We start from the raw sequence: 57,671 nt of genomic DNA, 5'->3' as shown, positions 1-57,671 counted from the left end.
TCCCCTTAACCCTGCCGCATAAGCGGTTGACATTTCTCCTGTTAAAAAAGGGTCTTCAGAATAGCCTTCTTCATTTCTGCCCCATCTTGGATCGCGGAGCAAATCGACGACGGGAGCCCAGACATTGACGCCGTTTGCCGCCGGATCAAGATGATGAAAACCGCGGACCTCGTCACCGACCGCTGAGCCGACCTCCTTGATCAAGGCGCGGTCCCAAGTGTGGGCGAGCCCGACGGCTTGGGGAAAAACGGTCGCTTCCCCGAGCCAGGCAACACCGTGAAGCGCTTCGGTACCCGTCTTGAAAGCAGGAATGCCGAGGCGGGGAATGGCCGGCTGATACTGATGCATCAGCGACACTTTTTCAGCGAGCGTCAGATGGGAGATCAAGTCACTGACTCTTTTCTTAACGGGAAGCTTGGGATTTTGAAACGGGAAATCGTATCTCGGGGCCTTGCCTGCCGCCGGCTGCGGCAGACTGAAACCGGCGGCAAGGAAGGCGCACAACAAAGACAAGAGGAGGATCCGGGTGATCTTCAGCATGTCTTTCACTCCTTTTAGAAAAAAATCACAACATCGCGATCCGCTTCTTTCGGCCGAATCGCACTTCCTTCCTGAAGGGCCTCCAATGATCCGTTTATCACTGTGCTGACGGGGGAATGACCGCGGATCAAAAGCCTCCATTTCTTTTGGGTGCCTTGAGCTTGAACCGTAATGGTGTTTTGCTTTCGAAAAGCCTTGATCGTCATCACTTCGCATCTTTCGTTATATATCGTCCGTTCAGCTGTGCATCCGTCTTTCAAATGGTAGAGGCAAAACGAAACATCATCGAGGTAGTCGTAATCAGGACGGTCTGCTTCACAGCCGAGCGGCAGCAGCGTGTTTTCCCTGACGAAGAGGGGAAGCCCCATATAGCCGTATTGCTCTTCCTTCCACTCTCCGCCTTCGGTGTCTTCTCCTGTTAAAAGGTGTGTCCACGTTCCTTTCGGCAGATAGTAGCTGACAGCGCCGTCTTCCCGAAAAATCGGCGCGACAAGCAAAGCATCCCCCAGCATATATTGTCTGTCAAGAAAGTCGCAAGTTCTGTCTAGAGGGAATTCGAGCAGCATCGCCCGCATCAGCGGGACGCCTTCTGTGTGCGCTTCATATGCGGCGGCATACAGATAAGGCATCAGTCTGTGCTTCAATTTGACAAAATACCGCATCACATCTGACGCTTCTTCGTCAAACAGCCACGGCACCCTGTACGATTCGCTGCCATGGAGGCGGCTGTGCGTCGATAAAAGTCCAAATGCCGTCCAGCGTTTATACAAGTCGGCAGTCGCCGTGCTTTCAAAGCCGCCGATGTCATGGCTCCAAAACCCAAAGCCGGAAAGGGAGAGGGACAGGCCGCCGCGCAGGCTTTCCGCCATTGAATCATAGCTGGCAAAACAATCTCCGCCCCAGTGAACGGGAAACTGCTGACAGCCGGCAGTCGCCGAACGGGCGAAGACGACGGCTTCCTGTTCACCGCGTTTTTCCTTCAGCAGGTCAAACACGGTTTTGTTATATAAAAATGAATAATAATTATGCATTTTCTCAGGGTCTGACCCGTCAAAATAGACCGCATCCGCTGGAATTCTTTCGCCGAAATCCGTCTTAAAGCAGTCGACTCCCATATCCAGCAGTCTTTCAAGCTTTGAACAGTACCAATCGCGCGCTTTCGGGTTGGTAAAGTCGACGATCGCCATTCCCGCCTGCCAGCGATCCCACTGCCAGACATCGCCCCGGGCGTTCATTAGAAAATAACCGTTTTCTTTGCCTTCTTCAAAAAGCTTTGATTTTTGAGCGATGTAAGGGTTGATCCAGACGCAGATTTTAAGCCCTTTGTCTTTCAAGCGGCCGAGCATTTCCTGCGGATTTTGAAAAAAGCGCTCATCCCATTCAAAATTGCACCATTCGAATTCTTTCATCCAAAAACAGTCAAAGTGGAAGACGCTGAGCGGAATATCCCGCTCCTTCATGCCGTCGATAAAGCGGTTGACCGTCTCTTCCGAATAATCGGTTGTAAAAGATGTCGACAGCCACAGTCCAAACGACCATGGCGGCGGAAGAGCCGGTTTTCCTGTCAGACGGGTGTAATTCTTAAGCACTTCTTTTGGTTCTGATCCGCTGATAATGAAATAATCAAGCGATTCGCCTTCAACCGAAAATTGCGCTTTTGAAACGACTTCAGAACCGATTTCATAAGAGACGAGTTCAGGATGATTGACAAAGACGCCGTACCCTTTGTTCGACAAGTAAAACGGGACATTTTTATAGGCCTGTTCAGTGCTTGTGCCCCCGTCCTTGTTCCAGATATCAACGCTCTGGCCGTTTTTCACAAATGCCGTAAAGCGCTCCCCGAGGCCGTAGATCATTTCACCGACGCCGATATCGAGCTGTTCCCTGATAAAGGTGCGTCCGTCATCGCCCGCGATGTAGGCGAGGCTGTTCGGCTCGCTGCCTGTGAGCTTCTGTCCGTCCCGCGAAAATTGATAGCGCCAATCTTGTTGATTTACGGTGACGCTTAAGCGGCCGCTTTTCAGCGTCAATTCATTGTCCGTATTTGAAACGAGAGGCTTCGTGTCTGTCATTTGCAGCTTAAATTCCGGTTGTTTTGGCGACCTTCCTTTATAATGAAAAACCTGCACGCGGATCACATCCCTAAACGGGCTTGAAAACCTGACGGTGAGCATGCGGGTATCCAGCGTGTCTCCTCTTTTTTGAATCGCTTTGACGGGTCCGTAAACCGTTAATGAATGTTCATCAATCCGGTGGTCGTAAGCTTCTTTTGGCGTGCTGATCTCATACCCGTCACGGGTCAGCCAGTAGCCGTCGGAAAATTTCATGGTAAAGCACCCTTTCTTTTTACTTGATTGAACCGCTGACAAGCCCTTTGACAAGATGTTTTTGCAGCATGACAAACATGATGATGACCGGAACAACCGAAATGACGGCAAATGCCATCAGATGATTCCACTGAATGCCGTATTGGCTGATCACATTGTAGATGCCCGCCGTAAGCGGCCACAATTCCTGGTTTCTGTTGAATGTCATGCTGTAAATTAAATCGCCCCATGCGAAAAAGAAGGAAATCGCTCCGCTGACGGCAATTCCCGGCATGGCAACAGGCAAAATGATGCGGACAAACGCTGTAAAACGGCTGCACCCGTCAATTTTGGCGGCATCTTCAAGCTCCTTCGGTATCCCGAGAAAAAAGGTTCTGAGCATCAAAACCGAGAAAGGGATGCCAAGTGTTGCGGCGGCCAAAATCGGTCCGATGTACGTGTTGAGGATGTGCAGCTTGTTAAACGCGATAAACAGCGGCGTCAAAATAACGGTCGCCGGCAGCATCTGCGTCACCAGAAACAACAGGATGAACCATTTCCTGCCGCGGATTGGAAAGCGGGCCAAACCGTAGGCGGAAGGGACGGCCAAAAGCAGAACAATCGCGGCCGCAACTCCCGAAATCAGCACGCTGTTCATGAAATGTCCGGTGACACCCTCTTTAAAAACAGCTTGAAAATTGGAAAGCTGGAATGTCTCAGGCCACAAGGAAGGCGGCATCTTAAACAATTCGGCTTCGCTTTTCAAGGCCGTGACGATCATCCAGTAAACGGGAAAGAGAAACACAGCCGTGATGAAAATCCCGATGATGTTGAGGAGCCATTCTTTTCGTCGCGGCATGACTACATCACCTCATCTTTTTTAATCAGCCGCAGATAGACGAGACTGACCAAAAGGAGAATCAAAAACAAGACATTGGCGCTGGCAGCTCCCATACTGAACTGAAACTCGTTAAAAGAATAGCGGTAGCTCACGGTTGAAAGGACTTCGGTCGACTGTACCGGACCGCCGCCCGTCATCACAAAGACAAGGTCGAACACTTTGAAGGTGTAAATAAAGCCGAGCATCATGACGACGGTAATCACCGGGCGCAATAAGGGCAGGGTGATATGGATGAATTTCTGGAAACGGCCTGCGCCGTCAAGGCTGGCGCTTTCATAGACATCTTCCGGAAGCGAACCGAGGCCGGCGGATATGAGCAGCATATTGAAAGGGATGCCGACCCAGATGTTGGCGATGATGACAGACCAAATCGCAACATTCGGGTTTGACAGCCATGGGACGGGGTGGTCAATGATGCCCCATGAAAGCAGGAGCTGGTTGAAAACCCCTTCACCCGAAGCCATCATAAATTTAAATAAAAGCGCCGTAACCGTCAGCGGAATCAGCCAGCTTACCATCATCAGCCCGCGGAGAAACGGGGCGAGGCGGAACTTCATGCTGAAAAACAAGGCCAGCAAAAAACCGGCCGCAAATTGAAAAACAACGCTTCCGACGGTGTAAAGCAGCGTGTTTTTCAAAGAAACCCAGAATACGTTTTCTTGAGCGAGCCGCTTGTAATTTTCAAACCCGACAAAGCCGGCGTCCTGGGAGGCGAAGTTGGCAAGCGACAGGTTCTGAAAACCGAGCAGAATATTGTAGATCAAGGGATAGCCGATCAGGGCCAACATAAACAGGACAGCCGGAAAAATAAAGAAATACCCTTCCCATTTTCGGACGAACGCTTTGATCATGATCAAACTCCTTATTTTAGTGTTTCGACCTTCCGTGCGGCCTCATCCAGCGCTTCCTTCGGTGTTTTGCTTTCACTCAGAGCCTGCTGAAGAGCCATTTGCAGCGATTCGGAAATGTGCGGCCAGTCTTTGGAAGGCCCCCGCGCCGATGCGATATCCATGATCGGGATAAACGACTTTAGATTCTGATCCGTTTTCCAATGATCCGACGATTCGAGCAGATCTTTCCGCGGCGGAAAAACGCCGGTTTCCGCCGTCAGCGTTTCAAGCCGGCCGGGATCGAGGAGCCAGGTGATAAAATCCCATGCACCTTCGGTATTTTTCCCTTTGACAACGGCGAGATTTTCTCCGCCGAGAGCAGATGCATATCTTTGATCTTTCGGGATAAAAGTGATGCCGTAATCCAGTTGTTCGGCTCCTTTTAACCGTTCAATATTCCAGGAGCCGTTGATCATCATGGCGAGCTGTCCCGCCGCAAACTGTCTGGCCAGATCATCCTGTGTGGCGTTTAACACTTCTTTGCTCATCGCGCCTTCCTTAACTAAATCGGTTAAAAATTGCAGGGAATGTTCGGCTTCCTTTGATTGGAGGCTGTCAAAATCTGCACCCGCAGACAGGAGGAACGGGTAAAATTGAAAAGCGCCTTCCTCCGATTTGACCGCCGACATCGCAAAGCCCTTCGTCTGGCCTTTGCTCGCTTTTTTGGCCGCTTCCTTCAATTCGTCCCACGTTTTCGGCGGCCCCGTCACTCCGGCCTCCTGGAGCAGATCGTTGTTGTAAAACAACGCCAGTGCGTTGCTTGCAAACGGAATGCCGTAATACTTTTCTTGATAACGGGCCGATGATAAAGGTCCTTCATAAAACTGATCGATCTGCCCCCATTTTTCAATTCTGTCCGTCAAATCCTCAAGAACACCCATTGCGGCAAATGAAGCATTGTCGACATTGTCGAGAAACACCGCATCAGGCAGCGCATTTCCGGCTGTCCCCACGGAAAGCTGCTTTTTAACTTCGTTAAAAGGGATGTATTCTGTGACCACTTGAAACCGGTCCTGTGATTGGTTGTACTGATCGACCAGTTCATGGTAAAGCTCCTGCTGTTTGCCTGTGAAATAATCCCATACTTTGACTTCTTTTGCATTCTGCCCATCTGTACCGTCACCGCTGCATCCGGAGGCAAACACGAACAAAAAGGCGAGGCAGATCATCATCAGACATCGTTTTTTCAAAGACGCTCACTCCTTGTGAATGAAAGCTTGTTAGTTTAATAGCTAAACTAAGTATATTGAGACAGCGTTTCCAATATGCCCATTTGCGTTTTACCGGCAAGAAAAGGGACCGATTCATACAAAAGAGCGATTGACACATTTTCCGGATCGAGCATATAATAAGGTTACATAATATATGCATATATGCTCATATATAAAATGAACCGTCACGGCGCTTAAAAGAAAGGTGAGAGAGATGGACAAAGTGAAGCAAGAATACATGCTAAACGGCCTTGACTGCGGGAACTGCGCGCAGAAAATTGAAAATGAAATCGCCGGCATGGAAGGAATTGATGCGTGCTCGGTCAATTTTGCCACAACCACTCTGACCGTCAGGGTCAACAAAGACACAAGCCAAAACATATCCTCGGAAATCGAGAAAAAAGTGACGGCCATTGAACCGCACGTACATGTGGCACTGAAGGAAGGCGCCTCTTCTTCAACGCATACCGCAGGAAAGCGCATGAAAAAAACGATCGCAAGACTGATCGCGGGAACCGTTCTCGGAGCGGCAGGCTTTCTTTTTTCTGCCGGCGGTGCACCTGAATTTCTCTTCTTTATCCTTGCTTATCTTCTCATCGGCGGTGACGTCGTGTTAAGAGCGGTTAAAAATATGTTTCGCGGCCGGGTTTTTGATGAGCATTTCTTAATGACGATCGCGACGATCGGCGCATTCATCATCAAGCAGTACCCGGAAGGTGTCGCCGTTATGCTGTTTTACCAAATCGGCGAGCTGTTTCAGGGAGCCGCTGTCAACCGCTCGCGAAAATCGATCAGTGATTTGATGGACATCCGCCCCGACTACGCCAATCTGCAAACAGAGGACGGGACGGCCAAGGTATCCCCGGACATTGTCAAAGCAGGCGATGTGATCATCATTAAACCGGGGGAAAAAATCCCTCTTGACGGCAAGGTTTTAGAAGGAAAGTCGATGGTTGATACTTCTGCGCTAACCGGGGAATCCGTGCCGCGCGAAGCGGCGCCCGGGGAAGAGGTGCTCAGCGGCTTTGTCAATAAAAACGGCGTGCTCAAAGTCGAAGTCGTCAAGGAATACAGCGAATCGACCGTATCTAAAATTCTTGATTTGGTTCAAAATGCGAGCGCAAGAAAAGCGAAAACCGAGAACTTTATCAGCAAGTTTGCCAAGTATTATACGCCGTTCGTCGTCATTGTCGCCCTTCTTCTCGCATTTGTGCCGCCTTTGATCGTTCCGGGAGCTCTATTATCGGATTGGGTTTACAGAGCGCTTGTCTTTTTGGTCATTTCTTGTCCATGCGCGCTTGTTGTCTCTATTCCGTTAGGCTTTTTCGGAGGCATCGGTGCGGCATCAAAAGCCGGCATTCTGGTCAAAGGAAGCAATTATTTAGAAGCGCTCAATGATGTCAAATATGCTGTATTTGATAAAACGGGCACATTGACAAAAGGTGAATTTGCCGTCGTCAAACTGACACCGGCCCATCAGGACATAACGGAGGAAAAGCTCCTTGAATACGCGGCGTTCGCCGAATATCACTCCGCACATCCGATCGCCGAATCGATCCGCGACACATACGGGAAATCCGTATCAGCCGAAGCCATTCAAGATTACAATGAAATATCCGGCTACGGGGTGAAGGCGGAAGTGAACGGAACGGTCATTTTGGCCGGAAACGCCAAACTGATGGAGAAAGAAAATGTTCGCTATCAGGAGAAAAACGGCATCGGAACGGTGATATATGTGGCGGCCGACGGAGAGTTTATCGGTTCGATTTTGATTGCCGACGATATAAAAGAAGATGCCCGGCAGGCGATTTCATCCTTGAAAAAAGCGGGTGTTAAGAAAACGGTGATGCTGACGGGAGATGCAAAAGAGGTCGGCGAAGCCGTTGGGAAGGTGCTTGCCATTGATGAAGTGCATGCGGAGCTGCTTCCGCAGCATAAGGTTGACCGGATTGAAGAACTTGAAGGGCGGAAGCTCCGGAAAGAAAAGCTGCTTTTCGCCGGAGACGGAATCAATGATACACCGGTCTTGGCGAGGGCGGATATCGGAATTGCGATGGGCGGCCTTGGTTCTGATGCGGCTGTTGAAGCCGCCGATATCGTCATCATGACGGATCAGCCGTCAAAAATCGCTGAAGCGATCGGCATTGCCAAACGGACGAGAAGGATCGTCTGGCAGAATATCATGTTCGCGCTCGGCATTAAAGGCGTTTTTCTTCTCTTGGGCGCGTTCGGCATCGCGACGATGTGGGAAGCCGTATTTTCAGATGTCGGTGTCACGCTTCTCGCTGTTTTAAATGCGATGCGCGTATTAAAAGTCAAGGAAATGTAACTTTTTTTCCGTCCAAAGAACTGGAAAATCATTTTTTGGCATCTTCACGAACACGGCTTGTCTTGTTAAAATGAAGAAGATATAAAACTGATGGTACAAAAATAAGAAATAATGAGGTGTCTAAGTGAAAAAGAAACAGCAGTCACCGATGAAATTTGCAGTGATCATGACAGTCGTGGTCGTTTTTCTGATCGGAGCGCTCGTCGTTTTGAACAATCAAACAAAAAACGCTTCACAAAACTACGATGAAAAGCCGTCAACAGAAGGACAGCCGATTCTAGGGGACAAAAACGCGGCCGTGACGGTGACCGAATTCGGAGATTACAAGTGTCCGAGCTGCAAACAATGGACGGAATCGGTATTTCCTGATTTGAAAAAAGATTACATCGACAAAGGAAAAATCAATTTTTCATATATTAATTTCGTCAATGAGCAGCACGGCAGAGGATCAGAGCTGAGCGCCCTCGCTTCTGAACAGGTATGGAAGGAAGACCCTGATTCATTCTGGGCGTTCCATGAAGCTTTATTCAAAGCGCAGCCGGACAACGATACGATGGAAAATGAGTGGGCGACACCGGCCAAATTGGCGGACATTGCCGAAGCCCATACAAAGGTGAAGGGTGACAAGCTTGTCAAAAGCTTGAATGATAAGACGTTCTCTGAACAGCTGGGAACGGACGAGTCGCTCATCAGCCAATACAATGTGGACTCGACGCCGACCATCTTTGTCAACGGTGTAAAGATCGATAAACCATTTGATTATGACAAGATCAAAGAAGCGATCGAAAAAGAGCTGAAAGGCAACTCGGATGAGAAATAAAGCAGTCTTTCTGTACGGCGCCTGGATCGTTGCTTTGACCGCGACCCTCGGCAGCCTGTACTTTAGCGAAATCCGTCAATTCATTCCTTGTGAACTGTGCTGGTATCAGCGGATCATGATGTATCCGCTGGTGCTGATTCTCGGGATCGCCACGTTTCAAGGTGATGTCAAGGTTAAAAAATATGTGCTGCCGATGGCGATCATCGGCGGGTGCATTTCCCTGATGCACTATTTGGAGCAGAAGATACCCGGCTTTAACGGCATTAAGCCGTGTGTGACCGGTGTGCCTTGTTCAGGGGAGTACATCAATTGGTTCGGCTTCATCACGATTCCGTTTCTCGCCCTTACCGCATTTATTTTGATCATTATTTTGATGTGTTTTTTGAAGGGGAAAGAGGAGTAAAAGAGCATTGTCAAGCAATGCTCTTTTTTTCATGCCATCTACCTCTTTACAGTTATCAATGTTATAATATTTGAAATTATTGAATGATTTGGAAGGGTGATGGAGTTGGAGTTTGACATACGCAAAATGGAGATGGAAGACATTGCTTCCGTTCAGCAGGTTGCAAAAACGAGCTGGAATGATACGTATGATGGCATTATTCCCCGCAGTGTTCAAGAGGAATTTCTGCAGTCCGCATACAGCGATGAGAGAATGCTTGAGCGTATGGAGCGCTCTTTGATTCTCGTGGCAGAAGCGGGCGGGGAAATCGTCGGTTTCGTCAACTGCTCCTTTGTCAAAGAAGGAGGGGAGGCGTATCTCGCGGCCATTTATTTATATCCGGAATACCAAGGAAACGGCATTGGGTCCGCACTGCTTAAAGAGGGGATCAAGCGCTTGGAGGGTGTGAACAAAATCTTTGTAGAAGTGGAGAAAGATAACCGCACCGGAAAACATTTTTATAAAGCGAAAGGTTTTGAGGAGATTTCCGAATATGAAGAAGACTTTGCAGGACACAGCCTCAAAACAGTCAAAATGGTTTTAGACGTATAAGACCGGTTTTTGCGGTCTTATTTACTTTGTCATTTGCACATAATAATACAATAAGACAGCCATGATGAACGCAATCGCAATCGTGATCAATTTTTGTTTTGTCTTTTTAAACATGCAACATGCTCCTTTCGTTTATTCCTGATGTTTTGCTTTTGCAATGACCGCTCTAATGAACGGTTCTTTCCCCTTTGTGTAAGAGGTATATGGAAAGCGGCGGGCCAAGTCTTTTTTCAATGATTCATAGGCTCGCCTCGTCCTTGGGTCCTTTCTTCATTCATTTCGGAATTTCAGCTGATTTTTCCACTCTTCGCTCTGAAAAACATAAATATCCAGATGGTGTGTGCCGGCCCGCCATTTTCCTTTTCGAAAAAAGCGCATTGCCGGAAATGCTTCGTGTATGACATTTCATAGCCCAGCTTTTGCAGCGGTTCAATCAAGCGTTCAGCATCATCAAGGCGCTTGACGCCGGCCATGATATCGAGGGACCGGCTTTGCGGCAAGGCCGGGAACAGCGGTGCTGCCGATGTGTTCGATTGCGAGAAACAATGTTCCGCAGACATGGCTGAGCTTCTCTTTTTCCGCTGCAAAATCCTTCGCCTTAGGAGACTTTTGCTTTTTCGATGATGATTCCCTGTTCCATGTTTTTTGCTCTCCAAAAATAGGTCGTTTTTTTATTATAAGACATTTTGTTTCACAGGGTTGATTTAAATGATTGAGAAGTTATAAAATCAAAAAGATTGAAGATGAGTATGGAGGACACCTTAGATGGCTTGGGAAGCGTTGAGCATCATCGGAACGATCGCTTTTGCGATCAGCGGAGCGATCGTCGCAATGGAAGAAGAGTATGATATTTTAGGAGTTTATATTTTGGGAATTGTCACCGCCTTCGGAGGCGGCGCGATCAGAAATCTGCTGATCGGAGTCCCCGTGTCCGCTCTCTGGGAGCAGGGAGCCCTGTTTCAAATCGCTCTTATTTCGATTACGTTTGTCTTTTTGTTTCCGAAGCTGTTGTTGAAGCACTGGAAGATATGGGGAAGCTTTTCAGATGCGATCGGATTATCCGCGTTTGCGATCCAAGGGGCGTTATATGCCGTACACATGAACCATCCGGTCAGTGCGGTGATCGTTGCTGCGGTTCTCACGGGAAGCGGCGGCGGAATGATCAGGGATCTATTGGCCGGGCGCAAGCCGCTTGTTCTGAAAACGGAAATTTACGCCGTGTGGGCCGCTTTAGGCGGATTGGTGATCGGAATGGGCTGGGCGGAGAAGCCTCTCACATTGTATATGCTGTTTGCCGTGCTTGTGGCCTGCAGAGTATGCTCCTATATGTTTAACTGGAAGCTGCCGAACCGATCGCTCAGGTCGAACGGCTGAACAAATACCATCCGTGATCACGGATGGTATTTTATGATTAATTTATTCCGAGCGAAAGTGAATGATTGAAGCTGTCTACATCAAAGTGAACGCTTAAGTTCTATTCCTGTTTTGAGGTGATTTTATTTCTTTATATATATTTATTCCAATAAAAATCAATATACCAAGTATACTGTAAATAAAAGAAATAACTAAAGCTCTATGATATGACGTGGGGATTGAAAATAATAATATCAAAGGTAAGTAGACAGAAAAAAGCAAGATGAAAACCGATTTTCTATTCACTAAAACCCGTCTTTTTTCGAGAATATCATCAAAACATGCAATGAGTAATAATACAAGAATGATTGCAGCTACCAGTTTTGTTTCGCCCCAAAAATCACCTGATAACACAGTTGCTAAAGTTAAATACAAAACTGCAATAACAGAAATAATCGGAGGTATAAATGAATCTTTTAAGATCGAAAACATTCGAGTGAAGGTTTCTAAAATACTCTCACTGTAAAGTGTATTTTCATGAATTTTTATCAGTTTAGTAGCCTTAACAATCTCCTTTTTTATTCTTTTTGGTTTGCAATTTTCCTCATCATCCAAAATATTTCTGATATTTATATACGATTTGAAATCGAGTAAAGGCAATTTTGTTTCTATAAATGCCAAAAAAGCCTTTTCTTTTTCGATGGTATCTCCTGATTCAATAAGATGGTACTGCTCTATGATTTCAGAAAAAATATGTAAGCTTTGTTCTCTTTGAGTTTTCCTAAGTTCTTTCTCATTCTCGTAAATAGTCTTGGTTTGTCGACTTAACCATATCGTAAATATAAAAAAACATGTTATGGTTATCCCTAATAAAGTGTCATTCCCGGTTAAAGTATTGACCGCATCATAAATCATTTTATCCAATTTATTCTCTCCTAAGCCAAGATTAAACATTGATCATTATAACATTCTTTAACAATGTCGAATATTCCCGTGAATAGGTGTTAGTAACCTTGAAAAGAAATTGGAAAATTATACAGGTAATTGTGTTTAAAGAGGAAACATGCTGGTATTAAGATGGTCTTATGTCTTCTGATAACCATAACAGAAAAACCGATTTTTCAAATCAATGAAAAATCGGTTTTTCTGTTGCTTTCATTCACGCTGATATGATAAGATGAAGTGTGTTTTAACACAAAATATCATTTTTTATATTTTTATCCATATTTATTTTATCACGGATATTTTTCAATGTCAAATCTTTTTAGGGAGTGATTTTGATGCAGGAGGCCAATCAAGAATGGCTTGAAGAAGAAAAACGAATTGGACTCGTTTTAAAAGAATTGGAGCAAAAGCTTCATTCTCTAAAGGAGAAGACCGGCGGCTTAAAGGAGGATATCATCGGTTTAAGAAAAAACTTTTGGGATGATGTCTCCTTGAACCTGGCTGATGACATTGAAACGGCCGAAACATTCTCAAGCATTCAACAGCAGGCGGGGATTTTGTCAGAAAGGGAAAGAAGCCATAAGCAGTTTTACAGCCAATTGAAAAAACTCTTAAAAGTGAAGGAATCGCCGTATTTTGGCCGCGTCGATTTTTTAGAGGATGGGGAGGAACAGGTTGAATCTGTTTATATCGGGCTCAGTTCACTGATGGATGAGAAGGAAGAGCAATTTTTGATATACGACTGGCGGGCACCGATTTCCAGCTTGTTTTACAACTATCCGCCCGGACCCGCCCAATATGAGGTTCCGGAAGAGACGATAAGCGGGACGGTCGAGCTGAAAAGGCAGTTTCTCATCAAAAACGGGCGGCTGAAAGCGATGTTTAATACAGATATGGCGATTGGTGATGAAATGCTGCAGGAGGTGCTGGGGAACCAGGCCAATACCCGGATGAAAAGCATTGTCGCCACGATTCAGAAAGAGCAAAACCAGATCATCCGCAATGAAAAAAGCCGTTATTTAATTGTTCAGGGAGCGGCGGGAAGCGGTAAAACGTCGGCGGCGCTGCAGCGGGCGGCCTATTTGCTGTACCGCGGACGCGGACGGATCGAATCCAATCAAATGCTTCTTTTTTCGCCGAACCTTCTTTTTAACAGCTATGTTGCCAATGTCCTGCCTGAGCTCGGGGAAGAAAACATTCAGCAGACGACATTCCAGGAGTATGTAACACGCCAGCTCGGAAAGCAGATATCTTGTGAAACGTCGTTCGATCAATTGGAGTTTTGTCTGACGGCTGCAGAACGCGAGGACGGCCGGATTCGGCAGAGAGCGATTGAGTATAAATCAAGCCTTGCCTTCAAAACCTTGATTGATGATTATGCGCGATTTTTGGCAAAAGGAAATATATTGTTTAAACATATCGTGTTCCGCGGCAGCAAAATGGTGTCCGCTGAGCAAATTCACGATTATTTTCAAACGTTCGACGCCTCAACCCCGCTTCCGCAGCGAATTGAAATGACAGCGAAATGGCTCTTGTCGGTGTTGAAAAAAGAAGAACAGCAAGAAAGAAAAAAAGACTGGCCTCTTGAAAAAAGCGAGCTGCTGGATAAAGAGGAATATTTGCAAGTCTATCAGCAGCTGCAAAAAGAGCGGAAATTTGCCGGAGACACCTTTGATGATTATGAAAGAGAGCAGAAGCTGCTTGCAAAAATCATTGTCGAAAGGGAATTCAAACCGCTGAAGCAAGCGGTAAAGGCTTTGGGCTTCATTGATTTCAAGAGAACATACTTGCAGCTTTTTTCAGACTGGCACGGTGGAGCCTGCCGTCCGGAAGGCTGGAGAAGCATTTGCGAATATACGGCGGAAACCTTTCGCTTCAGCCGGCTTCCGTATGAAGATGCCGTTCCTTTTTTATACTTGAAAAACAAAATGAAGGAAAGGGAGAAAAATACCGCGATCCGCCATGTGTTTATCGATGAAGCGCAGGATTACTCGCCGTTTCAGCTGGCTTTTTTAAAGGAGATGTTCTCTGCAAGCAAAATGACGATTCTAGGCGACTTTCATCAGGCGATTTTTGCCCATACCCCCGATCAAAAAGAGCTCCTTTCAGAAGGCGTGTTTGAGGGGGAGAAAATGGAGATGGTCAGGCTGATGCGAAGCTACAGATCGACTAAGGAGATCGTCGAGTTTACAAAGCGGCTGCTCAAGGGCGCCGGAGAGATCGAGGCGTTCAACCGCAGCGGTGTAAAACCGGTGCTGACGGTTTCGGATGATGCCTCTCTGCATCATGAAAGGATCGCGTCCTGCATTGCGTCCCTTCAAAATGAAGGACGGGAGACGATCGCGGTCATCTGTAAAACGGTTCAGGAATGCAGAGAAGCGGCAAAGCATCTGCAAAAGCAGACAGAGCTGAAGCTGATTGATAAAGAAACACGCACATTCCAAAAAGGCGTGATTGTCATCCCCGTCTACTTGGCAAAAGGGATTGAGTTTGACGCCGTCATCCTTTATGACAGCTCGGAAAAACGATATTGGCGGGAAAGCGAGCGGACGCTGTTTTATACCGCCTGTACAAGAGCGATGCATGAGCTCCGGCTTTTTTCGCTTGGAGAGGAAAGTCCGTTTTTAAAAGATGTTCCAGACCGGTTGTACACGCTGAAGAGAGTGACATGATCACTCTCTTCGCCAATCATATGTATCTGTACGGACGTCGAGCACCTTGTTATTAATCGACACATGGCGGCGGTCTTTCCATTTGACATTCGCCTCGTATTCTTGCTTCCCCCAGTACAAATTTCTCCGTTTGCCGGTCGAGACTGTTGTCACTTCGGCTCTGATTGAATACCCGTTGGCTGCCCCGATTTTTTTTACTCTGTAGATATCCAATTTGTATTTTTGATTTGGAGATGTGGAGGATTCAATCCATTCACCCTTCGGCAAGTGGTTCATCGAGTAAAAATGGGTGTATACGATATAGCTGATGGGAATGCCTGCTGCAAGGATAACGGCCAACAGTGTAAATAAAACTTTGCGGCGGTGTGTCTTTTTCATCTCTTCTAAGTCCTCGTTGACATAACGCTTCAATATATCTCATTCCTTGATGAAATGTTTGCTAATAGTTTAAGTAAAAAATCCTAATCTGTCTATTTTAAAGTACGACGATGAATCAATGCGGCCAGCTCATCGACTGCGTGCGCGATGTCCTCTTTCGTATTATAAAAATGGGGGGCGATTCGAACCGCTCCATTTCTTGCTGATGTGATGATATTTTTTTCTCTGAGCAGCGCTTCGATCTGCGTCGCATCTTTGACGCGGAATGAGGCCAGGCTCGATCTGTTATGAAGGTTTTGAGGCCCGATGATCTGCAAGCCTTTATCAGCGCCGTACTGCAAAGAAAATCGGGCAAGCTTTTGCAAATAAGCTTCGATCTCTTCCGGCCCGGCCTCAAGCAAGAGCTTTAGCGCCGCATCAGCCGCATAAAGGCCGATGAATGATGGTGTTCCGGTCTCAAAACGTTTAGCCCCCTCTGCAAAGCCTGAATGGAGCAAATCAAAGGAAGACGGCCGGCTCTTTCCAAACCACCCGGTTAATTTTGGCCTCAACTGTTCGCAAAGTTCGCGTCTGACATACAAGAACGCCGTTCCCGGGATGCCGAGCATATATTTTCGGGTACCAGCGGCAAGCATATCGATTTTCATGTCTTTGACATGTATCGGAATATGTCCTGCCGATTGATAGGCATCAACAAACAAAAGCGAGCCTTTGTGATGAACGATTTCCGCTATCTCTGTCAAGCTTTGTTTTACGCCATTGCAATAAGAGACATGCGGGACACAAGTCAAAAGCGTCTGATCGTTGATTTCTTTTTCGTATTGCTCTGTGCGAATCATCCCGTCTTGACTGTGTATCACAGTCAGATGATGGTTAAAGCGGTCTTGAGCGAGCCAAATCTGGCCGATGGCAGGGAAGTCAAGGTCAGTGAAAGCAATCTGGCGCCTTTTGGGATGTTCGGGCAGGGAAACGGCAATAGCGGAAACCGCGTCGGAAACAGATGGCACAACGGCGATCTCGTCTATTTCCGCCCCGATCAGCCGGGCGAACTTCTCTTTCGCTTCCTCCATCTTTGCAAGGTGCGCCTGCCAATTCGCACCTGTTTCAAGCAGTGTGCTGTGATATTTCTCGATTGCCCTTGCTACAGGCAGCGCCAAAGCGCCTCCCGAGCAGGCGGCAAGGTGGACGTATTTTGTTAATACAGGAAACAAAGCGCGATAGATATGGTAAGGATGCTCCATCATTTTCCCTCCTCGGGTAACACTTCGTTTTCACCTGCGACAACACCTCTTTTCCGATCGCATGTATATGTTCCTTGATTTCATCAATACTGAACAAAGAAGAACACATAAGAGATATGTTCAGGAGCAGCCAGGAGGTGCACCAGTGGCCATTTTCCTCGCCGTTTTGGTTTTGTTGTCCATCATTGCGATTTCAAATATCATTCACCGGTTTCTTCCATTTATCCCGATTCCCCTGATTCAGGTAGGATTGGGGATGATCGCAGCTGTGTTTCCGGGCGGGCTGCAGATGACACTCAGTCCTGAGCTGTTTTTCGTTTTATTTATCGCTCCGCTTTTGTTTAATGACGGAAGAAGGATTCCGAGAAATGAATTGTGGAACTTGCGGATTCCCATTCTGCTGCTTGCGTTTGGCCTTGTTTTTGTCACCGTGCTTTTGGGGGGATATGCCATCCATTGGCTGATTCCGAACATTTCATTGCCGGCGGCGTTTTCGCTGGCCGCGATCCTGTCGCCGACAGACGTTGTGGCCGTCAGCGCGCTTTCGAAACGAATCAATCTGCCCAAGGATGTCATCCGTCTCCTTGAGGGAGAGGGCTTAATGAACGATGCCTCAGGGCTTGTCGCTTTTAAATTTGCGATCGCCGCCGCCGTGACAGGAGCTTTTTCCTTATCTCAGGCGGTCGTCAGCTTTTTCATCATTGCGATCGGCGGCCTTTTGACCGGGGCCGTTCTTTCCTTTTTCATTTTGCGGTTCCGCTATTTGCTCCGCCGATTCGGGATGGAAGATGTCACAATGCATATGCTGATTCAAATATTGACGCCTTTCGCGGTTTATTTGGCGGCCGAAGAGCTCGGCGTATCAGGTATTCTTGCCGTTGTGGCGGGCGGAATCGTTCATGCGGCGGAACATGACAGAGCCGAATCGGCGATGGTCAAGCTTCAGATCGTTTCGTCCAGCACATGGAGCATCATCCTGTTTGTCTTGAACGGTCTCGTCTTCGTCCTGCTCGGCTTGCAGATGCCGCAAGCGCTGTCTGTCATTTTTGGTGATGAAGCGTTTAATAATCTGAAAGTGATCAGCGACATTTTGCTGATTACACTTCTTTTGACGGTTCTCCGCTTTGTCTGGCTATTGTTGTTTTGGCAGGGGAATTGGGGGCTCAAAACACAAGAAACTTCAAAAAGGGAAAAGCTGCGCTCCCTGGTGCAAATCTCGATTGCCGGAGTCCGCGGCGCTGTCACGCTGGCCGGTGCATTTTCGATTCCTTTCGTATTGGGGAACGGCCGCCCTTTTCCGGAACGCGATTTCATCATTTTTTTAGCCGCAGGCGTGATTTTAAGTACCTTATTGATCGCAAGTGTCTTTTTGCCGCTTCTGTCAGAAAGAAAACCGCAGCCGGCGTCCGGCAGCCAGCTGCAAAGTATCAGAAGAAAATTGATGAAAACGACGATCAAGGCCTTAAAGGAGGAGATGAATGAAAAAAACCGGGCCGCTGCTTTGGCCGTCATATCCGAATACAATGACAAAATAAAGAGCCTCAGGTTTGAACAATATTCGCTAAAGCAGCTTTTGCGCCTCAGAAGGATGGAAAATAAAATCCGCGTATACGCTTTAAAAGCGGAGCAGGCGGAGCTGGAACAGATGCGGAAAAACAAACAGCTGACAGAGCAAATGGCGCATCAGCTGCAGGAAAGGCTGCAGGAAAAAGAACTGCTCTTTTCCAATCCATTCAAAGCGGGTGTATCACTCACAAAATGTCGGCATCTCATGACTAGATTTTTCGCAGACAACAAAAAACAAGACATCAGCCGGTCCCCTCATCAATACAGCGGATTGCTCAGGAAAGCAAGGATGCAAACGGCAAAAGCGGCCATTGAAGCGGTCAAAAGGCAGATGAATGATGATAATAAAGAAGTGTCCAAGTCGGTCATCGCATTTTATCGGCATTTCATATTGAAGCTTCAGCACTGGGATGCTGATCATAAGGAAAACAAGCGCTATGAAAGGCAGAAAAAAGAGATTCGGCTGAAATCTGTGCAAATCATCCGCAATGAGATTCAGAACCTGTTTGAAAACCGGCAAATTTCCCGGGAAACCGCCTATCGGCTGCGCCAGTACATGAATGATCTGGAAGCTGCGATGCTGGATGAATAGGCTCCCCGTGATTGCTTTCCTGAATGGTCTGATTTATCATTCAATTAAAGAAGTGAAAAAATACAGACCAAAAAGGAGCCGAGAGGATGAAACATTACGGTGCAATAGAAGCAGGAGGCACAAAGTTTGTTTGTGCAGTTGGAACAGAAAACGGAGAAATCATAGACAGGCTGACGATTCCGACGGAAACGCCTGAAGAAACGATTGGAGAGCTGACGGCTTTTTTCAGCAAGTATCAGCTCACATCCATGGGAGTAGGGTCTTTTGGACCTATATGTGTTGCAAAAGAAAAAGAGGAATACGGATACATCACCAATACGCCGAAGTTAGCCTGGAAGGCATATCCGTTTATTCCCGAACTGGAAAAAAGGCTGGGTGTACCCGTTTCCTTTACGACTGATGTAAACGCTGCCGCGCTTGGGGAAATAACCAAAGGAGCGGCACAAGGTCTGAACAGCTGTTTATATATTACAGTCGGTACAGGTATCGGCGCCGGAGCGATTATCGGGGGCGAACTGGTTCAAAGCGCTACACATCCTGAAATGGGGCATATTCTTATCAGGCGCAGTCCGGAGGATTCCTTTGCAGGAAACTGTCCTTATCACAGCGATTGCCTTGAGGGGATGGCGTCAGGCCCCGCTCTTGAAAAACGCTGGGGCAAAAAAGGGAAGGATCTTGCCGGGGAAACAAAAGTATGGGAGCTTGAAGCCGATTATTTAGCACAGGCGCTTATGCAATACATCCTGATTTTATGTCCTGATAAAATCATTATGGGCGGCGGGGTCATGAAACAGCAGCAATTGTTTCCGCTCATTCGGAAAAAGCTGTCCGAATATCTCAACGGCTATGTTGATCTTCCGGATCTTGAAGATTTTATTGTGCCGCCGGGACTTGGAGATGATGCCGGGATCACAGGTGCGCTCGTTTTAGCCCTATCCGCCGAATGAGCAATTTATTATGTCAATTCCCACCATTATGAGATAATGGAAATGATGCGGTTCACGCACCTAAAATCAATGAAAGGTGGTCATTCATATGGTAAGCAGTTTGAAGGACACTGTGACGTTACATAACGGGGTCAAAATGCCATGGTTTGGTCTCGGAGTTTTTAAAGTGGAAGAAGGCAGCCAGGTTGTTGAATCTGTAAAAGCAGCCATTAAAAACGGATACCGGAGCATCGATACCGCTGCTATTTATCAAAATGAAGAAGGCGTCGGCAAGGGAATTAAAGAGTCAGGCGTCGCCCGAGAAGAATTGTTTGTCACTTCAAAAGTGTGGAACAGTGACCAAGGCTATGAAAAAGCATTGGCGGCTTTTGATGAAAGCCTTAGAAAACTCGGCCTTGACTACCTTGATTTATATTTGATCCACTGGCCGGGAAAAGATCAAAATAAATTTAAAGAGACATGGCGCGCCTTAGAGAAGTTGTACAAAGACGGCAAAGTCAGAGCCATCGGCGTCAGCAACTTCAATGTGCACCATTTGGAAAGCCTGCTGGAGGACGCGGAAATCAAACCGATGGTCAATCAGGTTGAATTCCATCCGCGGTTGACGCAGCTTGAATTAAGGGACTACTGCAAAAAGCAGGGAATCCAGCTGGAAGCATGGTCTCCGCTCATGCAGGGGAAACTCCTTGATCATGAAGGGCTAAAAGGGATCGCAACAAAATACAACAAATCCGTGGCACAAGTGATTCTGCGCTGGGATCTGCAAAACGAAGTCGTGACTATCCCGAAATCGGTCAAAGAACACCGCATTATCGAAAATGCCGATATTTTCGACTTTGAATTAGCGAAGGAAGATGTCGAAAAAATCAATGCGCTTAATCAAGATGAACGCGTAGGTCCAGATCCTGATACAATGGACAGAGGATTTGAATGATCATTAAAAAAACCGGACTCTTTTACAGAGTCCGGGTTTTTTTATTCTTCGTGAAGAACCAAACGGCTTTTCGTCTGTTTTTTTCTGCGGTCGCCGAGGCTGCCGCGGTGGTTTTGCTTGATAAAGAAAGAAAGGACCAATCCGATTCCGGCCAACACGGCCGCTGCCATAAAGGCGACGTTTACTCCGTGAATCATCGCCGTTTCTGAGCCGGGCCCAGCCGGGTCGGCGAGCGCGCGCTGCGTCATGATGGTAATTAAAACCGCCGTGCCGATCGACCCCGACATCTGTCTCATCGTATTGTTCATGGCGGTGCCGTGCGGAATCAAATGGCGCGGAAGCTGGTTCAGGCCCGCAGTCGTTACAGGCATTAGCACCATTCCCATCCCAATCATCCGCACCGCATAGACGACGGACAAATAGGCGAAGGGGGTCGTTTCAGACAGGTGGGTCAACAACAGCGTTGTAATGAAAATCGCCGTTAAACCGGTAATACTCAACGTGCGCGCGCCGATTTTATCAAAAATCCTGCCGGTAATCGGGGACATCAGCCCCATCATCACCGCTCCCGGAAACAGCATCATTCCCGATTCCATGGCAGTGAAGTGGCGCATATCCTGCATGTAAATCGGAACGATCGTCGCCGCTCCGATCATCGCCATAAAGACCACCATGCCGATGACCGTAGCCAGCGTAAACATTGGGTATTGAAAGACCCTGAATTCCAATATCGGCTCTTCCAAATGAAGCTGTCTCCAAATGAACCAAACGAGTGTAATGCCGCCGACGGCAAATCCGATCAGCACATCCGCGCTTGACCAGCCGGAAACGCCCGCACTGCTGAAGCCGTATAAAATGCCGCCGAATCCTAAAGAAGACAAAATAATTGACGCCACATCGAGCTTAGGCGATGTTTGCTCCGTCACATTTTTCAGGATAAAGTAGGCGACAATCACGTCGATGACGGCGAAAGGAAGCAGGAGATAAAACAGCACTTCCCATGGATAGCGATCGACGATCCAGCCGGATAAGGTCGGTCCGATGGCGGGCGCAAAGGCGATGACAAGCCCCACCATTCCCATCGCAGAGCCGCGTTTTTCTTTCGGGAAGATCAATAAAAGCACGGTCTGCATCAACGGCATCATGATTCCTGCGCCTGCGGCCTGAACGATTCGTCCCACAATCAAAACAGGGAAGCTGAACGAAAGAGCGCAGATCAGCGTTCCTGCCGTAAACAGGGACATCGCGGTCATAAACAGCTTTCTGGTCGTGAATTTTTCAATTAAAAAAGCCGTAACTGGAATCATAATTCCGTTCACGAGCATAAAAATCGTCGTCAGCCACTGGGCGAGTCCCGGTGTAATGTTTAAATCTTCCATGATTGGCGGGAGAGCCGTCGTCAGCAATGTCTGATTTAAAATCGCGATAAAAGTACCCGTAATCAGCACGGCGACAATCGGTAATTTGTTTGTTGTTCGTTCTGTTTCACTCATGTTATTACCTTCTTGTTTATCATATTTTATATCACTTTATGAAATAATCGCCCCTCGAAATAACCTTGCTTTTTTAGAGTAACGAAGGGTGCGTCAATCCGCAAGCTCATTTCAAATATTCGGTATATATTACCCATATGACCGCTAATCTAAACAGCCCCTTTAAGCAGCCGGCTTAAAGGGGAAGCGGTCTATTTTTTATAAAATCTCAGCAAATCCCCATTGATGATTTTATCGGAAAGGGACAGCTCCTCATTTGCTTTTTCGACAAGCGGGCCGCACGTGTTTCCAGCGTCCTCAATGATGTCTCCGGTTTTCTGGCTGTAGCAGGTGTTTTTTGTAAAGACATAGTCATCGGTAATAAAGCTTCCGTTTCTTAAGACTGCAAACGGCATTCTGTCTTCAGAGAAAAGGTCGTTGCCGAATTGAACCATGCCTTTTGTATCAATTCCCAGCAGGTGAAGCAATGTCGGTTTGACATCCACTTGCCCGCTTGTTTCGGAAATTGTTTTCGGCGCTTGATCCGTGATCCCCGGTATATGGATGATCAGCGGGACCCGCTGCAGCTGAACGGTATCGTAAGGTGTCACTTCCTCCTTGCCCAAAAATTGCGCAAGCGCATCATTGTGTGCTTCAGAGATGCCGTAGTGGTCTCCCATCAGTACGATAACCGAATTTTCGTAAAGGCCGTTTGCTTTCAGCTTGGCGATGAAATGCTTTAATGCTTCATCCTGGTAGCGGACAGTTGTTACATAACGGTTCAAAATCTCACTGTCGGAATCATATTCGTCAATCAGCTTATCCTTATCATCAATAATAAACGGAAAGTGATTGGTCAATGTAATCAAATTGCTGTAAAACGGCTGCGGCAAATCCTTCATCAAGTCTGCCGATTGCGTAAGAAACTCCTTGTCCTTCAGCCCCCAGCCTGTGGAATGTTCAGGCGTTACATGAAAATACGATACATCAAAAAATCTGTCGATGCCGAGAGATTCGTACATCACATCTCTGTTCCAGAAATTTTTATGGTTGGCGTGGAAAACAGCTGAGGTGTAGTCTTGTTTTCCAAGTGTTTGATACATCGAATTATACTCGTTTTCGCTTTTGGTGAAAAAAACCGAACCGCTCAAAGACGGATAAAGCGAATTGGCGACGATAAATTCGGAATCCGATGTTTTTCCCTGCTCAGTCTGCTGATAAAAATGGTCGAAATAATAGCTTTGATGGATCAACTCATTGATAAACGGGGTGATGTCCTGTCCGTTCACTTTTTCATTGACCACGAAATTCTGCGTCGACTCGAGCGTAACAAAAATCACGTTTCTGCCTTTGGCAATGCCGAACATGTCTTGATTCGGCTTACTGTAGTCGGCGTTCGTGTAATTTTCGATCGTCGCCAGGCTGGTCTCATCGGCAACCGCTTTTTGCGTTAAATTAAAGGTTTGGGAAACGCCGTCAAGCAGATGAAATTGATACAGTCCGATATTTTTGACCAGCGCTTCCCTGTCAAATGAATAAGATAAAAGCTTCGGCTGTTCAATCTCCGCCAAGGCAATATTGAACAATACCGCCCCCGCAGCCGCCGCATAATAAACCTTGATGGCTTTCGCCGTCAGTTTTTCTCCTGTTTTTCCACGGGTTTTCGCAAGCCATAGCAAGAGGGCCAAATCAAAGAAAAGAACGATGAACATCGGATTGAACAATTCCTGAAAACTGCTTCCAAGCCCCCCGAGGTTTTTCGCCTGAAACAGGACGGGAATCGTAATGAAATCAATGTAAAAGCCGTAAAAAATGCTGTTTGAGATGAGTATGCCCGTAAGGATGATATTCGCTCCGATTAAAAACATGCGCTGTGCCTTTTCACGGAAAAAGAGGCTGATGCCGAATACAGGGATGAGAAAGCTAAGCGGGTTGATCAACAGAATCAGCTCCTGGAGCCAATTGTCAATTTGTAAATGAAACCCCAGCTTGTAAATGAAATATGTTTTCATCCACATGAAAAAAATCGATAAGCATAAAAACCATTGCTTTTTGAAGAATTGTTCTTTCATTTATAATAGCTCCTCGCGTATAGTCAAGCCCCTCAAACATTTCGCCTTAAAAATCAAATCCTTTTATCATGCCATCAAGGCGGCAATAAAATAACATGAAAGAACGGTGAGGGCTGCCATAACAGCCTGTTCAGCCTTTCCGCCTGTCTTGATGTAAAGCGGAAGGCGAAACTTGATGGAGGACGGAAAGAAAAGCTTGATGCCGTTTGTCGTTCCTGCATCGAGAAGTAAATGGCTGGCCATTCCCGCCGTCAGCCCGATCAGTATGCTCTGGTCTTTAAAATACAAATGAGCTGTGAATGCCGTCAGCAGCAAAAAGAGCAGGCTGTGTGTAAATGTCCGGTGTCCGAAAACAGAGCTGACCAGCGCAGATAAAATCGGAAGCTTTCTGCCGATTTTGCTTTTCGTATGGCAAATATCCGGTATCAATGCCCCGAGGACTCCGGAAGCGGTCATCCATACGGGATCAAATCCATAATAATAAGCGACAGCCGTACAAGAAGCGACTCCCCCCATGATGTGTGTTTTTCCTGTCATCTCGCTTCTCCTTTAAGACTGTATAACAAATTCCTAAAGAAAACTATATCAAGAGATCTAATGGTCATCAAGACTGATTCTGTCAACTTTCGGATGCGATTTTAAATTTTTGCAGCATAAAAACCCAAAATGTTCTGTGCCTTTGGTCCAATGCCTTCATTCGATTTGCTGAATAAATTTTTAAAGAAAGGTCAAATTAACAATGTATCACAATATTAAAGAGGTGATTCATGTGGGTTTTCTCTTCAATAATAAGGACAGAGAAAAAAGTAAAACAAAAGACCGCAATGCCGTTCAGGGAGCTCTTGAAGACGCTGGACAAGCGCTGCAAGGAGATCCTCTGCAACAAGCGGTCAACAAAAAGAAAAATAACCGATAACCATCTATAGATGAAAGGGCGGAGAATGCCTCCACCTTTTAGAGGCTGCCTGTAAAAAGGCGGCCCTTTCTATTCTTTCCATCAGTTCCCTTTGACAGATTAAAATTTCTCTGGTAACCTTCGGATGTGAATATGTGATAAATCCTCACTCTTAACTCTTAGTGAGGTAGAGGTTGCGCGGATGATGAGTCGCATGTGTGAGGCTGATGGGGCCTATGACCATATGCAAAAGGCATCAGCGCCGAAGCGTAAAGAAGCCATTCCTTCTTTATGCTGGGTCTGCATTGAATAAGTGCAGGACTGCCGCGGGTTTTTCCGCGGAGGGCTATCCGGGGATCAAGAGTGTATGTGAAGTAAAGCATGGACTTTTGTTCATGCTTTTTTTATTTTGAATGATCTCGCGGTCTGGTCCGGCATATTTTTTATAAAATGCTCGGAGGTTATATTTTATGGAACAGACAAAAAAATGGGGCTTCTGGCTTCTGACGGCATTTGTTGTCGGCAATATGGTCGGCTCGGGGATTTTTATGCTCCCTAGTACACTCGCCCAGACGGCAAGCCCGTTCGGCGTAACGGCGGCATGGCTTGTGACGGGTGCGGGAGTGCTCATGATCGCCCTTGTTTTCGGTCATTTATCGATCCGCCGTCCGGATTTGAAAGCCGGCCCGCAAAGCTATGCAAGAGCTTTATTCTCAGATCCTAAAAAAGGAAACGCCGCAGGCTTCACGATGGTATGGGGCTATTGGGTGGCAAGCTGGATCAGCAATGTGGCCATCATCACGAGCCTTGCCGGCTATTTGACTACGTTCCTGCCGATTTTGACGGACGGACGGGAGATGTTTGAGCTTGGCGGCCACACCGTGACGCTTGGACAGCTTATGACATTTATCGTTTGTACGATTCTCTTGTGGGGAACACATTTCATACTCGTCTCCAGTATAAACGGAGCTGGAAAGCTCAACTTTTTGGCGACCTTTTCGAAAGTGATGGGCTTTGTCCTGTTTATTGTTGCCGGATTATTCGTTTTTCAGGTGTCATTATTTGAATCATTTTATTTTCCGATTGAATCAGAAGGCAAAAGCATCGGACTCGGCGGACAGGTTCACAATGCGGCGATTTCCACGCTGTGGGCGTTTGTCGGGATCGAATCAGCTGTTATTTTATCAGGACGCGCATCCTCCCAGCGGGATGTCAAACGGGCGACGATTACCGGCCTTTTGATCGCCCTCGGCATTTATATGGTCATTACGTTAATTACAATGGGCATCATTCCGCATGATCAGCTGCAGGCTTCAGACAAACCGTTCGTTGATGTGCTTCATGCGATTATCGGCGGCTTTGGCAGCGTGGTGATGGCGGTCTTGGCGATCATTTCTTTATTCGGCTCCATGCTCGGCTGGATTTTGATCGGTTCCGAGGTTCCGTATCAGGCGGCAAAAGCCGGCGATTTCCCCGCATTTTTTGCGAAAACGAACAAAAAAGGAAGTCCGGTCAACTCTCTGATCATCACCAATCTGATGTCCCAGATCTTTATATTCTCAACGATTTCGGGAACGATCAGCCAGGCTTTCACGTTTTTGACAACGTCAGCGACTCTTGCGTATCTCGTCCCTTATCTCGTCGCAGCTGTTTTCAGTTTGAAGCTGATTATCAAAGGCGATACGTATGATGAGCTGAAAGGATCGCGAACAGGAGACGGCATCATCGCACTGGCCGCCCTTGGATATTCTCTATGGGTGATTGTGTCGGGGACTTCCGACTGGTTCACCTTTATTTTGGGAATCGGGCTGTTTTTTGTCGGGCTTGTGATCTATCCGTTCGTTCATAAAAAATTCAGTAATAGCCAGGCATCATAACCGCCGGGCCAGCCGTGTCTTGAAGCGGAAGACCGGCTGGCTTTTTTTTATTTTGCAAAATTTATGATGAAAAAATGTGCCTGAGGCTGTTATACTATACAGTGAAAATGATAATCGTTATCGATCGCGAATAGAATGAAAGGAATGGCATCGATTGAGGTCATACAGAAATATACATCATATCAACAGCGGGGACGAGCCCGACAATGAACAGCGTCCGCTGAGCCGTCCCCTTCTAGCTATTTCCGTCCTGATAAGCGGGATCGTCATTTTGCTGTTCGGCGCGGCATTGTCGGTTGCCCTTGGTGCGGCTGACATCAAGCTCGGCACGGTTTGGGATGCGCTGTTTCATTTCGATTCAAAAAATACGGCGCATCAAATTATCCAGGAACTCAGGCTGCCGAGAACGGTCGGCGCAGCGCTTGTCGGCGCCTGTCTGGCCGTTTCCGGGGCGGTGATGCAGGGGATGACGAGAAATCCGCTTGCATCTCCGGAAATCATGAGTGTCACCCAAGGGTCAACGTTTGCCATCGCCATCGCTTTTGCCTTTTTTCCGGGGGTCTCTTCGGTCGGGCTGATGATGTGGTCATTCGCCGGAGCCGGCTTTGGAGCCGCGATCGTATTTGCCGTCGGCATGTTTTCAAAAGGCGGTCTTACACCTGTGAAGCTGGCTTTGGCGGGGACGGCAGTGGGCACTTTCTTGAGCGCTTTCTCATCAGCCATCGGAATTCACTTTGATGTGGCGCGCGATATGAGCTTTTGGTACGCAGGCGGAATTGCGGGAACCAAATGGCTGAGCATCAAGCTCCTGCTGCCGGCAGCGGCGCTCGGTCTCGCGCTCGTCTTTTTCATCGCCCGTTCCATTACGGTGCTAAGCCTTGGGGAAGAATTGGCCAAAGGGCTTGGCCAATATACAAAAACGGTCAAGGCGCTCGGCATCATATCCGTCGTTTTGCTGACAGGCGCGGCTGTATCTGTGGCTGGAGCCATCGGCTTCATTGGACTGATCATTCCGCATATCACCCGCTTTTTAGTCGGTGTCGATTATCGCTGGATTATACCGTGTTCAGCGATATTGGGAGCGGTGTTGCTCATCTATGCCGATATTGCGGCAAGGATGGTCAATCCCCCATTTGAAACACCTGTCGGAGCGGTTACGGCGCTTGTCGGTGTACCGTTCTTTCTCTATCTGGCCCGCAGGGAAAGGAGGGGGCTCTAATGGAGACGATCAAGAAAAAAAGCAGCCGTGCGGCAGTGGTGATGCTGATCATGGCCGCACTGATCTTTGCAATATTTTTACTAAGCATGAATACGGGGGAAATACGTATAGCCCCGCTGGATGCCTTGAAAACGTTATTCGGCGGCGGAACACCGCAGGATGAACTTGTGCTGTTTGAATTCCGGCTGCCCCGGATGTTGCTCGCCATGCTGATCGGCGCAGGGATTGCCGCAGCCGGCGCCGTCTGGCAGGGTGTTTCCCAAAACGATCTGGCTGATCCGGGAATCTTGGGGATCAATGCCGGAGCGGGCTTTGCCGTTGTCGTGTTCATCTTCTTTTTCCAGGGCACAACCGACAACCTGCAGACAAGCACGATTTTTTCTTTGCCGATTTTTGCATTTTTGGGCGCCTGTGTCGCGGTCATCCTTGTCTATGTGCTGGCGTGGAAAAAGGGGCTTGACCCGGTGCGCCTTGTTTTAGTCGGAATCGGGGTCAATGCGGCGTTCAACGCGGCAATTTTGCTGCTGCAGCTGAAAATGGACCCGAATGATTTTATGCAGGCCGCTGTATGGCTGTCAGGAAACATCTGGAACGCAAATTGGAACTTTGTATCCGCCATCTTACCGTGGATTGCCGTACTGATCCCGTTTATCTTTTATAAAGCGCGCTATTTAAATGTCCTGAACCTTGGCGACCAGATCGCTGTAGGCCTTGGAACGGCCGTGGAAAAAGAGCGACGCACACTGCTCCTGGCGGCGGCAGCCCTCAGCGGCGCCTGTGTGGCCGCGGGCGGCAATATTACCTTTCTCGGTCTTGTTGCCCCGCATATCGCCAGAAGGCTTGTCGGCCCGAAGCATCAGCTTCTCATACCGGCGTCTGCGTTGACCGGTGCATTGCTCTTTTTGCTGGCCGATTTGATCGGCAGGGTGGTTCTTTCGCCTTCGGAAATTCCCGTGGGGCTTGTCATCGCCGCTTTAGGAGCGCCGTACTTTATTTACTTGCTTATGAAAACAAACTAAAAGAAGGGAAGATTGCAAGGTGTCGCTTTCTGCAAACGGGCTGGGGATTGCCTATGGGGAACAAACCATCGTCGAAAACCTAAATCTCAATATTCCAAAAGGGAAAGTCACGACTATGATCGGACCGAACGGCTGCGGCAAGTCAACGATTCTCAAGACCTTGGCGAGAATACAGCGGCCGAAAACAGGCGCCGTTTATTTGAATGGCAAGGCGATTCATCAGCTGTCGACGAAAGAGATCGCCAAACAAATGGCGATTCTGCCGCAAACACCTGAAGCACCCGGCGGACTGACCGTGTATGAACTTGTCTCCTACGGTCGTTTTCCGCACCAAAAAGGGATCGGCAGACTGACGGATCGCGACCGCCGCATGATCGAGTGGGCGCTTCAGGTCACGGGAATGCTGCCGTTTTATGAACGGCCGATTGAAGCCCTGTCAGGCGGGCAGCGCCAGCGCGTCTGGATAGCGATGGCGCTCGCACAGGAGACGGATTTGCTGCTGCTTGATGAACCGACGACCTATTTGGATTTGGCGCACCAGCTCGATATTTTAAAATTATTGGAGAAACTGAATCAGGAAGAAGGCAGAACGATTTTGATGGTCATCCATGACCTGAATCATGCCGCCCGTTTTGCCCATCATATGGTGGCTATGAACAGCGGCGCGATCATTAAAGAGGGAGAGCCGCATGAAGTGATGACACGAGAAGTGTTAAAAGAGGTATTTCAAATCGACGCGGAGATCGTAGCCGATCCGCGCACAGGCAAGCCGGTGTGTTTGACTTACGACCTTTTGCCAAAAGCGGAGGATCAAAAGCTTGCCACCGGATGACAGACATCGAAATGGTGTCTGTTTTTTTATTCCAATCATTATCCAATGGAATAAATGATTACTAAAAAAGTTTATTTTTACTTTAAAATATAAAAATGGCTGCCGATATAGATAAGATAGATGGTAAGATGAGGATATAACAAACATGATATAGAGAGAAAGGAAAGAAGGATAGTGGAAAATGCAGCGATTTTGATTGTGGATGATGAAGATGCCATTGTTCAAATGGTGAAGCGCGTCCTGACGAAAGAAGGCTTCAACGAAGTGCTGACTGCAAACAGCGCAGAAGAGGCACTGGAAATCGTAAAAAAAGAAACCGTACATTTAATTCTGCTTGATGTCATGATGCCGGGACAGACCGGGTTTGATATATCACCTGAAATCAAACGGCACACAAATGCCCCGATCTTTTTTCTGACGGCGAAAACGTCTGATCTTGATAAGCTTTCCGGATTTGCCTACGGTGCGGATGACTATATTACAAAACCGTTTAATCCGCTGGAGCTTATTGCCAGAATTAAAGCTCATTTAAAGAGAACCTACATACATAAAGAAGTCGCTGCTGCTGCGGCGTCTTCAGCCTACGAATATGACCGCTTTACTTTTCACCCTGACTTCGCGGAGCTTATCGTTGACGGTGAAGCCGTCAACTGTTCAGCACAGCTTCTTCAGCTTCTGCAATACTTTTGCGATCATCCGAACAGGGTGCTTTCAAAGGATCAAATCTATGAGAAGGTGTGGGGGGTTCCTTCTTACGGCGACAGCAACACTGTCATGGTGCATATCAGAAAGCTGAGAGAGAAAATCGAAAAAGACCCGAGCAATCCGGAGTATATCGTCACCATTCGCGGATTGGGCTATAAATTCATGCCAAACCCTGCAAGAAATGAGAGTGAAGGATGAAGCTCAGGGGAAAATTAGTTGTCCATTTCGTCAGCCAAATTTTCCTCATCTTGCTGCTTGTCGCCTCGACTCTGTTTTTATCATTAATCTTCTTCGCTCTCCGGTTAAGCGAAAGCGAAGCGGATACCGGTTTGGCGAAAGCCACTTCAGATACGTTTGAAACTTGGATCAGTGTTGACGATCATAACAATTGGCAGGTTGAAGACATTCTGAAAGCGGCTGTTGATAAGCAGGGAGGCTGGCTGCAAATCTTAAACGGCAAAGAGGAGACCGTTTATTCCTATCATCTCCCGCCGGAAATCCAGAGAAAGTATCAGAAGGAAGACCTGGTCTCCGTTTTTGACCAAAAAAAAATTAAAGACTACCAGGTCAACTTTTGGTCGGCGTCTATTCATGACAAGGACTACGTCATCATTTTCGGATGGGAGTCGAAAAGCGATACGATCCTGTCCTATTTGGAGAGAGAAGAAAAGGATTTGGCAGACATTTCTTCCTATAAACAGAGCACGCTTGACTTTATTAAGAAAAATAATGGCTCCGTTTATCTGTTTAATGAAAAAGGTACGCTTTTACAATCCGTTTTTCAAGATATTGACTACAGTCAGGGAATCAATGAGCTGGAGCTTATAAAATATCAATCAAAGCCGTGGAACTACGAACATGAGTTTTCATACCGGCGCTTAAGCGCAACGGAATGGCTGATCGCGGCGACGCCGAATCCGATTTTTAACCCGGATCATGAGTTCAACCGATCAATGATCGGTCTTGCCTTAAAAATCATTCTCTTTGTGATCGCCATACTGCTCGTTTTGATGAGCGTGATGACACTATGGTATTCCTTCAGGTTCGGCATGCCGATCATCCATACGATCAAATGGATCGCCAATCTTTCGAAAGGGCGTTTTGAAGAGCCGAAAAACCGCAAGGGCCGTCCGAGAAGCAGAAATAAAAAAGGGAAAAGGAAGCAGCCGTACCGGCTGTTTAACGAAGTTTTTGAATCGATGGAGCAGCTGATGGAAACACTGCAAAAAGACGAGCAGAACCGCAAAAAAATCCAGACGACGAGAGAAGAGTGGATTGCCGGGCTCTCCCATGATTTAAAAACGCCGCTCAGCACGATTTACGGCTACAGTATGATGCTTGAGTCTCCGAATTACGACTGGTCAAAAGAAGAAATTTGCGAAATCGGCCAAGCGATGAAAGAAAAATCAGACTATATGTCCCAGCTGATCGAAGATTTGAATTTGACATACAGATTAAAAAACGGGGCGCTGCCAATTAAGCGCCAGCCGGTCAGACTTGTGCCGTTTTTAAAAAGTTTTGTCGAAGCGTTCAAGCGGCATCCGTTTTCAGAAGGCTACCATGTATCGTTTGAGTATCAGCAAGAGGAGACCACTTTTGCAATTGATCGGAGCTGGTTTAAAAGGATTTTGGAAAACCTTCTCGCCAATGCGGTGAAACATAATACAAAAGGCACCGAAATTAAAGTGAAGCTTGAAGAATCAAAGCAATACATCATCGTCAAGATTCAAGACAATGGCAAAGGGATGGACTCCGAAACCGTCTCAAACTTATTTAACCGCTATTACAGGGGCACGCATACAAAAGATGCGACTGAAGGCAGCGGCCTCGGCCTCGCCATTTCGCTTGAGCTTGTCCACCTCCATGACGGATGCATCCAAGTCGACAGCCGCACCGGACGGGGGACGGTGATTACGATGGAATTTAAGAAAAAGCCATAAAGAAGCCGCCTGCGGCTTCTTTCAGCGTGTCGACAAACCCTGGCGTTCGTTGTCAGGCCTGCTAAGTCGGTGCTCACGAATAGAAAAAGGAACGGCGGCTAAATTGCGCAGGCGTCCTGCCTGAACGCCGCCGTCATCACATCCTGCGAAAGTCCGCTCCGATGCTCGGCCTTTCTAGACTGTAAGGGTTGAGGGTCACGCTGAAAGGATGACAAAATCCCAAAATGAAAAGCCGTTTTGGGATTTTCTTATGAGAAAATAATGGAAAAATCGATCGGGGTGATATAAAATAAGAGTAAATGTTAACGTTCACATTTTTTCTGAACCATCAAAATGTGAACGTTAACATTATAACAAAAGGAAGGTGAAAAACAGTGAAAGTGTTTCTGAACGACGATTTTCTTCTATCAACCGACACCGCGAAGACGTTGTACCACCAGTATGCCAAGGATATTCCGATCATCGACTACCACTGCCATTTAAGTCCAAAAGAGATTTACGAAAACAAGACCTTCAACAATATCACCGAAGTATGGCTGTACGGTGACCATTACAAGTGGAGAGCGATGCGGGCCAACGGAATAGCCGAGGCATATATCACGGGAGATGCGCCTGATGAAGAAAAATTCAAGGCCTGGGCCAGGACCGTGCCGATGACGATCGGCAATCCGTTATATCATTGGACACATTTAGAGCTTAGAAGATTTTTCGGCATCTATGATCTGCTTGATGAAAAAAGCGCTCCGGAGATTTGGAAGCGTGTCAATGAACAGCTGAACGGAGACGGCTTTGGTGCGAGGGACTTGATTGAGAAATCAAATGTTGAAGCGGTCGTGACGACGGATGATCCGACAGACAGTCTTGAATATCATCTCAAGCTGAAAGAAGATGACTTCAATGTAAGCGTTTTACCTGGTTTCAGGCCTGACAAGGCCCTGGAAATCAATCAGGAAGGGTTTTCCGGCTGGGTGAAAAAGCTTGAGGCAGCAAGTTCGATGGCAATTGACGATTATGACGAATTTTTGAAAGCGCTTAAAAACAGAGTTGATTTTTTCCATGAGGCAGGCGGCCGAATTTCCGACCATGCGATCAATGAAATGATGTATGTGGAAACAGATGAAAAAGAAGTGCGGCCGATTTTCGCCAAGGCGATGAACGGCGAACGGGTGACGGAGGAAGAAGAATGCAGATTTAAATCGTATACACTCCATGTTCTGGGAACCTATTACGCAGAAAAAGGCTGGGCGATGCAGCTCCATATTAATGCGCTCCGAAACAACAGCAGCAAAATGTATGAAAAGCTCGGCCCTGATACAGGCTATGACGCCATCAATGATCAGGATATTTCAAAACCTTTATGCCGTTTTCTCGATTCCCTTGATCAAAAAGATGCCCTGCCAAAAACGATTCTGTACTCTTTGAACCCCCGTGATTATGTCGTGATATCCAGTTTGTGCGGAAGCTTTCAGGACGGGCGAATCCCGGGGAAAATGCAGCATGGGACCGCGTGGTGGTTCAACGATACGAAGGACGGCATGCTCCAACAAATGACATCACTCGCAAACATCGGATTGCTGAGCCGTTTTATCGGAATGCTCACCGATTCGCGCAGCTTTCTTTCTTATACAAGACACGAATATTTCAGGCGCCTGCTCTGCGATATCATCGGTGACTGGGCGGAAAAAGGCGAAGCCCCGGACGACATTGACCTGCTCGGGCGGATTGTCAAAGGAATCTGCTATCACAATGCAAAGGAATATTTTCAATTTGAGGTGAAAGACCGCTTGAATGTGAAATAAGACAAAATGAACTAGAGGAGCTGCATTCCCATGGAAATACAGACGAACAAACAAACTGAAACAGTCGTCGCCACCCAGGAGAAATTAAGTTTAAAAGAAAAAGTTTCTTATGGCTTCGGAGATTTTGGGAACGGATTCATGTTTGACCTCGGACAGCTGTATTTGCTGAAATTTTTTACGGATGTAGCCGGGATTCCCGCTGCTGCGGCAGGAGGCATTTTTCTTGTGAGCAAGCTTTTCGCCGCTGTCGTAGATCCGATTGTGGGGACATCGATCGATTACCGGAAGAACATCGGGCCAAAGGGGAAATTCAGGCCGTATTTGTTATATGGAAGCATTGTGCTCGCGATTTTGACTGTTTTGACATTTATTTCGCCAAACCTTTCGCCGACAGGCAAATTGATTTACGCTTACGCATCATACATGCTTTGGGGGCTGGGGTATTCATTTGTCAACATCCCTTACGGATCGCTCGGCGCCGCCATCACGCAAAATTCGGTGGAACGGACATCGCTCGCTTCCTTCCGTCAGGCCGGAAGCCTCGGCGCCCTTTTTGTGACGAGCATTGTCGTCATTCCGATGATCGTCAGATTTGACAACCCTGCCGTCGGATATCCGGTCGTCATGGGATTGATGTCGCTTTTGGGCGTGCTGTTTTTCTACATTTGCTACCGGAACTGCCGGGAGAGAATTATCGTCAAGGATCAGACATATAACAATGAAAAAGTGACGCTCAAGGCCATTTCAAAAACGTTTTTTACAAACAAACCGCTCCTTACATTGATTTTCATGACGATTTTTACGATTTCCGCGTACAATCTCAAATCTGCGATGCTCGTCTACTTCGCCGAATACAACCTCGGCAATGCCGAGCTGATGGCGTCGATGAACTTCATTATTATCGGTTCATCCTTTATCGGCGTCATGATGCTGCCGAAGCTTGTCAAAAAGTTCGGCAAAAAGAAGACCGCGATCCTCGGTCTTGCGATCTCTGTCACGGCTGACATCATCAACTTCGCGATGCCGAGCAATGTGATTTTATTTACGCTTCTTGCAAGCATCGCCTTTATCGGAATCAGCATTCCGAACGGCATCACCTGGGCCTTTGTATCAGACGCGATCGATTACGGACAATGGCGGACCGGGGAGCGGAAAGAAGGAACCGTCTATTCATTGTTCAATTTCTCCAGAAAGCTGGCCCAGTCGCTTTCAGGGTTTCTTTCGGGGATCGGGCTCAGCATCGTCGGCTATGTCCCGAATGCTGCCCAAAAAACGGGGACGCTTCTCGGCATTAAAGCGATTCTCCTTTTATATCCGGCGGTCGCCCTGTCTCTCGCCATGCTTGTGCTCGGCTATTTATACCGCCTGACAGACCAGAGGCACGCCGAAATGGTGCTTGAGATTGAGTCCAGGCAATAGCGGAAATTCTTTCTAAAAGGCGCTCTTCTTGTGATAAACTGTTGGTATCAACAGCAGGAAAAAGGCGGGTTAAAAACAATGTCAGTAACGATTAAAGATATCGCCAGGCTGGCGAATGTATCACACACCACAGTATCCAGAGCGCTCAATAACAGTCCGCTGATTAAAGAAAAAACGAAACAGAAAATACTCGATATCGCAGCCGAAATGAATTATAAACCGAATTTCAATGCGAAAAGCCTTGTCACGCAAAAGTCGTTTACGATCGGCCTGTTTTTGACAAGCCTGACTGACGGGACGTCTTCGAGCTTTTTTGCCGACATTCTCCGCGGCGTCAACAAAGTGATCGATGAAAACTACAACATGTTTGTCAGGGGGATCGACGATTACCATGACTTTTCTTCCATTCACCGCAACCGCTATGACGGCGTTATTTTAATCAGCCAAAGCGAACGGGATCAGGCTTTTCTCGATCATGTGCTGAAACAGGAGATTCCGGTTGTCGTGCTGAACAGAAAAATTGAGGAGCAGTCCGTCATGAATATCGTCGCGAATGAAAACGAAGGAGCGAATCTTGCGGCATCGCATTTCATCGAAAACGGCCATACACGGATTGCGATGGTTCGGGGAAAAGAAGGTTTTAAATCTTCCCAGGAAAGAAAAGCTGGTTTTCTCCGCGCACTTCGCACACATGATCTTCCGGCGAAGAGCGAATATATGCTTCGCGGCGACTATACGATGAAAAGCGGCTATAGCGCAATGGAAGCGCTTCTTAAGCTGGAACAGCCTCCGACGGCCCTGTTTTGCGCGAATGATGATATGGCGATCGGTGCAATGAATGCCCTTTATGCCAACGGTAAACGCTGCCCGGAGGACATGTCGATTATCGGCTTTGATGATATAGGTTTTTCGGCTTATACGACACCGTCTTTGACAACGGTTAAAAAACCGACGGAAAAAATCAGCATGATCGGAGCAGAGAGCCTGCTTTCCCTGATTGAAAATCCGCGTACAGAAACAAGGCAGACGCTGCTCAGCACAGAGCTGATCATTCGGAATTCAGTGATGAGATTATAGCATCTTCATTGATGCGCGATAAAATGTTAACGTGTGCAAAAGAGAAGGAGGGGATTATGATGGAAAGGCTGTCCCGGCATAGCAAGTCTAAACCGGCTTATCCCGAACGGATTTTGCAAATCGGGGAAGGGAATTTTATGAGGGGATTTGTGGATTGGCAGATTCATAGATTGAATGAAGAAACCGATTTTAACGGCAGCGCCGTCGTCGTTCCTCCGCGGCGCGGTTCAGTGCAGGCTATCAATGAACAGGATGGTCTTTATACACTTTATTTGGAAGGCTTCCAAGAAGGACGGGAAATCCGCGAATCTGTCGTGATTACGTCGATCAGCAGGGGAGTGAATAGCTATGAGCATTATGATGAGTTTATGGCTATTGCCGATCTGCCGGACTTGCGGTTCGTCTTTTCAAACACGACTGAAGCGGGCATTGTTTTCCTGGAAGAGGACCGGCTGCACGACCGCCCGCAGCGGAGCTTTCCGGGAAAGCTGACCGCGCTTTTATACAGAAGATACCGCACATTTCAAGGAAGCGGGGATAAGGGGCTGGTGGTCCTCCCGTGCGAGCTGCTTGAGGATAACGGCCGGAAACTGAAAGAGATTGTTTTACGGTATGCCGATTTGTGGGAGCTTGAAAAAGGGTTCGCAGATTGGCTTGATCACGCGAATGTGTTTTGCAATACGCTTGTAGACAGGATTGTGCCGGGCTATCCGCAAGAACAGGCGCGCGAGCTTGAAGCAGCCGCCGGTTACCGCGACTCACTGATTGTCAAAGCCGAGCCGTACCATTTATTTGTGATTGACGGACCGGATTGGCTCCAGGATGAGCTGCCGTTTCAACAGGCCGGTTTGAACGTCGAATTTGTCGATGATGTGGCACCGTACAGGTTAAGGAAGGTCAGAATGTTAAACGGGGCGCACACGGCGATGACGCCCGTCGCTTATTTGGCTGGTTTTGAGACGGTGCGTGAAGCGGCTGAAGATGAGACAATCGGCCCGTTTATTCAAGAGCTGATCGAACATGAAGTGATGCCGACGATTGACCTGCCGAATCAGCAGCTGCACACGTATATGGGAGAGGTGCTGGACCGCTTTAGAAATCCGTTTATCCGTCATCGACTAATCGATATCTCTCTGAATTCGTTTGCGAAATTCAAAGTCAGAAATGTACCTGTTTTAGAAGAGTACTGGAAACAAACCGGCAAGCTCCCCGGAAGAACCGTTTTTGCTTTAAGCGCTTTAATTTATTTTTACCAAGGCAGGCGGGCCGGCGAAAACATTCCGCTGGCTGACGATCCGGAGACACTTGGCTTGCTGAAGCGGCTTTGGACAGAAAATAAAGATCCCGCAAACATAGCCGGCGGTGTTCTTGCGTCTGAAAGGTTATGGGGGCAAAACCTGAACGGCATTCCAGGCTTGGCGGATCAAGTCGCTGCCCATTTAAGGGACATTGAGTCGACAGGAATGAAAAAAGCGCTGGAAAAAATGATGAGTAGCCAGATGGCTGGGCTGGGGGATATATAATGAAAGACTGTTTGATCATCAATCCATTAGACAATGTCGGCATCGCCTTACGAGATTTACAGGCAGGCGAAGAGATCACAGCGGGAGAACAGACGGTTCTCATCAAGGGAACGATACTCAAAGGCCATAAATTTGCCTTAAAGGACATCGCGGAACATGAAGACATCATCAAATACGGTTTTCCGATCGGGCATGCGCGAGAAGCCGTTCAAAAGGGGGAATGGCTGCATACCCACAATACAAAAACAAATTTGGGCGGTGTTGAAGAATACAGCTACAACCCGAATTTTACAGAAAGCCCGTATCAAAAAGGGGCGCTCACTTTTAAAGGCTTTAGGCGAAAAGACGGGAAAACGGGAATTCGAAACGAGCTTTGGATCGTCCCGACGGTCGGCTGTGTAAATGGTGTCGCGGAACTGATCATCAAACAATTTAAGGCGGAGATCGGCGATATCGCTCCATTTGAAAGTGTTCATGTCTTGAAGCATCAATACGGATGCTCACAGCTCGGCGATGATCATATCAATACGAGAACGATATTGACGAGTGCCGTCAACCATCCGAATGCAGGCGGCGTGCTTGTCCTGGGACTCGGCTGTGAAAACAACAGCATCGGCGAGTTCCGGGAAGCGCTCGGGGAGTATGACGAAGACCGCGTGAAGTTTCTTCTGTCCCAAGAGGTGACCGATGAAGTCTCAGAGGGTGTCGAACTGTTAAAAGAGATTTATGAACAGGCAAAATACGATAAACGCGAAGATGTTCCCCTTTCCGAATTAAAGATCGGATTGAAATGCGGGGGATCTGACGGATTTTCCGGCATCACCGCCAATCCGCTTCTCGGCAGACTGTCCGACTTTCTGATTGCACAAGGAGGCACTGCGGTTCTGACGGAAGTGCCTGAAATGTTCGGAGCGGAGACGATCTTAATGGAGCGGGCGGAAAACGAAGAAGTTTTTCATAAAATCGTCCGTTTGATCAATGAGTTTAAACAGTATTTTATGGATCACCGGCAGCCGATTTATGAAAATCCGTCGCCAGGAAATAAAGCAGGGGGCATTACAACGCTGGAGGATAAGTCTCTCGGCTGCACGCAAAAGGCCGGCACTGCAAAGGTGACGGATGTGCTCCGATATGGAGAGACGTTGAAAAAAGCAGGACTGAACCTGCTGAGTGCGCCCGGCAATGATCTTGTCGCTTCAAGTGCGCTCGCTGCCGCAGGATGCCAGATCGTCCTGTTTACGACTGGGCGGGGCACGCCTTTTGGCACCTTTGTTCCGACAATGAAAATTTCGACCAATACGAGCGTTTACGAGGCGAAGCGCCATTGGATCGACTTTAACGCGGGCCGGATGCTGGAGGATCTTTCTGAAGAGGAGATCTTGAAGGAATTGATCGACTTTTTGCTTGAAGTTGCCAGCGGCCAACAGCTGAACAATGAGAAAAACGATTTCAGAGAACTGGCCATTTTTAAAACGGGCGTCACATTGTAAAGGGGGAAGAAACATGTGGCTGAAGGAAAAAAAAGACGAGATTTTAAGAGAGATGACCGTTCCCGTTTTTCCTGAGCGCCGTTTTGATATTACCGGGTTTGGAGCTGATGGCGCAGGCCGTGCGGATTCCACGGCGGCGATTCAGCAGGCGATTGATGAAGTGCATCAGGCAGGGGGCGGAACGGCGGTTGTCCCGAAGGGCGTGTTTCGTTCCGGCGCGCTCAGGCTGAAAAGCAATGTCGAACTGCATATCGCCCAAGGGGCTGTGATCCAGTTCAGCCGGAATCCGGACGATTACCTTCCGGTTGTGTTAACGCGATTTGAAGGGGTCGAGCTCTACAATTTTTCACCATTCGTCTATGCTTATGAAGCTGAAAATATAGCGATTACAGGAGAAGGAACGCTGGACGGCCAAGCTGATGACGAGCATTGGTGGCCGTGGAAGCGGGGCACAAACGGCCAGCCATCACAGGAAAAAGACCGCGACGCACTGTTTGAAATGGCGGAGCGCAATGTGCCTGTTGAAGAACGGCGCTTTGGAAAAGGCCATTATCTGCGGCCGAATTTTATCCAGCCGTACCGCTGCAAAAATGTTTTGATACAAGGGGTCACCGTCCTGAATTCTCCGATGTGGCAGATTCATCCCGTACTGTGTGAAAGTGTGACGGTGGACGGTGTCAAGGTGATTGGACATGGTCCGAACACCGACGGCGTCGATCCGGAATCATGCAAAAACATGGTCATTCAAAACTGCCAATTTGACAACGGTGACGACTGTATAGCCGTCAAATCGGGGAGAAATGCCGACGGCCGGAGGATCAATGTGCCTTCGGAAAACATTGTCATCGAAAACAATGAAATGAAAGACGGACACGGCGGGGTCACGATCGGAAGCGAAATTTCCGGAGGGGTGAAAAACGTATTTGCAGAAGGCAATTCCATGGACAGCGCGAATCTTGACAGAGCCCTCCGCATTAAAACGAATTCCGTCCGGGGCGGTGTGCTGGAGAACATATATTTTTACCGGAATACCGTCAAAAGCCTGAAGCGCGAAGTCATCGCGATTGATATGGAGTATGAAGAAGGGGATGCCGGAGAGTTCAAACCAGTTGTCCGCCAGATTGAAGTGGATCAGCTGAAAAGCTGTGGCGGACAATACGGAATTCGCGTTTTGGCATACGAGCATTCACCTGTTACCGGACTAAAGGTTACCAATTCGGAAATCAACGGCGTTCAAATCCCGATGGAGCTGAAGCATGTGAAAGACCCCGTATTTGCAAACCTTTATATTAACGGAAAGCTTTATGACTAGCGGGAAAATCCTCTGCGCAGACGGCAGAGGATTTTTATGTGAAGTTTTCATCTTGAACCGTGGAAATAAACCGCTCCATAAATACCCGGCTTGCTGCACACAAATATTTGTTTTTTCGGTAAACGATGCCGATCTCTGTTGTGATAACCGGGCTTTGAATAGGAACAGTCTGTATCGATTCATCGTCGATATACTCAAGATAGCCTTTAGGCAGGATGGTAGCGCCGACTCCTTTATTGACCATGTTCGTGATCGATTCCAATGTCGTCATTTCCATGACCGGCTCAAGAATAAATCCGAGCCTGCGGCACTGTTCGTTGATCAGCTGCCGCAGAAAATACGTATCAGGCAGTAAAATGGTCGGAATCTCTTTTATCATTTCAAGAGTGGCAAACGGTTCTTTGGCAATGGGGTGATGAAGCGGCGCGGCCAGGGCAAGCGGTTGTTTACATAATGGAACCGCTTCTAAATCATCATGCTCAATGGGCAGACAGACAATGCCCAGATCGAGTTCGTTCTGCAGCAGTCCTTCATAAATATCTCCGGTTCGCAGGCCTAAAACAGACAGTTTAATATTTGGATAGCTGCGGTGAAATTCAATGATGGTACGCGGAAGCAAGTAATTTACAACTGTCAGAAGGGCCCCGATCTTTAAGGAGCCCCTTTGTAAACCTTGAAGCTCGCTGATGGCAGCGCGCGCCTCTGACAGTTCATGAAAGATATGATAACTGTGATGAAGCAATGTTTTTCCCGCTTCCGTCATCAAGGTTCGTTTGCCGATGCGGTCAAACAAAGGCGTCCCGATTTCATCCTCAAGCAAGCGAATTTGCTGGCTGAGCGATGGCTGGGCAATCCCCAGTTTCTCGGCGGCGCGGGTAAAATGAAGTTCCTTGCAGAGGGTGATGAAATACTCCAATTGCTTTAACTCCAATGATCGTTCCTCCTGTCGCTCATTGATTAAATCATAGGCTGTAACTATTATTTTAATCATAATGATTGAATTGTTTAATAGGTAAGTGCGCCATTATACTATATTCAATAAGTTTTTCTCTTATCAACCATCAATATGAGGTGATGTAAAATGGAACTTGCCGACATTCTGTCGATCAATATCGGGAAACCGAAACAGGTACAATTTAAAAACAAAACGGTCTCGACCGGGATATACAAGACGACTGTGCAAGAACCCCTGTTTCTGTCATGGACCAATTTGGAAGGAGACGGACAGGCGGATCTCGTTCATCACGGAGGCAGGGAGAAGGCCGTATGTGTCTATCCTTATGAGCATTATTCGTTTTGGGAAAATGCGTTGCAAAGAAAGCTGGAATACGGCGCGCTTGGAGAAAACCTGACGATCAAGGGGCTGCTGGAAACGGATGTTTCGATCGGAGATGTCTTTCAGCTTGGTGAAGCCGTTGTTCAGGTCAGCCAGCCGAGGCAGCCCTGTTACAAATTATCTGTCAGGTACGGTGTTCCCGACATGGTTTTGAAGGTTCAGGAAACGGGTTATACGGGTTTTTATTTTCGCGTGCTGCAAGAAGGGCGTGTAGACAAAAACAGCGGCTTGAGACGAATCTCCCGCCACCCGAAAGCATTGACGGTTTCTTTTGCAAATCGCATCAAACATCATGAAAAGGACCATGTCGAGGGCATCAAAAAGCTTCTGAAGGTGGAGGAACTGTCAGCAAGCTGGCGCGCGTCATTTTTGAAACGTCTTGATGGCGAAGAGGCGGATCAGCATGAGAGGTTAACCGGCCATTTATAAACGCCGAAATGAAGAAAGATCCTCCGCTTCAAAGCGGAGGATCCTTTTAGATGGAGCGGATGATCCCGCCTTCCACCCTTTGAGCCGAACCGTTGATAGCTGCGGCTTTTTCCGAAGCGAGATAGACGATCGTGCTGGCGACTTCCTCAGGCTTCGCATAGCGCTGAATTAATGAAGTGGGCTCATTTACTTTGAAGTAATCTTTGACAAACGTATCCAAGTCGGTATTTTCCGCTTCGGCGGCCCCTTTCATATAGTTGGCGACGCCTTCGGTCCAGGTCGGTCCGGGCAGAACCGAATTTACCGTTACATTCGTTCCCTTCGTCATTTCCGCAAGCCCCCTTGATAAGCTGATCAAAGAGGTCTTGGTCATCGAATAAGGAATCATTTGCGGAAGCGGCTTAATGCCTGCTTCACTTGCCAGATTGAGAATTCTGCCCGCGTTCCGTTTCAGCATTTTCGGAAGGAAAGCGCGGCACAGGCGGACGGCGCTTAATACGTTCACTTCAAAATACTCAAGCCATTCTTCATCAGTGACATCCGCAAAGTCTTTCACTTCAAAAAATCCCATGTTATTGACAAGGATATCAAGTTCGCCGATCTGCTCCGTTTTTTCAATCAAAGTCCGGCTTTGCTTTGGATCGGACAGATCTGCGGCGATACCGTGAACGGTTCCGTACTTGGACAGCTCATCAACGACTGACTGAACCTTATCTTCTGTCCGGCCGTTGATGATGACCCGGGCGCCTTCAGTCAAAAAGGCTTCGGCCGCAGCTTTTCCAATCCCTGCCGTAGAACCTGTTACCAAGACGAGTTTGTTTTTTAGTTGTAAATCCATACATATCAATCCTTGTTTTTGAAAGTTGAGATGAAAAACATCTATTTAAAGTATAGCGCAGTCGGGCTTTAGCGTCGAAAGCCCTGCTTGACACCTCTATTTTTCCCTTTCTTTCAGCAATTGATGAATATCTTTCATCGGCCGCAGCCAATTTTGTTTCATCATCTCAGCCGCTTTCTCCGGATTGTTTTTTTCAAGTGCGTCAATCATTTGCCAATGCTCTCTGGCTGATTGCAGTTTCGGGGAGGCGGATTGATTGAGAAAGACGTACTTCATTCGTCTGATATGGAGCTGCAGCACATCGGAAAATTGCCGGACATACGGGTTGTTGGCTACGTCTGTTATGAGATTGTGAAAATGTTCGTCAAGCTCAGCCGCCTCATGAATATTCTCGTGCTTGACCGCGAGTTCATAGTCAGCCGTCAATGCTTTCAGCTCGGCGATCTCTTCAGATGTCAAAAGCGGAGCGGCCATTTCGGCCGCCAGAGCCTGAAGCTGGGCGAGCGGAGGATACACTGTCAATACATCGTCGGGATGAATGGATGTAATTTTCGTTTCCTTTCCGGGCCTCATTTCGACAAACCCTTGAGACTCAAGAAGCTGGAGCGCCTCCCTGACAGGGGTGCGGCTGACGCCGAGCGCCTCGGCAAGGTCGATGTCTGTGACTTTTTCCCCGGGTTCAAGCGTCCCGTCGACGATCCAGCGCTGCAACTGATTGAACGCTTTTTCTTTTGCTGAAAGTCTGATTTGCGGAGTGAAATTTTTCGGTATCGGCATGGAATCACCCTTTCTCTATATGCAATATATCGTAATTGCTGTTCACAAAACAATGGTTTCGTTCCGAAAAGATCCTTTTTCAAATCTCGTATACAAGCCTGATCTGATTATAGTATAATAATTCAGAAATTAGGATACGACTGAGTCAGAAAGGTGCTGCCCGGCATTGCTTGGCAGCTTAAAAGGGGAAGCCGGTGAAAGTCCGGCGCGGTCCCGCCGCTGTGATTGGGAGCGAAACGGATGATGAAGAAGTCCGAAAAGCGATGAACAAGAGCCAGAATGCCTGCCTGGATGATGACGCGCGTAATCTGCGAGGACAGATGCGGTGTGAACGGTGTGCTTATTTTTGGCATTCATTGTTTGCTGCATCTTTACTGAGTAGAGATGTTTTTTTATTTTATCCCGAGGAGGAAAGCAAGATGAAGAAGTTTGCATATTTATTGCTTTCACTGCTCCTGGCCGCCGGCGTTCTCGCCGGATGCGGCGGATCGGCGGAAGCGCCGGCGGAGCAGCATAAGCAGGAAAAGACGGCTGAAGCATTTCCGGTTTCAGTGAAGGATGCGACAGGCAAAGAAATCAAAATTGAAAAAGAACCGAAAAAAATCGTTTCTCTGATGCCGAGCAATACAGAAATTACATATGCGCTGGGCCTGGGCAAAAAGGTGGTCGGGGTCACAGATCTTGATACATATCCAAAAGAAGTGAAAGAAGTCGAAAAAATCGGCGGGATGGAATTCAACACGGAGAAGATCATTTCGTTAAATCCCGACTTGGTGCTGGCCCATGCTTCAACGATGCAGAGCGCAGAAGAAGGGTTGAAACAGCTGCGTGACGCCGGTATTACAGTCGTCACGGTGAATGATGCACAGTCATTTGAGGAAACATATCAGTCGATCGAGATGATCGGCGAGGCAGCAGGTGCGAAGCAGAAGGCTCAAGATCTTGTGAAGAACATGAAATCAGACCTTGCCGCCATTAAAGAAAAAGCTGAAAGCATTTCAGAGAGTGAGCAGAAAAAGGTGTTCGTCGAAGTCTCTCCCGCTCCTGATATTTATACGACCGGAAAAGGCACTTTCATGAATGAAATGCTGGAAGCGATCCATGCGAAAAATGCCGCTTCTGAGCAGGAGGGCTGGGCTAAGATGACAGAGGAATCGATCATCAAGCTGAATCCTGATGTGATCGTCACGACAAGCGGTGCTGCGGCCGTCAGCGAGATCAAAAAGCGAAGCGGCTGGAGCGGTGTTAAAGCGGTCAAAAACAATCAAGTATATGACGTGGATCCCGACCTTGTGACCCGTCCGGGGCCGCGGTTGATCAAAGGGGTCGAAGAGCTTGCGGAAACCATCTATCCTGACGTTTTTAAGAAGTAACCGCATTGCGGCCTATCTCATCAGCCTGATCTTTTTGTCGGTCTCTATTCTTATGGGAATCTCCATCGGATCTTTGGAGATTCCCATTCCGTCTATTATCAAGGTATTTTTGCATGAATGGATCGGTGTACAGGGAATAGCTCCTGATCCGACAGAGGCGAACATCATCATGAACATCAGGCTTCCGCGGGTGGTATTGGCATCGCTCGTCGGAGCGGCCCTGGCTGCGGCTGGCGCCGGTTTTCAAGGGCTTTTGAAAAACCCGCTCGCAGACCCTTATACGCTCGGCATTTCATCCGGCGCATCCGTCGGAGCGGTCGTTACGCTGTTTTTCGGGATTCAGCTGCCGGTTATCGGGAGGTTTACCCTTCCGTTTCTGAGCGTTGCCGCGGCGGTTGCCGTGATTTTTTTCGTTTTGTTCTTTGCCCGGCTCGTTCACCCGTCGCTTACGGTAACGGCATTAATATTAACCGGGATTATCTTCAGTTCGTTTTTCGGTGCGCTCATCTCTTTAATGATCGCACTGACGGGCGATGATTTAAAACCGATCGTCCACTGGCTGCTCGGCAGCGTATCGATGCGGGGATGGAGCTATATTGCTCTGTTTTTGCCATTTTTTATAGGCGGTATATGCGGTTTGCTGCTGAACGCAAGAGAATTGAATGTGATGACGTACGGCGAGGAAAAAGCAAGGCTGCTCGGAGTGAATGTGAAGCGGAGTAAATATGTCGTTCTGTTGGCGGGGTCTATTTTAACAGGCAGTGCTGTCGCGGTGTCTGGAACTATTGGCTTTGTAGGCCTCGTCATTCCGCATTTTATCCGGCTTCTGTCTATTACGGATCACCGCCATCTTCTGCCGCTCTCAATGCTGAACGGCGCTTCATTCCTTGTGCTGTCAGATCTTTTGTCGAGAACCATCATTGAGCCGTCCGAGCTGCCGATCGGTATTATTACCGCACTGGTGGGAGCACCTGTTTTCGGCTTTATATTGATTAGGCGTTATCAGGGAGGGCGAGTTCATGATTGATGTCATCCGTGTGTCCGGCGGCTATGGAAAAACGGATGTCTTACAGGACATCAGCTTTGCGGTAAAGCAGGGTGAATTTTTAGGAATTCTCGGTCCGAACGGCAGCGGAAAGTCAACCTTGCTGAAAATATTGTCTGGGACAATCGCCCCTCGAAGCGGTGAGGTGCTGCTTGACTGCCGCTCAGTTGGGTCGTATCAAACGAAAGAGCTCGCTCGCAAAATGGCAGTGCTTCCTCAAAAAACGGAGCAGGCCTTTTCCTTTACGGTCGAGGAAACGGTTCAGTTTGGCCGCTATGCGTATCAATCAGGCTTTTTTCGGCAGCTGACAGTTGAAGACCGTGATGTCGTGAAAAGGGTGATGAAACAGACGGACACGCTTCGCTTTGCCCAAAAATCCATACACGAGCTGAGCGGCGGAGAGCAGCAGCGGGTGTATTTAGCCCAAGCGCTTGCCCAGGAACCAGAATACTTGCTGCTTGATGAACCGACAAGTTTTCTTGATTTGTCATTTCAAAAAAGTTTTCTTGATTTAATGAAACAAGAAACAGTTGTATCCAAACTCGCAGTGATCGGGGTGTTTCATGATGTGAATATTGCGAGTTTATACTGTGATCGTCTGCTGTTGTTGAAAGATGGAAAAGCAGAAGTTATTGACCGCCCGGAAGCTGCCCTTTCTGCCGGGCGTATCGAACGAGTGTATGATACAGATATCACAGCGCTCGACCATCCTGAGCGTGCGAATCCGCAGTTTACAATCAAAGCGAAAACGATCCCGCAGAAAACCAAGCCCCTCTTTCTAAAAGAGCAAATTGAACAATATTTGCCGCACGGCATCGCATTTTTGGCAGACCGCCCGCTGCGTCTTCTGTCTTCAGAAGGGGGCTTTGCTTGGAGACGAAAACTTGTTTTCGCAAGCGGAAACAACTCTGGATGGCCGCATGACCTGTCAGCCTTTGAACAGGAAACGCTGTTTATGCAACATGATGCTGAATTGGCTGACTGTCATATTGTGTCGGAAAGCGGTGATCTTTGCATCGTCGGCATGAAAGGTGTGGATGGGTATTTGGCCATATGGGTGTTAATTGATGGCTGTTTGCACGATGGTCAATTTGTGCAGGCGATAAGTGTTGCAGCAAATGCCGCAGCTCAGCACCGTGTTTCGTGCAGTGATGTGCTTGTAGCGGCCACTCAATCCGGTCGGTCAGCGGATCAAACCGCTTTTTTGACACAAATTCAAAATAAAACAGCGGTTTGTGTGAAAGCTTTAAAAGATTAATTTGACCTGTCTTTGGACAGGTTTTTTTTATTGTTTTAAAACGCATCAACTGAAGGTGAGGATTCATTCTTTTGTCCCAAATTCGAAAAATGTGTTGTTTAATGAATCAATCAACCTTTATAATAAAGTTCGAGAAAGCGCTTTATTGTTAATATGTTTAAAAATGCAACAGAAGGGAGCGAAGTCACTTGAAAGTAGAGGGAATTATCCCTGCTATATTGACACCGCTTACAAAAGAGCGGGCTTTTCATCCTGGAATCGCCGAAAAGCTGGTGAATCATTTAATTGATTCAGGCGTCCACGGTATTTTTGCCTTAGGGACAAATGGGGAATTTCATTTATTCTCACAAGAGGAAAAGCTTCAAATTGCTAAAACGATTGTGAAAGCGGTTAATAAACGTGTGCCTGTTTTCATCGGGACAGGAGAAAACAGTACTGAGGCGACTATTTCCTTATCCAATCAAATGGCGGATATCGGAGCGGACGCTCTTTCGATCATTACGCCATTCTTTGTCGCACCTTCCCAGGAGGAATTGTATCAGCATTTCCGCACGATTTCTGAAAATGTCGCGCTTCCTGTCCTGCTCTACAACATTCCGTCGAGAACAGGAGTGTCATTGGAGCCCGAAACGGTTGAGAGGCTGGCGGCATTGCCGAACATCATCGGCATTAAGGACAGCAGCGGCAGCTTCGCCAATATTAAGGCGTATCTTGAACGTACAAAAGACCAGTCCTTTTCCGTCCTTGCAGGAACCGATTCATTGATTTTAGACACATTGAAGGCGGGAGGAACAGGAGCTGTGGCTGCCACAGCCAATGTGCTTCCGGAAACTGTTGTTTCAATCTATAAATCTTTTAAACAAGGAAACATTGAAGAGAGTGAGCATTATCAACAGCAGCTGCAGCCGCTTCGCGATACGTTTTCACTCGGTTCACTGCCGGCGCCGTTAAAAAAAGCAGCGGAGCTTGCCGGCATTGATGTTGGACCGCCTAAAAGTCCAATTGCAGAGTTGTCAGGAGAGCCGCTGCTAAAAGTGAAAAAGATGCTGGAAGGCTACGGAATTAACGCAAAACTGGCAAAGGAGCAGTGAGGATATGAAGACGCTTTATCATTTTCAAACAGCCGCCCGAATTGAGGCTGGTCCACATTCACTCAATTTGCTTGGTGACCACTTAGATCAGATTGGATTGAATGAGATTTGCTCGGTGTTTATTTTAACTCAGCCGTCGATCGTTTCTCTCGGCTATGCAGACCAAATCAAAGAGGTGCTGGCTGAGAAAGGCATCTCAAGTGAAGTCAACACGGATATACAGCCGGAGCCGACGGAACAAAACATCGAAGAGGTTTTTCAGCTTTTTTCTGAAGGAGGCCATGACGCGATTCTAGGAATTGGCGGAGGCAGTGTGCTCGATGCGGCTAAAATCCTCTCTGTTCTGAAAACAAATGAAAAACCAATTTCAGCTTTGATTGGCACGAATCTCGTTGAAAAGCCCGGCGTTCCGCTTGTGCTGATTCCGACAACATCCGGAACAGGGTCAGAGGTGACGCCGAATGCGATTGTGACGTTCCCGGAGAAAGAATTAAAGATTGGCATGGTCAGTCCCTATCTGCTGCCGTCGCTTGTGATTTTAGATCCGGTTTTGACGACCGGTCTTCCAAAGGCGATCACAGCTGCAACCGGAATGGATGCATTTACACACGCACTTGAATCCTATATTTCCAACAAAGCAAATCCATTCAGTGACATGCTTGCACTTGAATCTATGAGACTGATTTCCTCAAGTATTCAGGAGGCCTATCACCATGGAGACAACCTGGAGGCGAGAGAAAAAATGCTCGTTGGCGCCATGTATGGCGGAATGGCCTTGACAAGCGCAGGGACAGCAGCGGTTCATGCGCTGGCTTATCCGCTCGGAGGAAAATACAAAATATCTCACGGTGTGGCCAATTCAATGCTGCTTCCGCATGTAACGGCCTTCAACGCGGATCATGTAACTGACCGCCTTGCGGATGTGGCCGGCGTGATTGGAATCGAGCCAAAAGGTTCGAAGGCCAGCCTAGCAGAGCGGGTTATACGAAAAATTGAAGAGTGGACCGCAGATTTAAATATTCCGCAAAATTTAAAGACATTCGGGGTATCAAAAGAGGATGTACCATCGCTTGCTGAGGCGGCAGCCGACGTTAAAAGGCTCATGGATAACAATCCAAAGCCGATGTCCATTGCGGAGATTGAAGCTGTCTATTTGAAATTGCTGGATATGTAGGCTGCCCGGATCTGTACATGTTTTTCACCATGAGCCTGTAAGAGGCTCACAAACAAAGGGGGAGTTTGGGTGGATGTTTTAAGCGGTTCGATCATAACGTTTATTTTGGCAGTGATCGTGGTTTACATTCTCTTTACGACATGGCTGACAATGCGGTTTCGCAGTAAATCAAGTGCGGAATTTAACAATGCCGCCAAAACGCTGCCGGCGATTGTTGTCGGCATTCTGCTGATGAGTGAATTCATCGGCACCAAATCGACAATCGGGACCGCTGAATCAGCTTATACACATGGTTTGGCAGCTTCATGGTCGATTGTAACGGTCTCGATTGCGTTTTTTATTTTTTCCTTCTTCTTAGCAGGGAAATTTTATAAAACCGGCCAATATACGATCTCCGGGATTATTAGTGAAAAGTTTGGCCGTTCGACCAAGCTTGTCGTTTCTATCATTATGATTGTGGCCCTTTTACTTGTGAATCTTGGAAACTATTTAAGCGGATCGGCGGCCATTTCGTCTATTTTAGGTCTTCCGCTCATGACGTGTGCAATTATTACAGCGATTGTCAGCACCTTTTATTTTACGTTTGGCGGAATGAAGGGCGTTGCCTGGGTGACAATTTTGCATTCTCTTGTTAAATATACGGGAGTTCTGATCACATTAGGGGTTGCACTCTATTTGACAAAAGGCTGGGAGCCGATGACGCAGCAGCTGCCGGAGCATTTCTTCACTTGGGACGGCAGCATCGGATGGGGGACAATCGGCGCCTGGTTTATCGGCAACATGGGGGCGATTTTTGCGACTCAATTTATTATTCAGGCTATTACCTCATCGAAAAGTGAGAAAGAGGCAAAGAGATCAACGCTGTATGCAGCGCTGCTTTGTCTGCCGCTGGCGATTGCCATTGGAGTCATCGGCGTTGCTGCACGGTATTTGTACCCGGATATTGATCCAATTTACGCATTTCCGGTGTTTATGCAGCACATGAATCCTGTGCTGAGCGCGATTGTAGCGACATCCCTTGTGGCGTCTATTTTCGTCGGCGTCTCAACGGTTGCGCTGGCGACAACGACGCTGATCATTGATGACTTTTATGTACCGAAAGCAAATCCGACACCAGAACAGCGCATGAAAATTACGAGATATGTTTCTATTATCGTCGGTTTTATTCCGCTGCTCGGGGTTGCGCTGGCGCCAGAATTGTTAACGCTTTCTTTCTTTACGAGGGCGCTTCGGACATCAATTGCCGTTGTGGCGGCGATGGGCTTTTATTTGCCATATTTTAATTCAAACCGCGGAGCAACCATTGGTCTGGCGCTTTCCGGCATAGCGACGACGGCATGGTATTTATTGGACAATCCGTTTGGCATCGATAACATGTACATCGCTATCATTGTTCCGTTTATTGTCCTCGTATTAGACCGTCTGATCAGCTCGCCTGCGAAAAAAGAATCAAATGTGGAGGAGGAATTGTGATGAAACAAAGTGAAGCTTCCCTGCCGATAGATGGTCGCATCAGAGAAAATAAAACCGATTCGGCCAGAAAGGATGCGTTTTTGCCGACAGACTGCCCGCAAAACCATGCAGCCAACCTGCTGGAGCTGGACAATGGTGATCTGTTGTGCGTCTGGTTTGGGGGAACGCAGGAAGGCATCCCGGATATATCGATTTACATGTCAAGGCTTGAAAAAGGAAGTGGTGAGTGGACACAGGCAGAAAAGCTGTCAGGTGATCCTTCCCGCTCCGAACAAAACCCTGTGCTTTTCCAAGAGCCTGACGGCCGGCTCTGGCTTATGTATACGGCACAGCTTTCCGGCAATCAGGATACAGCGGTCGTCAGATACCGGACATCGGATGATAGAGGCCATACATGGAGCGGGATTGACACGTTGTTTGCCGAAGCAGGGACTTTTATCCGCCAGCCGCTCATTGTTCTGGATAACGGCGATTGGCTGCTTCCTGTCTTTTACTGCATCACCCTGCCGGGCGTGAAATGGACTGGAAACCGTGACATCAGCGCGGTGAAAATTTCATCTGATAAAGGCAAGTCGTGGGAGGAAGTGAAGGTGCCGGGCAGTACCGGATGTGTTCATATGAATATTGAAAAACTGCACGACGGCACCTTGCTTGCGTTGTTTAGAAGCCGTTTTGCAGACTCGATTTATGTGAGCCGCTCTATTGATAACGGCCGCACCTGGTCAGAGCCTGAGCCGACCGAGCTGCCGAACAACAACTCCTCCATTCAATTTACAGCGCTTCAAGATGGGACGCTTGCTCTCGTATACAATCATATGAATGCGAATGAAACGACCGAAAGAAGAGCCTCTCTATACGATGAAATTGAGGATGAGGATGATACAAGAACAGGTGTTGACACAGAAGCGCGTCCAGCCTTCTGGGGAGCGCCGAGGGCGCCGATGACATTGGTGTTTTCACGGGACGGCGGCGTCACATGGCCTGTCAAAAGAAACATCGAAGTCGGCGACGGTTATGCGATGACGAACAACTCAAAAGACAAGCTCAATCGCGAGTTTTCCTATCCGTCGATCAAGCAGGGGAAAGACGGTGATCTGCATATAGCATTTACGTACTACCGTCAGGCGATTAAATATGTACGGGTCCCGCAAACGTGGGCCACAGCCGGTCAAGAATAAAGCCGTTTGAATGAGCGCGCGGCACTGGCATGAATTGTATCCCTATATCGCATCATTTATAATTTAAGTTCGAGGGGGCTGTCCCAATCGTTTGAACGGACTCCCTCGCTGTCTCCTTGACTGAGAGAGAATGAAAGAGGGGGTCCATTTCATGAAAATTAAAGTGCTTGGCATTGCGCCGTATAAAGGCTTAGGGGATTTATTGACAGAGCTCGCGAAGGAAGAACAAGACATTCAATTTCAGCTGGAGGTCGGCGATTTACGCTCCGGCGTTGCAATTGCAGAGCAAGCTGAATCGCAGGGAACCGATATCATTATGAGCCGCGGCGGTACAGCCTCGCTCATACAGCAACACGTGCACATCCCTGTCGTGGATATCCCTGTTTCCGGGTATGATCTGCTGCGGGCGCTGACGCTTATTAAAGATTATCAAGGAAAAACAGCCGTCGTCGGCTTTGAAAATATTACCCAAGGGGTTCGCACTATCAGCGAGCTTTTCGGAATAGAAGTTGATTTATATACGATTAAAGCAGAAATGGAAGTATGGGATCTCTTGAGGGACATTCAGCAGCAGGGGACCCAAATTGTATTGGGAGACGTCATTACCGATAAAGCGGCAAAGGAGCTGGGCATGCAAAGCATGCTGATCACGTCCGGCCGTGAATCGGTTAAAGAAGCGTTTCACAGTGCAAAGCAAATGTACCGGCTCTTTAAGGAGGCATCTGAGGAGCAGCGGATGTTTAGAGAGATGATCGATCAGGAAGAAAAAGGGATGATCGTCATTGATGACAACAGCCGGATCCGCTTTGTGAACAAAACGGTAAAAAATTGGATCGATGAGGGTCTTCTTGAACCTATTGTTTCTGCCGATGCCATCCATGAATGGTGGGAAGAGCTGGCTTTTGCTGTACAGTCAATAAGAGAGGGCAAACAAAGCGGGTATTTTCAATTAGAAACAGGAGAAGCCGTCTGGCATATGAAAGGCTCCCTTCTTTCAAAAGGAGAGCTGCTGATTGCCATTGAACAATCAGTGTCCAGCCGCGATCATCAGCATCTTGCATGGTCGTTTGCAGCGCCCGTACATTCATTACAGCCATTTTCATCATTTACACAACAAAGCAGGTCTATGAGGGACACGGTTCAGCAAGCGCAGGCATTCAGCCAGACGCATAAACCTATTTTACTGTACGGAGAGGAAGGAACGGGGAAATCAGATCTCGCCTTTGCGATTCATCAAATGAGCCCTCGGCAGCAGCAGACGTTTGTGACCATTCATTGCAGCAAGGTGAAAGAGTACGCATTGCTGAAAGACCTTCCGGTTGTTCAGAACGGGACGATCTTTCTTCGGCATATCGAGCATCTGCCGCTCGAAGTCCAGCATGATCTCGCCGTGTGGATGAAACAGGATCGGCAAATCCGCTGGCTCGCCTCTTCATCTGCCGATTTATTTGCAGAAATGAAAGCAGGGCGATTTGACCCTGATTTATACAGCTGTTTACAAGGATTGACGCTCTATGTCCCGTCGTTGTCAGAGCGGGTGGAAGACATGGAGGACATGAGCAGACTGTTTATTGCTGAATTTAATTCAGCTTATGGCACACAAGTGGTCGGACTTGCGCCTGAGGTGATGAACGCGTTTCGCAAGCAGACATTTCGGGAGAATGTCCGGCAGTTTAAGCGATTACTTGAGGAGCTTGTGCTGACGGTGAAAAGCGGATATATCACATTGGCTGAAGCCGCACCGCAGCTTGACCGTCTGTCCAGCGAGAACAAGGAAGAGAGCTTAAAAGGCTGTTTGGAAGGGACGCTTGCGGACATCGAACGGCGCATCATTCAAGCGGTGCTGCAGGAGGAGAATATGAACCAATCCAAAGCGGCGAAGCGATTGAATATCAACCGCACCACCTTGTGGAGAAAACTGAAAGAATAGCTTGAGACCGAGGTGTCGATATGACAAACGTACGTTGCAAAAAAGGAGCGGACATCAGCCAAAAAATATTGATAGTCGCTGACGATTTGACGGGTGCCAATGACACAGGCGTTCAGTTTGTTAAAGCTGGACTGAGCGCGGCTGTTCTTTTTGACCAATCCGGTGCAAATCCAGCGGATGTCAAAGAAGATGTCATGATTTTAGATACGGACACGCGCGGTGCGTCGCCGAGCGAGGCTTACAAAGAAGTCAGTTCAGCATCGCATCCGTTCGCACACCTTGAATCATACCTTTTTTTAAAGAAAATTGACTCCACATTAAGGGGAAACATCGGGAGCGAAATCAAAGCGCTGATGGATCTGGGACGTTTTGATGCAGCAGTGATTGCCCCTGCTTTTCCTGATGCAAGGCGGATTACTGTGGATGGCGTTCATTATGTCGATGGCGTGCCCGTTCACAAAACTGAAGCCGCCATTGATCCGAAAACACCGGTTACTGAATCGCGGATCCCTGAATTGCTTTTCGGTCAGACACATGTTCAGCCAAAAGCGGTAGGCATCGAACAGCTTCGCAGACCTGATGATCAAGTCCAGAAAGACCTTAAATCGTGGATAGCCCAAGGGTATGAATGGTTTGTCTGCGATGCAGAGACAAATGAGGATCTGCGCTGCATCGTGCAGGTGTTCATGAACAGCGGGCAATCCATATTATGGGTCGGCGCTGCCGGACTGGCCGGTGCACTCGCCCAACATGTCAGAAAGAGGCCGCTGCAGACAGACAGACGGAATGAGCCGGTAATGATCGTCTCCGGCAGTGCATCGAACATAACAAATGGACAGCTCGCATATTTAAGAGGTCAGCAGGATCCCCTTGACGTGTGCATCAATCCGCTGAACGTATTGAATGGATGTGAAACACGGGAGCAAAAGCGCGCGCTCGATCAAGTGCTGGCTCATCAAGGGAAAGATGTTCTGCTTTATACTGATGCGAAGCCGGAAATGGTGCAGCGCATTATCGCTTTTGGGAGAAGCCAAGGCCTTGAGCGGCAGACTGTAGGCGAACGGCTCTCCCGATTTCTTGGTGCAGTTACAACTGAAATCGTCAAGACGACAGGGTTAAAACGCCTCGTTTTGACAGGCGGAGACACAGCGCGTGCGATTTGCAACGAGCTTGGTGCAGACGGCATTCAGCTGCTGGGGGAGATTGAAGCGGGCATACCGCTCGGCAAGCTGCTCAACACAGATATATATGCGGTGACAAAGGCGGGCGCCTATGGTCAAAACGATTCTGTTCTAAAAGCTGTTGAGGTGCTGAGAAATATAGAGGAGGAAGACAGATGGCAAAACCAATCATTGCATTGACGATGGGGGATGCGGCAGGTGTCGGCCCGGAAATTATCATCAAGGCATTTGAGCAAAACAGTTTGCATGAAAACGGAACATTATTTGTGATTGGGGATTACAGCATTTTAAACAGAGCGAAGACGTTCACTGGCTCAGCGGCAGACATTGTAAAAATCAGCGAGCCGGAAGAGGGAGCTGATGTAAAGCCCGGGGTCATTCCTTGCCTCGACCTTCAGCTGCTGACAGATGATCTGAGAGTCGGAGAAGTGTCGGCAGAAGCGGGAAACGCAGCGTTCCGCTATCTTGAACAGGCGATTGTCCTTGCCAACGAGAAGCGGATTGACGGCATTTGCACAGCGCCTTTAAATAAGGAAGCCCTTCATAAAGCGGGGCACATGTATCCGGGCCATACGGAAATTTTAGCGGAATTGACGCAAACAAAGGACTTTGCGATGATGCTGGCTGCACCGAACCTGAAAGTGGTCCATGTCACGACCCATGTCGGTCTGCTTGACGCCATTCATCTCATTGATGTAAAGCGGGTGTACACGACAATTCAATTGGCGCATGACACGCTGATTCGCGCAGGCATTTCGCAGCCTAAAATCGCCGTGTGCGGCATTAACCCTCACGCCGGTGAGAATGGTTTGTTTGGGCATGGAGAAGAGGAAGAGAAAATTGTCCCTGCCGTTGAACGCGCGCAAAGTGAAGGTATACAGGCATTCGGCCCGCTGCCCGCTGACACGCTTTTCTTCAGAGCAGTGAGAGGCGACTTTGATATAGTGGTGGCGATGTATCATGATCAAGGACACGGCCCGATTAAGGTGCTTGGCCTTGAAGCCGGTGTGAACATTACAGTCGGCCTGCCGATAATCCGTACGAGTGTTGACCACGGAACAGCCTTTGATATTGCGGGAACCGGCAAAGCTGATCCCGCCAGTTTAGAAGAAGCGGTGAGACAGGCGATCATGCTGTCCGGTACGAGTGAGCGGCATGCATAAAAAAAGAAGAGCCTTCCGATTAAGGAGGCTCTTCTCAGACTGTCGAGAAAATCTCGACAGTCTTTTATTTTTTCCTTAAATCATCCATTTCTTCATTTTATAATAAAGAAAAGGACTTAAAAGGAAGGTGTTTTGCTAATGTTCTACACCAGAAA

General features: G+C 47.8%; 49 protein-coding genes, 1 pseudogene and 2 riboswitches (1 of these 52 running past the window's edge). Of the genes and pseudogenes, 33 read left to right on the top strand and 17 right to left on the bottom strand.

Annotated elements, in window-relative coordinates:
• The 5 genes in view from ACINLD_RS14930 to ACINLD_RS14910 are tightly spaced (at most 19 nt apart) and all read right to left on the bottom strand, a layout consistent with a single transcriptional unit that may run on beyond the window.
• Positions 1-540, bottom strand: partial view of a glycoside hydrolase family 3 C-terminal domain-containing protein gene (locus ACINLD_RS14930; RefSeq protein WP_077735582.1) — the beginning only. It extends 2,397 nt beyond the left edge of the window; only the first 540 of its 2,937 coding nucleotides appear in the window; it begins with the start codon at positions 538-540; its stop codon lies beyond the left edge, outside the window.
• 14 nt (positions 541-554) lie between these two features.
• Positions 555-2,867 (bottom strand): alpha-xylosidase, encoded by a 2,313-nt coding sequence (gene yicI, locus ACINLD_RS14925; RefSeq protein ID WP_077735581.1) that lies wholly within the window; start codon positions 2,865-2,867, stop codon positions 555-557.
• Between the two features lie 19 nt (positions 2,868-2,886).
• Entirely contained in the window at positions 2,887-3,705 is an 819-nt protein-coding gene (locus ACINLD_RS14920; RefSeq protein WP_026588763.1) for a carbohydrate ABC transporter permease, read from the bottom strand.
• Between the two features lie 2 nt (positions 3,706-3,707).
• Positions 3,708-4,598 (bottom strand): carbohydrate ABC transporter permease, encoded by an 891-nt coding sequence (locus ACINLD_RS14915; protein ID WP_077735580.1) that lies wholly within the window; start codon positions 4,596-4,598, stop codon positions 3,708-3,710.
• Positions 4,599-4,609: 11 nt separating this feature from the next.
• Positions 4,610-5,827 (bottom strand): ABC transporter substrate-binding protein, encoded by a 1,218-nt coding sequence (locus ACINLD_RS14910; protein ID WP_026588761.1) that lies wholly within the window; start codon positions 5,825-5,827, stop codon positions 4,610-4,612.
• Between the two features lie 235 nt (positions 5,828-6,062).
• On the opposite strand from ACINLD_RS14910, the gene ACINLD_RS14905 reads away from it, so the two are divergent.
• From ACINLD_RS14905 to ACINLD_RS14890, 4 genes are all read left to right on the top strand, one after another.
• The gene (locus tag ACINLD_RS14905) at positions 6,063-8,177 is read left to right on the top strand and encodes a heavy metal translocating P-type ATPase (protein WP_409444270.1); all 2,115 of its coding nucleotides are present in this window, start codon (positions 6,063-6,065) and stop codon (positions 8,175-8,177) included.
• A gap of 124 nt (positions 8,178-8,301) precedes the next feature.
• Positions 8,302-8,997, top strand: a complete 696-nt coding sequence (locus ACINLD_RS14900) for a DsbA family protein (protein WP_026588759.1) — start codon at positions 8,302-8,304, stop codon at positions 8,995-8,997.
• Positions 8,987-9,400 (top strand): disulfide oxidoreductase, encoded by a 414-nt coding sequence (locus tag ACINLD_RS14895; RefSeq protein WP_026588758.1) that lies wholly within the window; start codon positions 8,987-8,989, stop codon positions 9,398-9,400. The genes ACINLD_RS14900 and ACINLD_RS14895 overlap by 11 nt, the downstream gene beginning before the upstream one ends.
• 105 nt (positions 9,401-9,505) lie before the next feature.
• Positions 9,506-9,991 (top strand): GNAT family N-acetyltransferase, encoded by a 486-nt coding sequence (locus ACINLD_RS14890; RefSeq protein WP_026588757.1) that lies wholly within the window; start codon positions 9,506-9,508, stop codon positions 9,989-9,991.
• Between the two features lie 132 nt (positions 9,992-10,123).
• Here ACINLD_RS14890 and ACINLD_RS14885 read toward each other — a convergent pair.
• From ACINLD_RS14885 to ACINLD_RS14875, 3 genes and pseudogenes are all read right to left on the bottom strand, one after another.
• A pseudogene (locus ACINLD_RS14885) lies at positions 10,124-10,249 on the bottom strand (hypothetical protein); the annotation flags it as partial.
• Between the two features lie 29 nt (positions 10,250-10,278).
• Entirely contained in the window at positions 10,279-10,551 is a 273-nt protein-coding gene (locus ACINLD_RS14880; RefSeq protein WP_051290434.1) for a hypothetical protein, read from the bottom strand.
• Positions 10,442-10,666: a GrpB family protein gene (locus ACINLD_RS14875; protein WP_409444446.1), complete on the bottom strand. Its 225-nt coding sequence runs from the start codon at positions 10,664-10,666 to the stop codon at positions 10,442-10,444. The genes ACINLD_RS14880 and ACINLD_RS14875 overlap by 110 nt, the downstream gene beginning before the upstream one ends.
• Before the next feature lie 90 nt (positions 10,667-10,756).
• Between ACINLD_RS14875 and ACINLD_RS14870 the strand changes: the two genes are divergently transcribed.
• Entirely contained in the window at positions 10,757-11,365 is a 609-nt protein-coding gene (locus tag ACINLD_RS14870; protein WP_026588756.1) for a trimeric intracellular cation channel family protein, read from the top strand.
• 93 nt (positions 11,366-11,458) lie between these two features.
• Here ACINLD_RS14870 and ACINLD_RS14865 read toward each other — a convergent pair whose 3' ends face one another.
• Positions 11,459-12,268, bottom strand: coding sequence for a hypothetical protein (locus ACINLD_RS14865; RefSeq protein WP_026588755.1), 810 nt, complete (start codon positions 12,266-12,268; stop codon positions 11,459-11,461).
• A gap of 356 nt (positions 12,269-12,624) precedes the next feature.
• Between ACINLD_RS14865 and helD the strand changes: the two genes are divergently transcribed.
• Complete coding sequence (gene helD, locus ACINLD_RS14860) at positions 12,625-14,961, top strand: RNA polymerase recycling motor HelD (RefSeq protein ID WP_410207051.1); 2,337 nt, start codon at positions 12,625-12,627, stop codon at positions 14,959-14,961.
• On the opposite strand, the gene ACINLD_RS14855 is transcribed toward helD, so the two are convergent.
• Positions 14,962-15,372, bottom strand: coding sequence for a DUF5412 family protein (locus ACINLD_RS14855; protein ID WP_026588753.1), 411 nt, complete (start codon positions 15,370-15,372; stop codon positions 14,962-14,964).
• A 59-nt stretch (positions 15,373-15,431) separates the two neighbouring features.
• Positions 15,432-16,580 (bottom strand): aminotransferase class V-fold PLP-dependent enzyme, encoded by a 1,149-nt coding sequence (locus tag ACINLD_RS14850; protein WP_277692943.1) that lies wholly within the window; start codon positions 16,578-16,580, stop codon positions 15,432-15,434.
• A 145-nt stretch (positions 16,581-16,725) separates the two neighbouring features.
• Here ACINLD_RS14850 and ACINLD_RS14845 point away from each other — a divergent pair, with 145 nt between their 5' ends.
• From ACINLD_RS14845 to ACINLD_RS14835, 3 genes are all read left to right on the top strand, one after another.
• On the top strand, positions 16,726-18,738 hold the full coding sequence (locus ACINLD_RS14845) for a Na+/H+ antiporter (RefSeq protein ID WP_077735574.1): 2,013 nt from the start codon (positions 16,726-16,728) through the stop codon (positions 18,736-18,738).
• Positions 18,739-18,824: 86 nt separating this feature from the next.
• Complete coding sequence (locus ACINLD_RS14840; RefSeq protein WP_026588750.1) at positions 18,825-19,685, top strand: ROK family protein; 861 nt, start codon at positions 18,825-18,827, stop codon at positions 19,683-19,685.
• Between the two features lie 88 nt (positions 19,686-19,773).
• Entirely contained in the window at positions 19,774-20,619 is an 846-nt protein-coding gene (locus ACINLD_RS14835) for an aldo/keto reductase (protein ID WP_026588749.1), read from the top strand.
• Positions 20,620-20,660: 41 nt separating this feature from the next.
• Here the strand turns inward: ACINLD_RS14835 and ACINLD_RS14830 are convergent, their stop codons facing one another.
• From ACINLD_RS14830 to ACINLD_RS14820, 3 genes are all read right to left on the bottom strand, one after another.
• Positions 20,661-22,112: an MDR family MFS transporter gene (locus ACINLD_RS14830; RefSeq protein ID WP_077735571.1), complete on the bottom strand. Its 1,452-nt coding sequence runs from the start codon at positions 22,110-22,112 to the stop codon at positions 20,661-20,663.
• Positions 22,113-22,303: 191 nt separating this feature from the next.
• Positions 22,304-24,163 (bottom strand): LTA synthase family protein, encoded by a 1,860-nt coding sequence (locus ACINLD_RS14825; protein WP_026588747.1) that lies wholly within the window; start codon positions 24,161-24,163, stop codon positions 22,304-22,306.
• A gap of 66 nt (positions 24,164-24,229) precedes the next feature.
• Positions 24,230-24,700: a metal-dependent hydrolase gene (locus tag ACINLD_RS14820; RefSeq protein WP_077735569.1), complete on the bottom strand. Its 471-nt coding sequence runs from the start codon at positions 24,698-24,700 to the stop codon at positions 24,230-24,232.
• 232 nt (positions 24,701-24,932) lie between these two features.
• Here ACINLD_RS14820 and sspJ point away from each other — a divergent pair, with 232 nt between their 5' ends.
• From sspJ to ACINLD_RS14755, 13 genes are all read left to right on the top strand, one after another.
• The gene (gene sspJ / locus ACINLD_RS14815) at positions 24,933-25,079 is read left to right on the top strand and encodes a small acid-soluble spore protein SspJ (RefSeq protein ID WP_410207084.1); all 147 of its coding nucleotides are present in this window, start codon (positions 24,933-24,935) and stop codon (positions 25,077-25,079) included.
• Positions 25,080-25,238: 159 nt separating this feature from the next.
• A riboswitch (Lysine riboswitch) is annotated at positions 25,239-25,415 on the top strand.
• 113 nt (positions 25,416-25,528) lie between these two features.
• Positions 25,529-26,935, top strand: a complete 1,407-nt coding sequence (locus ACINLD_RS14810) for an amino acid permease (RefSeq protein ID WP_026588745.1) — start codon at positions 25,529-25,531, stop codon at positions 26,933-26,935.
• Positions 26,936-27,089: 154 nt separating this feature from the next.
• Positions 27,090-28,154: a FecCD family ABC transporter permease gene (locus ACINLD_RS14805; RefSeq protein ID WP_409444262.1), complete on the top strand. Its 1,065-nt coding sequence runs from the start codon at positions 27,090-27,092 to the stop codon at positions 28,152-28,154.
• Between the two features lie 41 nt (positions 28,155-28,195).
• On the top strand, positions 28,196-29,173 hold the full coding sequence (locus tag ACINLD_RS14800) for a FecCD family ABC transporter permease (protein ID WP_372708724.1): 978 nt from the start codon (positions 28,196-28,198) through the stop codon (positions 29,171-29,173).
• A gap of 19 nt (positions 29,174-29,192) precedes the next feature.
• Entirely contained in the window at positions 29,193-30,005 is an 813-nt protein-coding gene (locus tag ACINLD_RS14795; RefSeq protein WP_026588742.1) for an ABC transporter ATP-binding protein, read from the top strand.
• A gap of 174 nt (positions 30,006-30,179) precedes the next feature.
• The gene (locus ACINLD_RS14790) at positions 30,180-30,908 is read left to right on the top strand and encodes a response regulator transcription factor (RefSeq protein WP_277691655.1); all 729 of its coding nucleotides are present in this window, start codon (positions 30,180-30,182) and stop codon (positions 30,906-30,908) included.
• A complete protein-coding gene (locus ACINLD_RS14785; protein WP_277691654.1) occupies positions 30,905-32,650 on the top strand; it encodes a sensor histidine kinase in 1,746 nt (581 codons plus the stop codon). Before ACINLD_RS14790 ends, ACINLD_RS14785 begins: the two co-directional genes overlap by 4 nt.
• Before the next feature lie 374 nt (positions 32,651-33,024).
• Entirely contained in the window at positions 33,025-34,449 is a 1,425-nt protein-coding gene (uxaC, locus tag ACINLD_RS14780; RefSeq protein ID WP_277691653.1) for a glucuronate isomerase, read from the top strand.
• 36 nt (positions 34,450-34,485) lie between these two features.
• Complete coding sequence (locus tag ACINLD_RS14775; RefSeq protein ID WP_026588739.1) at positions 34,486-35,868, top strand: glycoside-pentoside-hexuronide (GPH):cation symporter; 1,383 nt, start codon at positions 34,486-34,488, stop codon at positions 35,866-35,868.
• Positions 35,869-35,946: 78 nt separating this feature from the next.
• Entirely contained in the window at positions 35,947-36,945 is a 999-nt protein-coding gene (locus ACINLD_RS14770; protein WP_410207050.1) for a LacI family DNA-binding transcriptional regulator, read from the top strand.
• Between the two features lie 59 nt (positions 36,946-37,004).
• Positions 37,005-38,468, top strand: a complete 1,464-nt coding sequence (locus ACINLD_RS14765) for a tagaturonate reductase (protein ID WP_410207049.1) — start codon at positions 37,005-37,007, stop codon at positions 38,466-38,468.
• Positions 38,468-39,958, top strand: coding sequence for a UxaA family hydrolase (locus ACINLD_RS14760; protein ID WP_410207048.1), 1,491 nt, complete (start codon positions 38,468-38,470; stop codon positions 39,956-39,958). The genes ACINLD_RS14765 and ACINLD_RS14760 overlap by 1 nt, the downstream gene beginning before the upstream one ends.
• 13 nt (positions 39,959-39,971) lie before the next feature.
• Positions 39,972-41,270: a glycoside hydrolase family 28 protein gene (locus tag ACINLD_RS14755; protein WP_077735562.1), complete on the top strand. Its 1,299-nt coding sequence runs from the start codon at positions 39,972-39,974 to the stop codon at positions 41,268-41,270.
• Between the two features lie 34 nt (positions 41,271-41,304).
• On the opposite strand, the gene ACINLD_RS14750 is transcribed toward ACINLD_RS14755, so the two are convergent.
• Positions 41,305-42,201 (bottom strand): LysR family transcriptional regulator, encoded by an 897-nt coding sequence (locus tag ACINLD_RS14750; protein ID WP_026588734.1) that lies wholly within the window; start codon positions 42,199-42,201, stop codon positions 41,305-41,307.
• A gap of 150 nt (positions 42,202-42,351) precedes the next feature.
• On the opposite strand from ACINLD_RS14750, the gene ACINLD_RS14745 reads away from it, so the two are divergent.
• Positions 42,352-43,035: an MOSC domain-containing protein gene (locus ACINLD_RS14745; protein WP_077735560.1), complete on the top strand. Its 684-nt coding sequence runs from the start codon at positions 42,352-42,354 to the stop codon at positions 43,033-43,035.
• Positions 43,036-43,081: 46 nt separating this feature from the next.
• On the opposite strand, the gene ACINLD_RS14740 is transcribed toward ACINLD_RS14745, so the two are convergent.
• Positions 43,082-43,873 (bottom strand): SDR family NAD(P)-dependent oxidoreductase, encoded by a 792-nt coding sequence (locus ACINLD_RS14740; protein WP_026588732.1) that lies wholly within the window; start codon positions 43,871-43,873, stop codon positions 43,082-43,084.
• 96 nt (positions 43,874-43,969) lie between these two features.
• Entirely contained in the window at positions 43,970-44,650 is a 681-nt protein-coding gene (locus ACINLD_RS14735) for a GntR family transcriptional regulator (protein ID WP_026588731.1), read from the bottom strand.
• Between the two features lie 134 nt (positions 44,651-44,784).
• Positions 44,785-44,956: riboswitch (cobalamin riboswitch) on the top strand.
• Between the two features lie 113 nt (positions 44,957-45,069).
• Here ACINLD_RS14735 and ACINLD_RS14730 point away from each other — a divergent pair.
• The 10 genes from ACINLD_RS14730 to pdxA all read left to right on the top strand — a co-directional run bounded on the left by ACINLD_RS14730 (position 45,070) and on the right by pdxA (position 57,516).
• Positions 45,070-46,023: an ABC transporter substrate-binding protein gene (locus ACINLD_RS14730; RefSeq protein ID WP_026588730.1), complete on the top strand. Its 954-nt coding sequence runs from the start codon at positions 45,070-45,072 to the stop codon at positions 46,021-46,023.
• Positions 45,986-47,050 (top strand): FecCD family ABC transporter permease, encoded by a 1,065-nt coding sequence (locus tag ACINLD_RS14725; RefSeq protein WP_026588729.1) that lies wholly within the window; start codon positions 45,986-45,988, stop codon positions 47,048-47,050. Before ACINLD_RS14730 ends, ACINLD_RS14725 begins: the two co-directional genes overlap by 38 nt.
• Complete coding sequence (locus ACINLD_RS14720) at positions 47,043-48,326, top strand: ABC transporter ATP-binding protein (RefSeq protein ID WP_410207047.1); 1,284 nt, start codon at positions 47,043-47,045, stop codon at positions 48,324-48,326. Before ACINLD_RS14725 ends, ACINLD_RS14720 begins: the two co-directional genes overlap by 8 nt.
• A 188-nt stretch (positions 48,327-48,514) precedes the next feature.
• Positions 48,515-49,417 (top strand): 4-hydroxy-tetrahydrodipicolinate synthase, encoded by a 903-nt coding sequence (dapA, locus tag ACINLD_RS14715; RefSeq protein ID WP_410207046.1) that lies wholly within the window; start codon positions 48,515-48,517, stop codon positions 49,415-49,417.
• A gap of 4 nt (positions 49,418-49,421) precedes the next feature.
• A complete protein-coding gene (locus ACINLD_RS14710; RefSeq protein WP_410207045.1) occupies positions 49,422-50,591 on the top strand; it encodes an iron-containing alcohol dehydrogenase in 1,170 nt (389 codons plus the stop codon).
• Positions 50,592-50,660: 69 nt separating this feature from the next.
• Positions 50,661-52,064 carry a sodium:solute symporter family protein gene (locus ACINLD_RS14705; protein ID WP_410207044.1) on the top strand — a complete coding sequence of 468 codons (1,404 nt, stop codon included), beginning with the start codon at positions 50,661-50,663 and terminating at the stop codon, positions 52,062-52,064.
• Positions 52,064-53,242, top strand: a complete 1,179-nt coding sequence (locus tag ACINLD_RS14700; RefSeq protein WP_410207043.1) for a sialidase family protein — start codon at positions 52,064-52,066, stop codon at positions 53,240-53,242. The genes ACINLD_RS14705 and ACINLD_RS14700 overlap by 1 nt, the downstream gene beginning before the upstream one ends.
• A gap of 151 nt (positions 53,243-53,393) precedes the next feature.
• The gene (locus ACINLD_RS14695) at positions 53,394-55,172 is read left to right on the top strand and encodes a sigma-54-dependent Fis family transcriptional regulator (protein ID WP_077735554.1); all 1,779 of its coding nucleotides are present in this window, start codon (positions 53,394-53,396) and stop codon (positions 55,170-55,172) included.
• A gap of 20 nt (positions 55,173-55,192) precedes the next feature.
• The gene (locus ACINLD_RS14690; RefSeq protein ID WP_077735553.1) at positions 55,193-56,533 is read left to right on the top strand and encodes a four-carbon acid sugar kinase family protein; all 1,341 of its coding nucleotides are present in this window, start codon (positions 55,193-55,195) and stop codon (positions 56,531-56,533) included.
• Positions 56,509-57,516, top strand: a complete 1,008-nt coding sequence (gene pdxA, locus ACINLD_RS14685; RefSeq protein ID WP_077735552.1) for a 4-hydroxythreonine-4-phosphate dehydrogenase PdxA — start codon at positions 56,509-56,511, stop codon at positions 57,514-57,516. The genes ACINLD_RS14690 and pdxA overlap by 25 nt, the downstream gene beginning before the upstream one ends.
• Positions 57,517-57,671: the final 155 nt, after the last annotated feature.

This window comes from Bacillus sp. z60-11 (assembly GCF_046464135.1).
GTDB classification, from domain to species: Bacteria; Bacillota; Bacilli; order Bacillales; family Bacillaceae; genus Bacillus; species Bacillus sonorensis_A.
This window is presented reverse-complemented; position numbering and strand designations above follow the sequence as displayed.

Excerpts from the sequence above, each read along its gene's own strand:
- yicI (WP_077735581.1), bottom strand. The coding sequence starts at position 2,867 with ATGAAATTTTCCGACGGCTACTGGCTGACCCGTGACGGGTATGAGATC.
- ACINLD_RS14920 (WP_026588763.1), bottom strand. The coding sequence starts at position 3,705 with ATGCCGCGACGAAAAGAATGGCTCCTCAACATCATCGGGATTTTCATC.
- ACINLD_RS14915 (WP_077735580.1), bottom strand. The coding sequence starts at position 4,598 with ATGATCAAAGCGTTCGTCCGAAAATGGGAAGGGTATTTCTTTATTTTT.
- ACINLD_RS14905 (WP_409444270.1), top strand. The coding sequence starts at position 6,063 with ATGGACAAAGTGAAGCAAGAATACATGCTAAACGGCCTTGACTGCGGG.
- ACINLD_RS14895 (WP_026588758.1), top strand. The coding sequence starts at position 8,987 with ATGAGAAATAAAGCAGTCTTTCTGTACGGCGCCTGGATCGTTGCTTTG.
- ACINLD_RS14880 (WP_051290434.1), bottom strand. The coding sequence starts at position 10,551 with ATGTCTGCGGAACATTGTTTCTCGCAATCGAACACATCGGCAGCACCG.
- ACINLD_RS14870 (WP_026588756.1), top strand. The coding sequence starts at position 10,757 with ATGGCTTGGGAAGCGTTGAGCATCATCGGAACGATCGCTTTTGCGATC.
- helD (WP_410207051.1), top strand. The coding sequence starts at position 12,625 with ATGCAGGAGGCCAATCAAGAATGGCTTGAAGAAGAAAAACGAATTGGA.
- ACINLD_RS14850 (WP_277692943.1), bottom strand. The coding sequence starts at position 16,580 with ATGGAGCATCCTTACCATATCTATCGCGCTTTGTTTCCTGTATTAACA.
- ACINLD_RS14840 (WP_026588750.1), top strand. The coding sequence starts at position 18,825 with ATGAAACATTACGGTGCAATAGAAGCAGGAGGCACAAAGTTTGTTTGT.
- ACINLD_RS14835 (WP_026588749.1), top strand. The coding sequence starts at position 19,774 with ATGGTAAGCAGTTTGAAGGACACTGTGACGTTACATAACGGGGTCAAA.
- ACINLD_RS14830 (WP_077735571.1), bottom strand. The coding sequence starts at position 22,112 with ATGAGTGAAACAGAACGAACAACAAACAAATTACCGATTGTCGCCGTG.
- ACINLD_RS14825 (WP_026588747.1), bottom strand. The coding sequence starts at position 24,163 with ATGAAAGAACAATTCTTCAAAAAGCAATGGTTTTTATGCTTATCGATT.
- ACINLD_RS14820 (WP_077735569.1), bottom strand. The coding sequence starts at position 24,700 with ATGACAGGAAAAACACACATCATGGGGGGAGTCGCTTCTTGTACGGCT.
- ACINLD_RS14810 (WP_026588745.1), top strand. The coding sequence starts at position 25,529 with ATGGAACAGACAAAAAAATGGGGCTTCTGGCTTCTGACGGCATTTGTT.
- ACINLD_RS14800 (WP_372708724.1), top strand. The coding sequence starts at position 28,196 with ATGCTGATCATGGCCGCACTGATCTTTGCAATATTTTTACTAAGCATG.
- ACINLD_RS14785 (WP_277691654.1), top strand. The coding sequence starts at position 30,905 with ATGAAGCTCAGGGGAAAATTAGTTGTCCATTTCGTCAGCCAAATTTTC.
- ACINLD_RS14770 (WP_410207050.1), top strand. The coding sequence starts at position 35,947 with ATGTCAGTAACGATTAAAGATATCGCCAGGCTGGCGAATGTATCACAC.
- ACINLD_RS14765 (WP_410207049.1), top strand. The coding sequence starts at position 37,005 with ATGGAAAGGCTGTCCCGGCATAGCAAGTCTAAACCGGCTTATCCCGAA.
- ACINLD_RS14760 (WP_410207048.1), top strand. The coding sequence starts at position 38,468 with ATGAAAGACTGTTTGATCATCAATCCATTAGACAATGTCGGCATCGCC.
- ACINLD_RS14755 (WP_077735562.1), top strand. The coding sequence starts at position 39,972 with ATGTGGCTGAAGGAAAAAAAAGACGAGATTTTAAGAGAGATGACCGTT.
- ACINLD_RS14745 (WP_077735560.1), top strand. The coding sequence starts at position 42,352 with ATGGAACTTGCCGACATTCTGTCGATCAATATCGGGAAACCGAAACAG.
- ACINLD_RS14740 (WP_026588732.1), bottom strand. The coding sequence starts at position 43,873 with ATGGATTTACAACTAAAAAACAAACTCGTCTTGGTAACAGGTTCTACG.
- ACINLD_RS14735 (WP_026588731.1), bottom strand. The coding sequence starts at position 44,650 with ATGCCGATACCGAAAAATTTCACTCCGCAAATCAGACTTTCAGCAAAA.
- ACINLD_RS14730 (WP_026588730.1), top strand. The coding sequence starts at position 45,070 with ATGAAGAAGTTTGCATATTTATTGCTTTCACTGCTCCTGGCCGCCGGC.
- ACINLD_RS14720 (WP_410207047.1), top strand. The coding sequence starts at position 47,043 with ATGATTGATGTCATCCGTGTGTCCGGCGGCTATGGAAAAACGGATGTC.
- ACINLD_RS14710 (WP_410207045.1), top strand. The coding sequence starts at position 49,422 with ATGAAGACGCTTTATCATTTTCAAACAGCCGCCCGAATTGAGGCTGGT.
- ACINLD_RS14700 (WP_410207043.1), top strand. The coding sequence starts at position 52,064 with ATGAAACAAAGTGAAGCTTCCCTGCCGATAGATGGTCGCATCAGAGAA.
- ACINLD_RS14695 (WP_077735554.1), top strand. The coding sequence starts at position 53,394 with ATGAAAATTAAAGTGCTTGGCATTGCGCCGTATAAAGGCTTAGGGGAT.
- ACINLD_RS14690 (WP_077735553.1), top strand. The coding sequence starts at position 55,193 with ATGACAAACGTACGTTGCAAAAAAGGAGCGGACATCAGCCAAAAAATA.
- pdxA (WP_077735552.1), top strand. The coding sequence starts at position 56,509 with ATGGCAAAACCAATCATTGCATTGACGATGGGGGATGCGGCAGGTGTC.